Origin of the sequence: Xanthobacter sp. (assembly GCF_041911315.1) — a bacterium.
Lineage (GTDB): Bacteria > Pseudomonadota > Alphaproteobacteria > Rhizobiales > Xanthobacteraceae > Xanthobacter > Xanthobacter aminoxidans.
The window spans coordinates 56714-99099 of the sequence record NZ_JAYRPE010000086.1 but is presented as its reverse complement, the minus strand read 5'-3'; the positions used below and the strand labels follow the sequence as shown (position 1 = coordinate 99099).

General features: G+C 67.6%; 46 protein-coding genes and 1 pseudogene (1 of these 47 cut by a window edge). 31 read left to right on the top strand and 16 right to left on the bottom strand.

Going from position 1 to position 42386, the window contains the following annotated elements:
* The 14 genes and pseudogenes from ACE3QW_RS24765 to motA all read right to left on the bottom strand — a co-directional run.
* Positions 1 to 383, bottom strand: a pseudogene (locus tag ACE3QW_RS24765) (hypothetical protein); the annotation flags it as partial.
* A 120-nt stretch (positions 384 to 503) separates the two neighbouring features.
* On the bottom strand, positions 504 to 1637 hold the full coding sequence (gene flgI / locus ACE3QW_RS24760; RefSeq protein ID WP_374254720.1) for a flagellar basal body P-ring protein FlgI: 1134 nt from the start codon (positions 1635 to 1637) through the stop codon (positions 504 to 506).
* Positions 1619 to 2173 carry a flagellar basal body P-ring formation chaperone FlgA gene (flgA, locus tag ACE3QW_RS24755; RefSeq protein ID WP_374254718.1) on the bottom strand — a complete coding sequence of 185 codons (555 nt, stop codon included), beginning with the start codon at positions 2171 to 2173 and terminating at the stop codon, positions 1619 to 1621. Before flgA ends, flgI begins: the two co-directional genes overlap by 19 nt.
* A 56-nt stretch (positions 2174 to 2229) precedes the next feature.
* The gene (flgG, locus tag ACE3QW_RS24750; protein WP_374254716.1) at positions 2230 to 3018 is read right to left on the bottom strand and encodes a flagellar basal-body rod protein FlgG; all 789 of its coding nucleotides are present in this window, start codon (positions 3016 to 3018) and stop codon (positions 2230 to 2232) included.
* Between the two features lie 10 nt (positions 3019 to 3028).
* The gene (locus ACE3QW_RS24745; protein WP_029556022.1) at positions 3029 to 3355 is read right to left on the bottom strand and encodes a flagellar hook-basal body complex protein FliE; all 327 of its coding nucleotides are present in this window, start codon (positions 3353 to 3355) and stop codon (positions 3029 to 3031) included.
* Complete coding sequence (gene flgC / locus ACE3QW_RS24740; protein ID WP_029556021.1) at positions 3355 to 3777, bottom strand: flagellar basal body rod protein FlgC; 423 nt, start codon at positions 3775 to 3777, stop codon at positions 3355 to 3357. The genes ACE3QW_RS24745 and flgC overlap by 1 nt, the downstream gene beginning before the upstream one ends.
* Positions 3774 to 4154 carry a flagellar basal body rod protein FlgB gene (gene flgB, locus ACE3QW_RS24735; protein WP_374254714.1) on the bottom strand — a complete coding sequence of 127 codons (381 nt, stop codon included), beginning with the start codon at positions 4152 to 4154 and terminating at the stop codon, positions 3774 to 3776. Before flgB ends, flgC begins: the two co-directional genes overlap by 4 nt.
* A 93-nt stretch (positions 4155 to 4247) precedes the next feature.
* Positions 4248 to 4703, bottom strand: a complete 456-nt coding sequence (locus ACE3QW_RS24730; RefSeq protein WP_051678860.1) for a hypothetical protein — start codon at positions 4701 to 4703, stop codon at positions 4248 to 4250.
* Positions 4690 to 5766 carry a flagellar biosynthesis protein FlhB gene (gene flhB / locus ACE3QW_RS24725; RefSeq protein WP_374254712.1) on the bottom strand — a complete coding sequence of 359 codons (1077 nt, stop codon included), beginning with the start codon at positions 5764 to 5766 and terminating at the stop codon, positions 4690 to 4692. The genes ACE3QW_RS24730 and flhB overlap by 14 nt, the downstream gene beginning before the upstream one ends.
* A 38-nt stretch (positions 5767 to 5804) precedes the next feature.
* A complete protein-coding gene (locus ACE3QW_RS24720) occupies positions 5805 to 6827 on the bottom strand; it encodes a flagellar motor switch protein FliG (RefSeq protein WP_029556018.1) in 1023 nt (340 codons plus the stop codon).
* 7 nt (positions 6828 to 6834) lie between these two features.
* A complete protein-coding gene (fliN, locus tag ACE3QW_RS24715; RefSeq protein ID WP_051679381.1) occupies positions 6835 to 7161 on the bottom strand; it encodes a flagellar motor switch protein FliN in 327 nt (108 codons plus the stop codon).
* Positions 7162 to 7212: 51 nt separating this feature from the next.
* Entirely contained in the window at positions 7213 to 7515 is a 303-nt protein-coding gene (locus ACE3QW_RS24710; protein ID WP_029556016.1) for a hypothetical protein, read from the bottom strand.
* The gene (locus tag ACE3QW_RS24705) at positions 7496 to 8443 is read right to left on the bottom strand and encodes a flagellar motor switch protein FliM (RefSeq protein ID WP_024276879.1); all 948 of its coding nucleotides are present in this window, start codon (positions 8441 to 8443) and stop codon (positions 7496 to 7498) included. Before ACE3QW_RS24705 ends, ACE3QW_RS24710 begins: the two co-directional genes overlap by 20 nt.
* A 3-nt stretch (positions 8444 to 8446) precedes the next feature.
* Complete coding sequence (gene motA / locus ACE3QW_RS24700; protein WP_024276880.1) at positions 8447 to 9334, bottom strand: flagellar motor stator protein MotA; 888 nt, start codon at positions 9332 to 9334, stop codon at positions 8447 to 8449.
* 419 nt (positions 9335 to 9753) lie between these two features.
* On the opposite strand from motA, the gene ACE3QW_RS24695 reads away from it, so the two are divergent.
* The 23 genes from ACE3QW_RS24695 to ACE3QW_RS24585 all read left to right on the top strand — a co-directional run bounded on the left by ACE3QW_RS24695 (position 9754) and on the right by ACE3QW_RS24585 (position 31353).
* The gene (locus ACE3QW_RS24695) at positions 9754 to 10518 is read left to right on the top strand and encodes a DUF1217 domain-containing protein (protein WP_374254710.1); all 765 of its coding nucleotides are present in this window, start codon (positions 9754 to 9756) and stop codon (positions 10516 to 10518) included.
* Position 10519: 1 nt separating this feature from the next.
* Positions 10520 to 11242 carry a flagellar basal-body rod protein FlgF gene (gene flgF, locus ACE3QW_RS24690; RefSeq protein ID WP_374254708.1) on the top strand — a complete coding sequence of 241 codons (723 nt, stop codon included), beginning with the start codon at positions 10520 to 10522 and terminating at the stop codon, positions 11240 to 11242.
* Entirely contained in the window at positions 11239 to 12576 is a 1338-nt protein-coding gene (gene fliI, locus ACE3QW_RS24685) for a flagellar protein export ATPase FliI (protein ID WP_374254706.1), read from the top strand. The genes flgF and fliI overlap by 4 nt, the downstream gene beginning before the upstream one ends.
* 136 nt (positions 12577 to 12712) lie before the next feature.
* Positions 12713 to 13969 (top strand): flagellar hook protein FlgE, encoded by a 1257-nt coding sequence (locus ACE3QW_RS24680; RefSeq protein ID WP_374254704.1) that lies wholly within the window; start codon positions 12713 to 12715, stop codon positions 13967 to 13969.
* Positions 13970 to 14001: 32 nt separating this feature from the next.
* The gene (gene flgK / locus ACE3QW_RS24675) at positions 14002 to 15456 is read left to right on the top strand and encodes a flagellar hook-associated protein FlgK (protein WP_374254703.1); all 1455 of its coding nucleotides are present in this window, start codon (positions 14002 to 14004) and stop codon (positions 15454 to 15456) included.
* Between the two features lie 3 nt (positions 15457 to 15459).
* A complete protein-coding gene (locus ACE3QW_RS24670; RefSeq protein ID WP_374254701.1) occupies positions 15460 to 16509 on the top strand; it encodes a flagellar hook-associated family protein in 1050 nt (349 codons plus the stop codon).
* Between the two features lie 14 nt (positions 16510 to 16523).
* Positions 16524 to 16871: a flagellar biosynthesis regulator FlaF gene (gene flaF, locus ACE3QW_RS24665; RefSeq protein WP_374254699.1), complete on the top strand. Its 348-nt coding sequence runs from the start codon at positions 16524 to 16526 to the stop codon at positions 16869 to 16871.
* Entirely contained in the window at positions 16868 to 17281 is a 414-nt protein-coding gene (gene flbT / locus ACE3QW_RS24660; protein ID WP_374254697.1) for a flagellar biosynthesis repressor FlbT, read from the top strand. Before flaF ends, flbT begins: the two co-directional genes overlap by 4 nt.
* A gap of 91 nt (positions 17282 to 17372) precedes the next feature.
* A complete protein-coding gene (gene flgD / locus ACE3QW_RS24655; RefSeq protein ID WP_374254695.1) occupies positions 17373 to 17780 on the top strand; it encodes a flagellar hook assembly protein FlgD in 408 nt (135 codons plus the stop codon).
* 2 nt (positions 17781 to 17782) lie between these two features.
* Entirely contained in the window at positions 17783 to 18049 is a 267-nt protein-coding gene (fliQ, locus tag ACE3QW_RS24650) for a flagellar biosynthesis protein FliQ (protein WP_024276890.1), read from the top strand.
* Positions 18050 to 18076: 27 nt separating this feature from the next.
* The gene (gene flhA, locus ACE3QW_RS24645; protein WP_374254693.1) at positions 18077 to 20158 is read left to right on the top strand and encodes a flagellar biosynthesis protein FlhA; all 2082 of its coding nucleotides are present in this window, start codon (positions 18077 to 18079) and stop codon (positions 20156 to 20158) included.
* Positions 20155 to 20925 carry a flagellar biosynthetic protein FliR gene (gene fliR / locus ACE3QW_RS24640; protein WP_374254692.1) on the top strand — a complete coding sequence of 257 codons (771 nt, stop codon included), beginning with the start codon at positions 20155 to 20157 and terminating at the stop codon, positions 20923 to 20925. Before flhA ends, fliR begins: the two co-directional genes overlap by 4 nt.
* Entirely contained in the window at positions 20925 to 21326 is a 402-nt protein-coding gene (locus tag ACE3QW_RS24635; RefSeq protein WP_374254690.1) for a hypothetical protein, read from the top strand. The genes fliR and ACE3QW_RS24635 overlap by 1 nt, the downstream gene beginning before the upstream one ends.
* 50 nt (positions 21327 to 21376) lie before the next feature.
* On the top strand, positions 21377 to 21976 hold the full coding sequence (locus ACE3QW_RS24630) for a rod-binding protein (RefSeq protein ID WP_374254688.1): 600 nt from the start codon (positions 21377 to 21379) through the stop codon (positions 21974 to 21976).
* Positions 21973 to 22371 carry a hypothetical protein gene (locus tag ACE3QW_RS24625; RefSeq protein ID WP_374254686.1) on the top strand — a complete coding sequence of 133 codons (399 nt, stop codon included), beginning with the start codon at positions 21973 to 21975 and terminating at the stop codon, positions 22369 to 22371. Before ACE3QW_RS24630 ends, ACE3QW_RS24625 begins: the two co-directional genes overlap by 4 nt.
* Entirely contained in the window at positions 22368 to 22925 is a 558-nt protein-coding gene (locus ACE3QW_RS24620; protein WP_374254684.1) for a hypothetical protein, read from the top strand. The genes ACE3QW_RS24625 and ACE3QW_RS24620 overlap by 4 nt, the downstream gene beginning before the upstream one ends.
* A 72-nt stretch (positions 22926 to 22997) precedes the next feature.
* The gene (locus ACE3QW_RS24615) at positions 22998 to 25682 is read left to right on the top strand and encodes a chemotaxis protein CheW (protein WP_374254682.1); all 2685 of its coding nucleotides are present in this window, start codon (positions 22998 to 23000) and stop codon (positions 25680 to 25682) included.
* A complete protein-coding gene (locus tag ACE3QW_RS24610) occupies positions 25679 to 26191 on the top strand; it encodes a chemotaxis protein CheW (protein WP_024276898.1) in 513 nt (170 codons plus the stop codon). Before ACE3QW_RS24615 ends, ACE3QW_RS24610 begins: the two co-directional genes overlap by 4 nt.
* Positions 26192 to 26569 (top strand): PleD family two-component system response regulator, encoded by a 378-nt coding sequence (locus ACE3QW_RS24605; protein ID WP_029555998.1) that lies wholly within the window; start codon positions 26192 to 26194, stop codon positions 26567 to 26569.
* The gene (locus tag ACE3QW_RS24600; protein WP_374254679.1) at positions 26569 to 27717 is read left to right on the top strand and encodes a chemotaxis response regulator protein-glutamate methylesterase; all 1149 of its coding nucleotides are present in this window, start codon (positions 26569 to 26571) and stop codon (positions 27715 to 27717) included. Before ACE3QW_RS24605 ends, ACE3QW_RS24600 begins: the two co-directional genes overlap by 1 nt.
* Positions 27714 to 28559: a protein-glutamate O-methyltransferase CheR gene (locus tag ACE3QW_RS24595; protein WP_038192745.1), complete on the top strand. Its 846-nt coding sequence runs from the start codon at positions 27714 to 27716 to the stop codon at positions 28557 to 28559. The genes ACE3QW_RS24600 and ACE3QW_RS24595 overlap by 4 nt, the downstream gene beginning before the upstream one ends.
* A gap of 323 nt (positions 28560 to 28882) precedes the next feature.
* Positions 28883 to 29554 carry a response regulator transcription factor gene (locus tag ACE3QW_RS24590; protein WP_024276902.1) on the top strand — a complete coding sequence of 224 codons (672 nt, stop codon included), beginning with the start codon at positions 28883 to 28885 and terminating at the stop codon, positions 29552 to 29554.
* 122 nt (positions 29555 to 29676) lie between these two features.
* Positions 29677 to 31353, top strand: coding sequence for a methyl-accepting chemotaxis protein (locus ACE3QW_RS24585; RefSeq protein WP_374254677.1), 1677 nt, complete (start codon positions 29677 to 29679; stop codon positions 31351 to 31353).
* A gap of 67 nt (positions 31354 to 31420) precedes the next feature.
* On the opposite strand, the gene ACE3QW_RS24580 is transcribed toward ACE3QW_RS24585, so the two are convergent.
* Both ACE3QW_RS24580 and ACE3QW_RS24575 read right to left on the bottom strand, forming a co-directional pair.
* Entirely contained in the window at positions 31421 to 32194 is a 774-nt protein-coding gene (locus tag ACE3QW_RS24580; RefSeq protein ID WP_029555994.1) for a response regulator, read from the bottom strand.
* A 25-nt stretch (positions 32195 to 32219) separates the two neighbouring features.
* Positions 32220 to 33515: an EAL domain-containing protein gene (locus tag ACE3QW_RS24575; protein ID WP_374254675.1), complete on the bottom strand. Its 1296-nt coding sequence runs from the start codon at positions 33513 to 33515 to the stop codon at positions 32220 to 32222.
* 223 nt (positions 33516 to 33738) lie between these two features.
* Between ACE3QW_RS24575 and ACE3QW_RS24570 the strand changes: the two genes are divergently transcribed.
* From ACE3QW_RS24570 to ACE3QW_RS24535, 8 genes are all read left to right on the top strand, one after another.
* On the top strand, positions 33739 to 34122 hold the full coding sequence (locus ACE3QW_RS24570; RefSeq protein WP_029555992.1) for a response regulator: 384 nt from the start codon (positions 33739 to 33741) through the stop codon (positions 34120 to 34122).
* The gene (locus tag ACE3QW_RS24565) at positions 34109 to 36190 is read left to right on the top strand and encodes an ATP-binding protein (protein WP_374254673.1); all 2082 of its coding nucleotides are present in this window, start codon (positions 34109 to 34111) and stop codon (positions 36188 to 36190) included. Before ACE3QW_RS24570 ends, ACE3QW_RS24565 begins: the two co-directional genes overlap by 14 nt.
* A 402-nt stretch (positions 36191 to 36592) precedes the next feature.
* Positions 36593 to 36961, top strand: a complete 369-nt coding sequence (locus tag ACE3QW_RS24560) for a hypothetical protein (RefSeq protein ID WP_024276908.1) — start codon at positions 36593 to 36595, stop codon at positions 36959 to 36961.
* Positions 36962 to 37077: 116 nt separating this feature from the next.
* Positions 37078 to 37713, top strand: a complete 636-nt coding sequence (maiA, locus tag ACE3QW_RS24555) for a maleylacetoacetate isomerase (protein ID WP_374254671.1) — start codon at positions 37078 to 37080, stop codon at positions 37711 to 37713.
* 70 nt (positions 37714 to 37783) lie between these two features.
* Complete coding sequence (locus ACE3QW_RS24550) at positions 37784 to 38392, top strand: TRAP transporter small permease subunit (protein ID WP_374254670.1); 609 nt, start codon at positions 37784 to 37786, stop codon at positions 38390 to 38392.
* 58 nt (positions 38393 to 38450) lie between these two features.
* Positions 38451 to 40340, top strand: a complete 1890-nt coding sequence (locus ACE3QW_RS24545; protein ID WP_374254668.1) for a TRAP transporter large permease subunit — start codon at positions 38451 to 38453, stop codon at positions 40338 to 40340.
* Between the two features lie 49 nt (positions 40341 to 40389).
* Positions 40390 to 41478: a TRAP transporter substrate-binding protein gene (locus ACE3QW_RS24540; protein ID WP_374254666.1), complete on the top strand. Its 1089-nt coding sequence runs from the start codon at positions 40390 to 40392 to the stop codon at positions 41476 to 41478.
* A 75-nt stretch (positions 41479 to 41553) separates the two neighbouring features.
* Positions 41554 to 42386: the 5' end (the start) of a xanthine dehydrogenase family protein molybdopterin-binding subunit gene (locus ACE3QW_RS24535; protein ID WP_374254665.1), read on the top strand. 1555 nt of this gene lie beyond the right edge of the window; only the first 833 of its 2388 coding nucleotides appear in the window; its start codon is at positions 41554 to 41556; its stop codon lies beyond the right edge, outside the window.

Here is a 42386-nt window from a genome sequence, read left to right as displayed (position 1 = left end):
AGCTGGGCGAGGCGGGCCTCGATCTCCTTCTCCATGGCGGCGAGCGCGGCCTGCTGGCGGGTGAAGCGGGCGTCGGCGGCGGCATCGGCGATGTTGCGGCAGTAGAGCGCCGCATTCTCGCCGGCGGCGGCATCGGCACCAGCGGCGGGTTCGGCGCGGCCATCGGCCGGGAGCATCAGGACGGTGCCGCAGAGCGCGGCGAGCGCCAGCGCGGTGCCGCTCCTGGCCCGGGCGGCCCTGCGGCGGCGGGCTGAGACGACGAGGATGCGAAGTCGCGTGCAGGTCACGCGCCGGAGCGCGACAACGCCCACGAACAGCGAGCACGAGACCGAGACGATCGCATAGATGATGGCGGCGTCGATGAGGACCGTCGAGACGGACATGGAACCTCCTCCTCTTCCCCGAGGGGCGGCGCCGTGCGGGGGCACGGGCGCCTTGGATGGTCGAGGTCTAGGGGGAGAGACTTGCGCGACGCTTGCGGGAGATGGCGGCCGCGCCGCCCGTCACTGGAACACCAGCTCGGCCTGCAGCGCGCCGGAGGTCTTCACCGCCTGGAGGATGGAGATGATGTCCGAGGGCTTCAGCCCGAAGCGGTTGAGGCCGTTCACCAATTGCTGGAGATTGGTGCCGCGCACGATGCCGATGGGCCCGCCACTCTCGTCCGCCTGGATGTTGGTGCGCGGCACCACCACGGTCTCGCCGAAGGTGTAGGGCTCGGGCTGCGACACCTCGGGCGTCTCCGTCACCTGCACGGTGAGATTGCCCTGGGTGACGGCGAAGGTGGAGACCTGCACGTTGCGGCCGATGACCACCGTGCCGGTGCGCTGGTCCACCACCACCTTGGCCGGCGTGTCCGGCGTGATGCGCAGTTCGCCGATCTCGGCGATGAAGCGGGCGGTGCCGGAATGGGGCGGGCGCTGCACCACCACCGTGCGCAGATCGCGCTCGCGGGCGAGGCGCTTGCCGTAGCGGGCGTGGGTATAGGCGTTGATCACGTCGGCCATCAAAGCGGCGGTGCGGAAATCGGGATTGGTGAGGTCGATGAGGATTTCCGGCAGCTCGGACAGCTGGCCGGGGATCTGCCGCTCCACCAGCGCGCCATTGGCGATGCGGCCGGCGGTGGGCACGCCTTGGCTCAGCGTCTCCGCCTGCCCGGTGATCTGGATGCCGGACACGATCTGGCCCTGCGCCACCGCATAGGTCACGCCGTCCGCACCGTTCAGCGGGGTCACGAGCAGCGTGCCGCCGCGCAGGGACGTCGCATCACCGAGCGAAGCGATGGTCACGTCGATGCGCGTGCCGAGGCCGGCGAAGGCGGGCAGGTTCGCGGTGACGGCCACGGCCGCCACGTTCTTGGCGCGGAGCGACAGGCCCTGCACGTTGATGCCCATGCGGTCGAGCATGGATTGCATGGCCTGCTCGGTGAAGGGCGAATTGCGCAGCGTGTCGCCGGTGCCCTGGAGGCCGATGATGAGGCCGTAGCCGACAAGCTGGTTGTCGCGCACGCCCTGAATGGAGGAGATGTCCTTGATGCGCGTCGTCGCCTGCGCGGCGGCGGGGCCGGCGAACGCGAGGAGCGCGGCAAGGAGCGCGGCGAGGGCCGCGAGCGCGAGGCGGATCATCGCGTCTTCACCCATACGGTGCCGTCGCCCGCCACCTCGCCGACGATGATCTGGCCGGAATCCATGTTCTTGAGCCGGATGGTGGCGCCGGCCGCACCGGAATCGAGCGGCATGCCGTAGCCGGAGATGGCGAGCCCGCCGTCCTTCAGCTGGATGCGGGTGGCGACGCCCTTGGTGACGAGGGTCACATCCACCAGCGCATTGAGCGGCACCGGCTGGCCGGCGGCGATGACCCGCCGGGCCGATTTGCCCACCACGGCGGAGGACTGGAGCGCGATGCCGCCGCGGTCGAGCACGGCATCGGACACCTCGCGCTGGGCGAGCATTCCGGCGGAGATGACATCGCCGGGATAGAGGGTGACGGCGGCGACCGGAATGCGCGCCATCGGCACGGCCTCGGCCGGCGGGCGTACGGGCGCGGCGCGCGGCGCATCGACCTCCTCGCGGCCGGCGGCGGCTTGCTGGGCAAGGGAGGAAATGCTCTGCGCCGTCGCAGGGGCGGCCACGGCGCAGAGCATGGTCGAAATGCTGGCAGCGATGCCGGCCTGCAACCACGCCCTCCTACGGGCGGCCCGCCGCTGCGGATGAGTCATCTCCGCAACCCCGTTCACCGGATGCCCTTGGAGACCACGCCGGCCATATCGTCGGCGGCCTGGATCACCTTGGAGTTCATCTCATAGGCCCGCTGCGCCTGGATGAGCTGGGTGATCTCCTTGATGGGATCCACGTTCGATCCTTCCAGATATCCCTGCACCACGGCGCCGAAGCCGGTGGTGCCGGCGACGCCGGTCACCGGCTGGCCGGAGGCGGAGGTCTCGCGATAGAGATTGTCGCCCAGCGGCTCGAGGCCGGAATCGTTGGCGAAGGTGGCGAGCGTCAGCTGGCCCACCAGCGTCGGCGACGTCTGGTTGGCGATCTGCGCATAGACCTGGCCCGACTCGTTGATGACGATGCTGCTCGCATCCTGTGGCAAGGTCAGCGCGGGGTTCAGCGCATAGCCGTCGGCGGTCACGATCTGGCCGGTCGGGCCCTTGTTGAACGAGCCGGCGCGGGTATAGAGCGTGTCGCCCGAGGGGCTGGTGATCTGGAACCAGCCGCGGCCGTTGAGCGCGAGGTCGAGCGGGTTGCCGGTCTGCGCCAGCGGGCCTTGCAGATGCAGATTGCGGATGCCGATGGTGCGCACGCCGAGGCCGACGAGGGCGCCCTCCGGCACCGGCTCCGCGCCGTCCTGATTGGGCACGCCCTGGGCGCGCTCGGCCTGATAGAGCAGGTCGGTGAACTCGGCGCGGGCGCGCTTGAAGCCGGTGGTGTTGATGTTCGCGATGTTGTTCGCGATCACCTCCACATTGGTCTGCTGGGCCGACATGCCGGTCGCGGCGATGGCCAAAGCTCTCATGTCACTCTCCTCAGATGGCCATCCGGCTGATTTCCTGGTAGGCGGCGACCACCTTGTCGCGCACCGCGATGGCGGTCTGGAGCGTCTGCTCGGCCGACATCACCGCCTCCACCACCTGCTGCACGGAGACCTTTCCGTGGATGCCGGAGATGGCGCTCACCTCCGCCGTCTTCACCTGATCCACGGCGTCCGACGACATGCGGGCGAGCATGGTGGAGAAGTCGGAGATGCTGCCCGCGCTCTGGGTGGCGCTCGCCGCCTCGGTGGCGCGGGCGGCGGTGGTGGCGCTCGTGGCGGTGGTGCGGCTCAGCGCATTGAGGGAAACGGCATCGATCATCACGGCGTCCTCAACAGATCGATGGTCATGGCGACCATGGAGCGCGCCTGCTTGATCATCTGGAGGTTGGCCTGGTAGCTGCGGCCGGCCTCCCTCAGATCCGCCATTTCGGCGAGCGGATTGACGTTCGGCACCTTCACCCGCCCCTCGGCGTCGGCGGCGGGGTTGCCGGGGTCGAACTCCACGGAAAAGGCGCTGCGGTCCACGCTCGTGGCCTTCACCTTCACCCGCGATGCGCCGAGGGCGCGGTCGGGCTCCTGGGTGAACTCCACCGTCTTGCGGCGATAGGGGTCGGCGCCCGGCGTGGTGCCGGTGGAACGCGCATTGGCGATGTTCTCGGCGACGATACGCATGCGCTGGGTCTGCGCGGCGAGGCCGCTCGAGGCGATGCCGGTGATGGTCTTGAAGGGATCGCCGATCATGACTTCACGCTCGCGAGGATCATGCGGTGGAAGGAGCGGACGATGGAGGTGTTGAGCGAATAGGCGCGGTTCACCTCGTCGGCCTTCAGCATCTCCTGCTCAAGGCTCACGCTGTTGCCGGAATGGGACGTATCCCAGCCGTCGCGCGGCGCGACCTTGGCGGCGCCGATGCCGCCCGCCGCCACGTCCATGTGGCTGCCGGAGGTGCGGACGACGGCGAGGCGGGTGCGGTCGAGGATGGCGGCGAAGGGCTCGGCGTCCACCGCCTTGTAGCCGGGGGTGTTGGCGTTCGCGATGTTCCCCGCGATGGCCGTCTGCCGCACCGTGGCCCACTGGGCGTGCCGCGAGGCGAGATTGAACAGGAACAGGGGCTCCATGGCACATTCCCCGGATGGTTCGCGCGCCTTCTGAAAGGGGCGAGGGATGACCGTTTCCTAGCGCGCGAACCTTGCCCGAGGCTGGCCGCCCTCTCACGCACTCAGGCGCACGCCCTCCAGCGTCGCCGTGAGGTGTTCGAGCAGGGCATCGGGCGCGGGCTCATCGCCGTGGTAGAGGATGCTGTCCATCTCCACGCCCACGGTGCCCGCATCGAAGATGATGCGGAAGTAGAGCGAGCAGTCGGCACAGCCGAGCTCCATGTCCATGGCGACGGTGGGGGCGACGCCCCAGTCGGCCTGGATCATGGCCTGCCCGCCATAGCGCAGCGCGCCCGGCTTCAGGGAGCGCTCGGCGCAGGAGGCGACGATGTCGTCGATGATGTTGGTCTGCCCGGCATGGATATAGGCCATGAGCAGGCCGGCATTGGTGAAGAACAATTCGGTCATCACCTCGCGCAGCGCGCCGGCCAGAACGCGCTCGCAGGCGAGCCGCTCCATCTTCGGCCGGGCGGCGAGACGCTGGAGGCGGAGGAACTCATTTCGCGCCATGGCCCGGCCTCGCATAGATGTAGTGCAGGATCTTCGCCACCGGCCGGTAGAAGTCCTGCGGAATCCACTGGTCCACCTCCACCGCCGCGAACAGGGCGCGGGCGAGCGGACGGTCCTCGATCACCGGCACGCCGTGGCGCTCCGCGATCTCGCGGATCTTGAGGGCGATGAGGTCTACCCCCTTGGCCACCACCAGCGGCGCGCCGCCGGTCTGCCGGTCGTATTGGAGGGCGACGGCGTAATGGGTCGGGTTGGCGATGACGACGGTGGCCTTGGGCACGGCGTTCATCATGCGCTGGCGCGCCCGCTCACGGGCGACGGCGCGGATGCGCGCCTTCACCATGGGATCGCCCTCGGCCTGCTTGAACTCGTCCTTCACCTCCTGCTTCGTCATGCGCAGGTTGGTCTTCCAGCTCACCCGCGACCACACGATGTCGGCGGCCACCAGCCCGATGGTGACGACGCACACGGTGGCGACGAGCCGCATGGCAAGGGCGAGGAGCACGGCCGGCAGGCGCAGCGGATCGGTGAACATGGCATTCACCACCTCATGTTCCTGCGCATAGAGCACGAGGGCCGCGACGATGCCGATGGCGAAGAGCTTGAACAGCGCCTTGCCGAACTCGATGTGTCCCTGCGTGCCGAAGATGCGCTTGAAGCCGGCCGAGGGCGACACCCGCGACCATTGCGGCCGGATGCGCTCCGCCACCAGCGACGGCACGTTCTGGAAGCCCGAGGCCACGAGGCCGGCGAGCATCAGCACGATCACCATGGGCATCAGAAAGCGTCCGGCTCCCGCCAGCGCGCCCCACAGGATGGACACCGCATCGTTGCCGGTGGCGATGGGAAAGCCGGCGGGATCGTCGATGAGGCGGGAGAGGTCGGCGGTCAGCAGCCGCACCGGGGACGCGACGAAGAAGGCGAGGATGGCGAGGATGCCGAGGAGCGAAGCGAACAGCGTCGCCTCCCGCGAGAACGGCACGTTGCCCTTCTCCACGGCGTCGGAAATCTTCTTCTCGCTCGCCTCTTCTGTCTTGCTCTCCTTGTCCTGTTCCTCAGACATGGCGCCCCCGCAGCGGCGGGGTCAGAAGGGCATGGCGCTCAGCGCACATAGGCATCTTCCTCCGTACCGGAGGAAATCTCGATCTCGCCGCGCCCCGCCATGTCGAGGGCGAGGTCGGTGACGGTGCGGCGGGCCTCCATCACGTCCTTGGCCGGGGCCGGCTCGCTGCCGGCCATCTCCTGCTCCACCATGCGGCGCACGCGGGCACCGAGGGACTGGAGGATGATCTCGCGGAATTCGGGATCGGTGCCCTTCAGCGCCAGCACCAGTTTGTCGGTGGGCACCTGGTCGAACAGCGCGGTGCGGGCGCGCGGCGTCAGCTTCACGATGTCGTCGAAGGTGAAGAGCAGGCCCTTCAGGATTTCCGCCGATTTCGGGCGCGTCGAGGCGAGGCTCGCGAGCACCGTCTCCATGGCGTCGCGGTCCATCTTGTTGATGATGTCGGCCATGCGCGCGTGCGGGTCGGCACCGGCATTGCGCGAGAAGTTCATCATGAAGTCCTCGTGCACCGTGCGCTCGATGACCTGCATGGTGGCGTCCACGATGGGCTTGAAGGTGAGCATCCGCCGCATGATGCCGTTGCGCTTGTCCTCCGGGATGAAGCTCAGCACCTTGGCGGCGCAGGCGGGCTTCACCTTGGAGAGCATCAGCGCGGCGGTCTGCGGGTGCTCCTTGGCGACGTAGGTGGCGAGCACGTTCTCGTTGACCGTGGAGATGCGGTCCCAGATGGACTGGTTCGCCGCCCCCATGATGTCGTTCATGATGTCGGCGATCTGCTCAGGCGGCAGAACGCCCTGCAGCAGCCGCTCCACGTCGGCGACGGTGCCGACGAGGTTCGCCCCGCCGGCGAAATTGCTGGCGAAATCCTCGACCAGGCTTTCGATCTGAGCCGTGCTGACCGGCTTCAGCGACGCGATGGAGCGGGTGATGAGGCGGATTTCGTCCGCCTCGAAATGCTTCATCACGCGGTTGGCCGCGGGCGTGCCCATGGCCATCAGCAGGGCCGCCACGCGGTCTATGCCCTGGAGGGGACGCGGCTTCGCCGCGCTCGCAGCCGCCATGGCCGCCTCAGCCGGCGTCGGCGTCGTTGGGGCCGACGATCTCGGTCAGGGAGACGCCGAAACGGGAATTGTCGTCCTCCACCACCATCACCTCGCCGCGGGCGATGACGCGGCCGTTCACCACCACGTCCACCGGCTCGCCCACCCGGTGGTCGAGGGGCACGACGGTGCCGCGATTGAGCTTCAGGAGGCTCGACACCGGCATGGAGGCCGAGCCGAGCACGACCTGCAGCAGCACCGGGATGCGCTTGACGGTCTCAAGCCCCGCGCCGGAGCCGAGCGTCTCGCCGGCCTTGGCGAGCAGCGCTTCGTCCAGCGCGCTGGAGGGGGTCATGGTTTCGATGTCGGGAGCGGGCATGGCTTTGATCCGGATTCGAGAGGGCGGTCAGCGGTCGCTGAGTTCAGGCGCCAGGGACGCGGGGGATTTCCGCGCGTCGATCTCGGCGATCAGCTCGTGGGCGGTGTCGATGCGGCCGGCGAGCAGCACCAGCACTTCGCGGCCGTCGCGGCCGAAGGTGTCGAGGGCGTCGCGGGCGCAGATGAGGGCGGCGGAGGCCTCCGCCAGCGCCTTGCCGTAGTCGGCGTTCAGCCGGTCCACCGCCTTGAGCCGGCGGTTGAGCAGGGCGACCGAGGCGGTGGTGACGACGAGGGCCGCGAGCAGGATGAGATCAGCGGGGAAGGATGTCATCGATGAAGTCCTGATGCTGGTTGATCTGCTCGTCGAGGCGCACCACGTAGCCGCCGTCCGACTGGCCGAGATGGCACCAGAAGAGCGGCTGGGCGGCGCTCTCCAGCTTCACCCGGCTGGCGGGGGTGGCGTCGAGCTTGAGGATCTGGCCGACCTTGAGGGCGGCGATGTCGCCGAGGGTCACCTCGTGCTCGTCCAGCACGGCGCGCAGCTCCACCTCGGTGCGGTTCACCTCGTCGCGGATCTTCTGCGCCCATTTCGGGTCCCGCCCGCCGGTCTCCGCCTGGCTGGTGCTGGCGAGCGCGCGACGCAGCGGCGTGAGGGCGGACTGCGGGATGGTGACGAACATCTCGCCACCCCGGTTCAGCGCCTGCAGCAGGAATTTCGCTGTCACCGCCAGATTGTTGCGCCGGCCGATCACGGCGAAGTCCATGCGGGTTTCCTGCCGCTCGAACTGGAAGCTGGTGTCGCTGACGAGGGCGAAGGCGGATTTCAGCGCCTTCGTCATCTGCTCGAACAGCAACTGCGCCACGCGCCCCTCGATGTTGGAGAAGGAGCGCTCGTCCTCCACCGGTGGCTCGGACCCGTCGGCGCCGAACAGCACCTCGATCATGGTGAAGATGAAATCGCGGTCGAAGCCGACGATGAGCTGACTGTCCCACGACGGCGCGTTGAAGATGCCGGCAATGGCCATGCCCTCATAGGCTTCCAGCACGTCGCCGATGCGCCCGCTCTCGACGCTGGAGAGCGAGTAATAGGCCTGCGAGGCCGCCACCTGCCGGAGCCCGTCGGCGCAGAAGGTGGCCATGCGGTCGAACAGCACATGCAGCATGGGCAGCCGGTCCAGCGAGAGGCCGGCGGCATCCAGCAGCATGTCGCGGATGTCGTGATGCTTGGAGGCGGATTTGGCGGCGGATTTGGCGTTCATGGCTCAGGCCGCCTGCTGCACGGTGCCGTTGGCAGACGGCGCGGCCTGGATGGCCTCGCTCTCCACCTCGTCGATGGTGGGGCGTTCGCCGGCGGAAATGGTCTTGCGGCCGTGCTCCAGCGCGATGGGCGGCAGCGCGCCGTTCATGAAGGCGATGAGCGCCTGCTTGGTGATGATGAAGGGCTGGCACTGCTTCTCGCGCGTGCTCTTCACCTTGGCGGCGAGCGGCGAGATGATGGCGTAGGACGAGTAGATGCCGACGAAGGTGCCGATGAGCGCCGAGCCGATATAGTGGCCGAGGATTTCCGGCGACTGGTCGATGGCGCCCATGGCCTTCACGATGCCGAGCACCGCGGCGCAGATGCCGAGCGCGGGCAGCGCTTCCGCCACCGTGCTGAGGGCGCCGGCGGCCTTGGTCTTGTGCTTCTTGATGGTGGAGATCTCCTGCTCCATCAGCGCCTCGATCTCGTGCGATTTGGCGTTGCCGATGAGGATGAGGCGGGCGTAGTCGCAGATGTACTGGGTCAGTTCCTTGTCCTTGAGCAGGCTCGGGAAATGGCCGAACAGCGCGGAGCTTGCCGGATCGTCGATATGCGCCTCGATCTCGTTGCGCGGCTTCTGGCGCATGTCGCGCATCAGCGCGTAGAGGAGGCTGAGGAGGGCGAGGAAATCCTTGCGCTTCGGCCCGGTCCCCATGGCCGCCTGCATGATGCCGGAGCCCGTGTCCTTTATGACCGAGAAGGGGTTGGCGATGATGAAGGTGGAAAAGGCGATGCCGCCGATGATGAGGAACTCGAACGGCTGCCACACCACCTCCGGGTGTCCGCCCATGGCCATGAAGCCACCAAAGGTAGCGGCCAACCCCAAAATGATTCCGATGATGACGGCCACGGCTTCCCCCGTTCTGTCCAGTGTCCGGTGGTAGGGGGCGAGGATTGTGCGAGGCTGTGCTCTGTCGATCCTTGCAATGACCCGCGTTCACTCCATAATCACCGCCAAAATGGAATGGATTGTTCTGCCCTCTTTGGGTTGTGCATGCTACACAACTCGCGTCTTGGCTCGCTGGCCTTTCTGGTTGCATGTTCGGCCGTTGCGAAGCCTTCGATATCCCGTGCCTAGCCCTGACCGGCACGGGGTGGCCGGACCGGGGGGTGTCAGAGATGACGTCTTCCGGTCCGCGCTGGGCTGATCCCGAAAATCCTCACATATTGAGCGCCTTAAGCCCGCAAGGCTCACGCAAGGCAGGGCATGCGGAATAGGCCGGCCGCCGGCCTCCCGCCGCGCGCGCCCTGTTCCCCGCGGATGCTCCCATGGAAAGCACGCTCCTCACCTACCGCCTGCTGGCGCGCGACATGACGCGCTCCTTGTCGACCAAGGCGGCCGAGAAGCCGGTGGCGCTCGAATCGGGCTACTACCTCAAGCACATCGGTAAGGTGACGAGCATCGACGGCTTTCTGAAGGATACCCGGCTCTTCACCTATGCCATGAAGGCGTTCGGCCTCGAGGACATGGCCTATGCCAAGGGCTTCATGCGCAAGGTGCTGAAGGAGGGCGTGACCGATCCCAAGAGCTTCGCCAACAAGCTCAACGACGATCGCTTCAAGGCCTTCGCCAAGGTGTTCGATTTCAAGGGCCTCGGCGCCGCCGCCACCCAATCGCCCGAGGCGGGGCAGAAGGTGGTGGACCGCTACGTGCGCCAGGCGCTGGAGGCGGACCAGGGCGCCAGCAACGAGGGTGTGCAGCTCGCGCTCTATTTCCACCGCCAGGCCCCCGCCGTGAAATCCGTCTACGGTTTGCTCGCCGATCCCGCGCTCTGGAAGGTGGTGAAGACCATCTACGACTTTCCCGACGCCATGGCGGCCGCCCCCATCGAGAAGCAGGCCAAGGCGGTGAAGGCGCAGCTCAACGTTGCGGACCTGAAGGAGCCGGCGAAGCTCGATGCGCTGCTGCGCCGCTTCAGCGCCAAGTGGGACGTGGCGCAGGGCGTGGATGCCGCCCCGGTGCTCGACCTCTTCTCTGTCCGCACGTCGAGCGCGGCCTCCTTCTCCATCCTCAACCTGAAATACGGAGGCTGAGATGGGCTCAGGTCTCTACGTCTCGCTCTCGGCGCAGCTCGCCGCCGACAAGCGCCTCACCACCATCGCCAACAACGTGGCCAATCTCAACACCGCCGGCTACCGCGCCGAGGAGGTGCGGTTCGAGGAGATGGTCTCCAGGGCCGGGGGGCAGGACGTGTCGTTTACCTCCACGGGCGAGACCTACACCTCGCGCAAGTCGGGGCCGATCAACCCCACCGGCAATCCTCTGGACATCGCGGTGGAGGGCAAGGGTTGGTTCGCGGTGCGCGACGGCGCGACCACCGCCTATACCCGCGACGGGCGGATGAGCATGAGCCCGGAGGGCGAATTGCGCACCCTCTCCGGCCGGCCGATCCTCGATGCCTCCGGCGCGCCGGTGGTCATCGATCCCACCGGTGGCACGGTGCGCATCGGCACCGATGGCTCCATTTCCCAGAACCGGCGCGCCATCGGCCGTGTCGGCCTGTTCCTGATTCCGGAGGACGCGAAGCTTGCGCGCCGCGACGGTGCGCTGGTGGTGCCGGACAAGCCCGCCGCGCTGGTGCAGGACTATACCCGCAACGTGGTACGGCAGGGCTTCGTGGAAGGCGCGAACGTGGATGCCGTCACCGAGATGACGCGCCTCATCGCCCTCCAGCGCGCCTTCGAGATGGCCGCCTCCGCCGTGTCGCAGACCGAAGATTCCACCTCGCAGACCATTCGCGAGCTTGGCCCGGGATGAGCGCGCCCCCGGTCAACGCGCTCCAGCGCCTGCGCCACGCCGTGGAGAGCGGGCTGGAGGACAATCCCATCGTCCGCGTCGGCGGCATCGTGCGGGAGGTGGCGCCCACCCATGTGCGGGTCTCCGGCCTCTCCAGCTTTGTCACGCTCGGCGAGCGGGTGGGATTCGAGCAGGCGTCGGGCACCAGCATCGGCGAGGTGGTGCGCATCGATCCGGCGGGCGCGGTGGTGAAGCCGTTCGACGAGCGGGTGTCGGTGGGCATCGGCACGCCGGCCTTCCGCATCGGCCCCCTCGCGCTCCGCCCGGATCGCTCCTGGAAGGGCCGCGTCATCGATGCGCTGGGTCGCCCGCTGGACCGGCCCGAACCGCTGGCCCATGGCCCCTGCCGGATGCCGCTCGATGCCGAGCCGCCGCCCGCCATGGCGCGCGGGCGTGTGCATCGGCCGCTCGTCACCGGGGTGCGCGCGGTGGATATCTTCACCCCCATCTGCGAGGGCCAGCGCATCGGCATCTTCGCCGGCTCGGGCGTAGGCAAGTCCACGTTGCTTTCCATGTTTGCGCGCTCGGCCGGTTTCGATACCGTCGTGGTGGCGCTGGTGGGCGAGCGCGGGCGCGAGGTGCGCGAGTTTCTGGAAGGCCCGCTCGCCGCCAGCCGTGACCGGGCGGTGGTCATCGTCTCCACGTCCGACCAGAGCCCCATGATGCGCCGGCTCGCGCCGCAGGCGGCGCTGGCGGTGGCGGAATATTTCCGCGATGCCGGGGAGAGCGTGCTGCTCATCGTCGATTCCGTAACCCGTTATGCCCATGCCGCCCGCGACGTGGCGCTGGCGGCGGGCGAGCCGGCGGTGGCGCGGGGCTATGCGCCCAGCGTCTTCTCCACGCTGCCGAAGCTGCTGGAGCGGGCCGGGCCGGGCATGGAGGGGGAGGGGGCCATCACCGGCATCTTCTCGGTGCTGGTGGACGGCGACGACCACAACGATCCCGTGGCGGACGCCATTCGCGGCACGCTGGACGGCCACATCGTGCTCGACCGCGCCATCGCGGATCAGGGGCGCTTTCCCGCCATCAACCTGCTCGGTTCCATCTCGCGGCTGGCCGGCGAGGTGTGGAGCGAGCCGGAGCGCGATCTGGTGCGGCGGCTGAAGGCCATGATCGCCTGCTTCGAGGACACGCGCGACCTGCGCCTGATGGGCGGCTACCAGCCCGGCGCCGACGGCGAGCTGGATCAGGCCGTGGCCATCGTGCCGCGCATCTACGAGGCGCTGCGGCAGGACCCCGGTGACCCGCCGAGCCTTGCCGCCTTTTCCGATCTCGCGGCCGCGCTGAAGGCCTGAGCGGCACTGCCGCTCCCGCTTGCGCGGTGGAGTCCAGCCCCGCGCAAGCCATCCGCCCTCAGATGCGGCGATGACACTGGCGCAGGCTCCTCCTTCCGGCGGGCGCGCCCTTTCAGACCGCGACGAGGACCGAGCCATGAGCCTTTACGGAATGCTGCGCACAAGCGTGTCGGGGATGACCGCGCAATCCAACCTGCTCGGCACGGTCTCCGACAACATCGCCAATGCCGGCACTGCGGGCTACAAGCGCGCCGACACCCAATTCTCCTCGCTGCTGCTGGAGACCGGCGGCACGGAATATCAGTCCGGCTCGGTCAATACGGACGTGCGTTACGCCATCAGCCAGCAGGGCGCGCTGAACTACACCTCCTCCTCCACCGATCTCGCGGTGCAGGGCTCCGGCTTCTTCCTCGTCAACGACCCGTCCGGCCAGACCCAGCTGACCCGCGCGGGCTCGTTCCAGGTGGATGCCAGCACCGGCAACCTCGTGAACAGCGCCGGCCTCACACTGATGGGCTACGACGTCTCCGCGGGCGATCCCAACGTGGTGCTGAACGGCACGGCCGGCCTCGTTCCCATCAATTTGCAGAACACCAAGCTCGCGGCGACGCCCTCCACCGAGGGTACGTTCGCGGCCAACCTGCCGTCCAATGCGGCGGTTGCCACCGCCCCCACCGCCGGCGCCAACGTGGCGGGCGCGAGCTTCACCGACAAGTCCTCGCTGGTCGCCTACGACAACCTCGGCAATGCGGTGACGCTCGATCTCTACATGACCAAGACCGCCGAAAATCCGGGCGTGTGGGAGCTTGCGGTCTACGACCAGGCCGCCGCCCCCGCCAACGGCACTTTTCCCTATGCGTCCGGCCCGCTTTCCACCCAGACGCTGACTTTCGACGCCAGCGGCAAGCTCGCCTCCGGCGGCAGCATCTCGCTTGCCGTGCCGAACGGGGCGACGCTGACGCTCGATCTCGCCGGCATGTCCCAGCTTGCGGCGCCCTACACGCCCTTCACCGCCAGCGTGAACGGCAATGCGCCGAGCCCCATCTCCGACTTCTCCATCGCCAAGGACGGCACCGTCTACGCCACCGATGCCAATGGCCGGAAATCCGCTATCTACCGCATTCCGCTGGGCACCGTGCAGAGCCCGGACCGGCTGGAGCCTTTGACCGGCAACGCCTACAGCACCACGCTGGATTCCGGCGCCATCCAGATCGGCTTTCCCAACGAGGGCGGCGTCGGTTCGCTGCTCTCCGGCGCCACCGAGCAGTCCAACGTGGACATGGCCTCCGAACTCACCCGCATGATCGTGGCGCAGCGCGACTACACCGCCAATTCCAAGGTGTTCCAGACCGGCACCGAGCTGCTCGACGTGCTGATGAACCTGAAGCGCTGATCTGATGCCGCCGCGCCGCGCACGGGTGCATCATGAGCCTCTCCCTCGCCTTCAACACGGCGCAGTCCTCGCTCGCCGCCAATTCGGCGAAGATCGCCCTGTCCAGCCGCAACGTGGCGGGGGCGGGCGAGGCTTCCGCCTCGCGCAAGATCGCCGTCACCACCACGGCGGCGGACGGCTCGGTGCGGGTGGTCTCCATCACCCGCGCCACGGGCAGCGCCCTGTTCGAGCGGATGCTCGGCGCGACCTCCGACAGCGCCGCCCAGCAGGCCCTCGCCGATGGCCTCGGCCGCCTCGCCCAGACCGTAGGCGACCCGCAGGACCCGACCTCCCCCGTCGCCCGCCTCGGCACGCTGAAGGATGCGCTGACCCGCGCCGCCGACACGCCGGACGACATGACCCTCGCCCAGGCGGCCGTGACCGCCGCGCAGGACCTCGCCTCCTCCCTCAACACCGCCACGGATACCGTGCAGCAGGTGCGCACGGATGCGGATGCGGCCATCGCCACTTCGGTCGGCACCGTCAACGATCTGCTCCACCAGTTCGAGGCGGAGAACAGCGCCATCGTGAAGGGCAGCGCCGCTGGCGCCGACATGACCGATGCGCTGGACCGGCGCGATTCCATCCTCGCCAGGCTCTCCGAGGAGATCGGCATCTCCACGGTGACGCGGGCCAACAACGACATCGTCATCTACACCGAGGGCGGCGCGACCCTGTTCGAGACCACCGCCCGCACGGTGGGCTTCACCCCCGCTCACACGCTCGATGCGAACACGCAGGGCGGCAGCGTGTTCGTGGACGGCGTGTCGGTGACGGGGCGCGACGCCACCATGCCGGTGCGCACCGGCCGCATCGCCGGTCTCACCCAATTGCGCGACGACGCCGCCTCCACCTACCAGACGCAGCTGGACGAACTGGCGCGCGGCCTCACCGACGCCTTCAAGGAAACCGACGGCGCGGGCAACGTTCGCGCCGGCCTGTTCGTGCCCGCGGTGGGCAGCGCCACGGTGCCCGGCGGTCTTTCGCCCGGCCTCGCCGGAACGCTGACGGTGAACGCGGCCGTGGACGTGGCGCAGGGCGGCGACATCCGCCTGCTGCGCGACGGCGGCATGAACGGCGCGGCCTTCGCCGCCAACACCACGGGCGCGGCGAGCTTCGCCGGGCGCTTGAATGCACTTTCCGCCGCGCTCGACGCGCCCCGCTCCTATGACCGAGCCGCGCAGCTCTCCGACAACCAGAGCCTCGTCTCCTTCGGCACCGCCTCGGTGAGCTGGCTGGAAGGCGCCCGCAAGGCGGCGGACACCCGGCTCGATTCCCAGAAGACGGTGCTGGCGCAGGCCTCCAACGCGCTCTCCGCCGCCACCGGCGTGAACCTCGACGACGAATATGCCAGCCAGCTCGAACTGGAGCGCGGCTATCAGGCCACGTCCAAGCTGATGGGCGTGGTGAACCAGCTCTACGACAGCCTCTTCCAGATGATCGGCTAAGCCATGCGCAGCACCTACATCTCCACCCTCGCCTGGACCTCCCCGTCCCGCGCGGCGCTGCCGAAGCTGCAGTCGGACATCTCGAAGGCCACTACGGAAATCGCCACCGGCCGGCAGGCGGACGTGGGCCTGACGCTAGGCATCGCGACGGGGGAGAGCGTGGGGCTGCATCTGGCGCGGGGCGCGATCCTGTCGCAGAAGCAGGGCAATGCGCTGGCCTCGAGCCTCCTCGGCCACAGCCAGGTGGCGCTCTCCCAGATCTCGGACGACGCCAACCAGTTCCTGAAGGACATCCTCGCCGGGCAGGCGGGCAACGCCTCCGGCGCCATCCTCGCGGATCAGGCGAAATCGGCGCTCGATGCCTTCACCGCGCATTTGAACGCCACGGACGGGCAGCGCTACCTGTTCGCCGGCATCAACAGCGCCGAAAAGCCCATGGTGGAATATGCCGCCGGCCCCAAGGCCGCGGTGGATGCGGCGTTCGCCGGTGCGTTCGGGCTTGATCCCGCGAACCCGCAGGCGGACCCGCAGGTGGCGGACATCTCCGCCGCGGATATGTCGGCCTTCCTCGACGGCGCCTTCGCCGACCTGTTCGCCGATCCCGCCTGGGGCGCCAACTGGTCCAGCGCGTCCGACGAGGCGCTGACCAGCCAGATCTCCGACACCGCGCGCGTTCCCGTCACCACGACGGCCAACACGACAGCCATGCGCAACCTTGCCATGGCATTCACGATGGTGTCGGAGCTTGGCACAGCCTCCCTCTCGGAGGCCACCCGCAAGGTGGTGCTGGACAAGGCCGTCACTGTTGCCGGCGCGGGCGTGAGCGGCGTCGTTGCGCTGTCCGCGCAGCTCGGGGTGTCCAGGTCCCGGGTGGACGCGGCGGACGAGGCGCTGGCCAAGGTGTCCGATCTCGTCGACCGGAGGATCAACGTCCTCGAAGGGGTCGACCCCGCCGAGGCGAAGACCCGCCTCGACACCCTGACGACGCAGTTGCAGATGTCCTACGCGACCACGTCAAAGGTGATGCAGCTGAGCATCCTGAACTACATCTGACATGAGGGTGCGTGATGTACCGATTCTCCTACGCGGAAATACTTGACGAGTCCGCGACGCTCAACCGCGAGCGTGAACGCCTCGCCCTCGACCAGGCGGTGAATCTGCTCACCCTCGCGGCCAAGGCGGAGCCCGGCTCGCGCGAGGTGCTGGCGGCGGTCGCCTATCTGCAGAAGCTCTGGGGCTTCTTCATCAGCGATCTCGCCGATGCCAACAACGAGCTGCCGCGTGAGCTGCGTGGCACGCTCGCCTCCCTCGGCCTGTGGGTTATCCAGGAATGCGACCGCCTGATCTCCGGCACGGGCGGCGACATTCCCATGCTCATTGATGTCAATCGTGCGATCCGGGATGGCCTGCAATGACGAAGTCCATGCACATCTCCCTCAAGGCCGGTGAAAAGCTGTTCCTCAACGGCGCCGTCTTACAGGTGGACCGCAAGGTGACGCTGGAACTGCTCAACGACGCGACCTTCCTGCTGGAAAGCCACGTCATGCAGCCGGAAGACACCACCACGCCGCTGCGCCAGCTCTATTTCGTGGCGCAGTCGCTGCTGGTGGACCCGGCGAATGCCGATGCCGCACGCGGGCTGTTCTTCCGTCAGCTGGCGTCGCTGATGACCACCTTCACCAAGCCCGCGATCCTGATGAACCTCGACGACGCGGGCCGCCTCGTCGGCGAGGGGCGTACGTTCGAGGCGCTGAAGGCGCTCAGGGGCATGTTCCCGCTGGAGGAGGCGATCCTGAACTGCGCGGTGCCGCCGAAAGTCGCCTGACGCGTTCCGCGCGGTTGCCGGCAAGGCCGCCCGCAAGGTCGGCCTCGCGCAATCCTCGCGGGCGAGAAGGGTGCGAAAAGGAGATCGCAGCATGACCCAGGTCCAGAGCGTCGCGTCCGCGGCCGGCACCGCCGCAACGAGCAAGACGGCCTCGGCCGGCAAGGCGAACAGCATCGACTACAACGCCTTCCTCCAGCTCCTGGTGGCGCAGTTGCAGAACCAGGACCCGACCCAGCCCATGGATTCCACCGCCTACATGTCCCAGCTCGCCTCCTTCTCCCAGGTGGAGCAGCAGGTGGCGAGCAATGCGAAGCTGGAATCCCTTTTGGCCGCCAGCGCCTTGCAGTCGGCCAACCTCGCGCTGGGCCACACCGTGACCTCCGCAGACGGCAGCATCAGCGGCAAGGTCTCCTCGGTGGAGATCACCAGCGACGGGCCTCTGGCGCAGCTCTCCAACGGCAAGAGCCTGCTCATCGGCCCCGGCGTGACGGTGAGCTGAAGATGAACGAGGCAGATGCGCTCGGCATCGTCCATTCGGCCATCTGGACCATCCTTGTCGCCGCCGGCCCGGCGGTCGCCGCAGCCATGCTCATCGGCATCCTCGTCGCCCTGTTCCAGGCGCTGACGCAGATCCAGGAAGTCACCCTCACCTTCGTGCCGAAGATCGTCGCGGTGCTGGTGGTGGCGGCGGTGACGGGCTCCTTCATGGGCGCCCAGATCATGGCCTTCACCGAGGAAATCTACGGCCGCATATCGAGCGGTTTCTAAGCCAACGTCTGCGGGGGAGCCTGACGCATGTCGGACATCACAGTGCGCGACGCCGCGCAGGGCTCGCGCCGCGACATCGGCTTCGCCATGGGCATGGTGGCGATCCTCGCCATCCTCTTCCTGCCCATTCCGCCGGCGCTCATCGATATCGGCCTCGCGCTCTCCATCGCGCTCTCCGTGCTGATCCTGATGGTGGCGCTGTGGATCGACAAGCCGCTCGAATTCTCCGCCTTTCCCACCGTCCTCCTCATCGCGACGCTGCTGCGCCTCGGCCTCGGGGTGGCGACGACGCGCCTCATCCTCGCCCACGGCTCGGACGGCGTGAACGCGGCGGGCCACATCATCCACGGCTTCTCGCAGCTCGTCATGAGCGGCGATTTCGTCATCGGCATCGTGGTGTTCCTGATCCTGGTGACGGTGAATTTCCTCGTCATCACCAAAGGCGCCACCCGCATCGCGGAGGTCGGCGCGCGCTTCACGCTGGATGCCATCCCCGGCAAGCAGATGGCCATCGATGCGGACCTGAACGCCGGCCTCATCGATGACAAGCAGGCCCAGCGCCGCCGCGCCGAGCTGGAGGAGGAAAGCGCCTTCTTCGGCTCCATGGACGGCGCCTCCAAGTTCGTGCGCGGCGAGGCGGTGGCGAGCCTCATCACCATCGCGGTGAACATCTTCGGCGGCATCATCATCGGCGTCACCCGGCACAAGATGCCCATCGGCGACGCGGCGGACATCTTCACCCGCCTGTCCGTGGGCGACGGCCTCGTCTCGCAGATCCCCGCACTCATCGTCTCCCTCTCCGCCGGCCTCCTCGTCTCCAAGGGTGGCACGCGGGGGAGGGCGGAAAAGGCGGTGCTGGGCCAGCTCGGCGCCTATCCCCGTGCGCTGTTCGTGGCCGCCGGGCTGCTCTTCGCCCTGGCGCTTGTGCCCGGCCTACCGTTCCTGCCCTTCGCGCTCATCGGTGGCATGATGGCCTTCGTCGGCTGGTCGGTGCCGCGTCAGCTCGCCAAGAAGAAGGCGGACGCCGACGCGCGCGACGCCGAGGCGAAGCAGCAGGCGGACCGCGAGGCGCGCGAGTCCGTGAAGGAGCAGCTGAAGACGGCCGAGATCGAGGTGTGCGTCGGCAAGCAGCTGGCCACGCAGGTGCTGCGCACGCCCTCGGAACTCGGCAACCGGCTCGGCAAGATGCGGCGCAAGTTCGCCCTCCGCTACGGCTTCGTGGTGCCGGACATCCGCATGACGGAGAGCCTCGCCGCGCCGCCCAAGGGCTACCAGATCAAGATGCACGGCACGGTGCTGGCGGCGCAGGAGATGCGCATCGGCGAGTTGCTGGTCGTGGTGGGCGACGGGCCGCCGCCGGACGTGCCCGGCGACGAGGCGCGCGAGCCGGCCTTCGGCATGAAGGCCATGTGGATTCCGGAGGCCTACGCCACCGAGGTGAAGCGCGAGGGCTTCGCGCCGGTGGACAACCTCACCGTCATCCTCACCCACCTCTCCGAGGCCATCGCCAACAATTTGCCGCAGCTTCTCTCCTACAAGAGCATGCGGTCGCTGATCGACCGGCTCGATCCCGAATACAAGCGCCTCGTGGAAGACATCTGCCCGGCGCAGATCTCCTATTCCGGCCTTCAGGCCGTGCTGAAGCTCTTGCTGGCGGAGCGCGTCTCCATCCGCAACCTGCATCTCATCTTGGAGGCGGTCGCGGAGATCGTGCCCCACGCGCGCCGCTCCGAGCAGGTGGCGGAGCATGTGCGCATGCGCATGGCGCAGCAGATCTGCGGCGATCTCGCGGAGGGCGGCGTGCTGAACGTGCTGCGCCTCGGCAGCCGCTGGGACCTCGCCTTCCACCAGAGCCTCAAGCGCGACGCCAAGGGCGAGGTGATCGAGTTCGACATCGATCCGCGCCTCGTGGAGCAGTTCGGCACCGAGGCGGCCACCGCCGTGCGCGAGCGCATGAAGGCGGGGGCGCCCTTTGTGCTCGTCACCGCGCCGGACGCGCGGCCCTATGTGCGCATGATCGTGGAGCGCATGTTCCCCTCGCTGCCCGTGCTCTCCCATGTGGAGATCGCCCGCGGGGTGGAGATCAAGGCGTTGGGCGCCATCTCGTGACCTCCGGCGCCGTGAGCCTCCTCGCCCGCGAGACGGTGCTCGCCGCCTTCCTCGTCTTCTGCCGGGTGGGCGGCGCGCTGATGCTGATGCCGGGCATCGGCGGCCGGCATATTCCCATGCGCGTCAGGGTGTTCCTGGCCCTCGCCTTGTCCTTCGCCTTCCTGCCGCTGGTGCTGGATCAGGTGGCGCCGAAGGTGCGGACGGCGGGCTCCGGCGATTTCGTGTTCATGATCGCCGGGGAGCTTCTCACCGGCCTCCTCATCGGCCTCTTGGCCCGGCTCTATGTGACGGCGCTGCAGTTCGCCACCAGCTTCATCGCCCAGGCGGTGGGCGTCTCTCCCATGCCGGGCGCGTCGGTGGAGGAGGACGAGCAGCTGCCCATCCTCGCCACCCTCATCGTCTTCTCCGCCACGGCCCTCATCTTCGTCGCCGACCTGCATCTGGAGCTGGTGAAGGGGCTGGTGGACAGCTTCGCCCGCGTGCCGCCGGGCAGCCTCCTCGCCGTGCGGCCGGCGCTGGTGGACCTCGTGGACCAGATGTCGGCGGTGTTTCTGGTGGCCGTGCGGCTCTGCGGGCCGTTTATCCTCTATTCGGTGATGGTGAATTTCGCCGTGGGGCTCATCAACAAGTTCACGCCGCAGATCCCGGTCTATTTCGTGGCGACGCCCTTCGTCACCGCCGGCGGGCTGCTGCTGCTCTATGTGAGCGTGGAGCCGCTGCTCTCCGCCTTCCTCGTCGCCTTCTCGCAATGGCTGAAGGCGGGCTGATGGAGAAGGAGCGCCACAGGAAGGCCGAGCGCCTCGTTGCCGTCCAGCGCCAGTTGAAGCGCGCCGCCGAGACCCGCCATGGGGAGGCGGTGCGCGAGAGGGTGAGGCTCGATGGCGAGACGGCGGACCTCATGGCCGCCCTCGACGATGGCCGCTTCGCCCCGCTGATGCTGGAAAACGTGGCGCGCCGGCTGGAGCGCGTCGCCCTCGCCCGCCAGCAGGCCCACGCCGCCGAAGTGGCCGCCGCCGATCAGGTGAAGGCGGAAAGTTTCACCCTGAAGCGCGCCGAGCGCCATGCCGAAGGGACCGGACGCCTCGCCCGCGCCGAGGAAGAGCGCGCGGCCACCGACGCCATCGCCGAGGCGAGCCTCGTGTCCAGCGGACGTGCAAGCCTCGCATAAGCATGGCGGGGCAGGGTGGCGTCCGAACCGTTCTCGATGGAAGCCGCACCATGGGCATCTCACCGCCGACCGACCTCGTCTTCGACGTGATGCAGGCCGCCGATGCCGCCCGCGCGCGGCAGGTGATGGGCAAGCTTCAGGCGCTGACCCCCGCTCCCGACGGCGCGTTCCGCACCGAGCTGGACACGGTGGCCGAGGCGAAAGCGGTTGCGCGGGCGGACAAGGCCACGGCCCGAGGCGACAAGGATGTGGCAGCCGCCGCTGCTGCGCTGATCCCGCCCGGCGTCGCCTTCTCCGGCGCCAGCCTCACCGGGCTGAAGAACGCCCATGCCCTTGGCCCCCACCACGCGGGGGGCGCCACCGGGGCCGCGCCGCTGGCTGGAACGCAGAAGTCCGCGACCCCTGGCGCCGCCTCGCTCCAGAAGTTCGAGGCCATGGTGCTCTCCCAGTTCCTCGACACCATGATGCCGGCCAAGGGCGCCACCTCGAAATCCTCCATGTTCGGCACCGGCACGGCCGGCGATACCTGGAAATCGCTGCTGACCCAGAAGGTGGGCGAGGAGGCCGCCCGCGCCGGCGGTGTCGGCCTTGCCGCGCGCCTCGGCCAATCCTCCGCCGTCTTCGCCCGGGCGAAGGGAGGTGCGGCATGAGCTTCGACAGCGAGCTGAATTTCGCCCGCCCGCCGGCGGTCGTCGCCCTCATCAGCGCCCTCGACCGGCTGGAAGAGACCATCGATGTGGAGAATGCCGCGTTCGAGGAGCGCGGCGCCCTTGATCTCGTGGAGATCAACCGGCGCAAGAGCCGCGCCTTGCTGGAACTGAGCCGGGTCGCCCGTGGTCTTCCGGACCAGCTCGACGCCGCCACGGCCGGGCGGCTCGCCCGGCTGAAGGCGAAGCTCGACCGCAACCAGTATGTCATCGCCCTGCGCATCGCCGCCGCGCGCGAGGTGGGCGCCATCCTCGACCGGGCGCTGGCCGAGGCGGAGTCGGACGGCACCTATTCGGCGCAGTCCGCGCAGGCCGCGCGAGCGGGGGCGGGGGCATGATCCGCTTCGTCATCATCGGCGTGTGGGCCTGCCTCGTGGGGCTCGGCTCCAGCTATGCCGCGGCCTGGTATGCGGCGGGCGCGCCGCGCAAGAGCGAGGAGCCCTATCTCGCCGGCCTCGAATATCGCCGCCTGCCCGCCATCACCGTGCCCATGATCGTGGACGGCAAGCTGCAGGGCTATGTGCTGGCGAAGTTCGTCATCACCGCCGACGCGGCCGAGCTGCGCAAGCTGCCCATGGAGCCCACCGTGTTCGCGGTGAACGCCGCCTTCAGCGAGATCTATGTCAACGGCCGCATCGAGAGCGGCAAGATCACCAAGTATAATCTTCCCGAGATGCTCGGCCGCATCAAGACGAGCACGAATACGTATCTCAACGGCGAGGTCGTCCGGGAGGTGCTCGTGGATTCCCTCAACTATATCGACAAGACCGATATGCGCACCGGCGTCGGCGTCAATGTCGCGAGCTCCTCGGGCGAGAAGCCGGCCGGCAAATCCGGCGGCCACGGCGATGCCGATGCCAAGGCCGATGCCAAGCCGAAGGGCGGGCACTGAACATGCGTGCCTTCCCCCTCGCCCTTTCCCACCTCAGCCGCGGCCCCGCCGCATCGCCCCGGAGCCAGGATCATGGATGATCTCTTGCGCGAGTTCCTGACCGAGACCAGCGAGAGCCTCGACGTCGCCGACGTGGAGCTCGTGAAGTTCGAGCAGGACCCGAACAACGCGCAGATTCTCAACAACATCTTCCGCCTGGTGCACACCATCAAGGGCACCTGCGGCTTCATCGGCCTGCCGCGCCTCGCCTCCCTCGCGCACGCCGCCGAGACGCTGATGGATCGCTTCCGCGAGGGCCGGCCCGTGACCACCGATGCGGTGGGGCTGGTGCTTTCCACCATCGATCGCATCAAGCTCCTGCTCCAGCACGTGGAGGAGACCGAGGGGTCCGAGCCCGAGGGCGAAGACCGCGACCTCATCTCCCTCCTCGAAGCCATGGCGGAGGCCGTGGACGCCCCCGCAACTCCGCCGCCGGCACCGCCACCTCAGCCGGCGCCGACGCTGGAACGCCCGCTGCTGCCCGGCGAACTGCCGCTGGACGAGCTGGATCGCATCTTCCGCGAGACCAAGGTGGACCCCATCACGCCCCCGCCCGCCGCCCCGCCTGCCGCCAAGGCCGCCCCGCCCAAGCCGGCGCCGGCCATGCCCAAGGCCGACGTCGAGGCCGCCCATGGCGCGGCTCAGGCGGGCGAGGCCCATGGCGTCGCCGCCCAGTCCATCCGCGTCCATGTGGGGGTGCTGGAACAGCTGATGACCATGGTCTCCGAGCTGGTGCTGACCCGCAACCAGCTGATGGAGATCGCCCGTCGCCACGACGAGCCGGAATACAAGGTCTCCCTGCAGCGCCTGTCCAACGTCACGGGCGAGCTGCAGGAGGCGGTGATGCGCACGCGCATGCAGCCCATCGGCAACGCCTGGCAGAAGCTGCCGCGCATCGTGCGTGACCTCGCGCAGGAGCTGGGCAAGCAGATCGAGCTGGAGCAGGTGGGCGCCGACACCGAGCTGGACCGGCAGGTGCTGGATCAGATCAAGGACCCGCTCACCCACATGGTCCGCAACTCCGCCGACCACGGCCTCGAGATGCCCGAGCAGCGCCGCGCCGCCGGCAAGTCCGAGCGCGGCCTTATCCGCCTCTCCGCCTATCACGAGGGCGGCCATGTCATCGTCGAGATTTCCGACGACGGCCGCGGCCTCGACGTCGCGCGCATCAAGCAGAAGGCGCTGGAAAATGGCCTCGCCACCGAGGCCGAGCTGGCGAAGATGCCGGACTCCCAGGTGTTCCGCTTCATTTTCCACGCCGGCCTTTCCACCGCGCAGAAGGTGACAAACGTCTCCGGCCGGGGCGTCGGCATGGACGTGGTGCGCTCCAACCTCGAATCCATCGGCGGCACCGTCGATGTGCGCTCGCGGCAGGGCGAGGGCTCCACCTTCGTCATCAAGATTCCGCTGACGCTCGCCATCGTCCCCGCCCTCATCGTGCGTGCCGCCGGCGAGCGCTTCGCCCTGCCGCAGAGCGCGGTGGAGGAACTGGTGCGGGTGCAAGCGGGGTCGGACCACGAGATCACCTGGCTGAACAATTCGCCGGTGCTCGGCCTGCGCGATCGCCTCCTGCCCATCGTCAGCCTCGGCGCCCTGCTCGGCCTGTCGCCGGAGCGCGACGGGCGCGACGAGGCGCTGTGGGAACGGGCGCTCATCGTGGTGATGAAGGTGGGCCACCAGACGTTCGGCGTGGTGGTGGAGGCGGTGTCCCACACCGAGGAAATCGTGGTGAAGCCCATGGCCTCGGCCCTGCGCCAGCTGCCCATGGTGTCGGGCAGCACCATCCTGGGCGACGGGCGGGTCATCATGATCCTCGATCCTGCGGGCCTCGCCCAGCATGCGGCGGCGCGCGGCGGCGCCGCGGAGGAGACCAGCCATCACGGCGCCGGCCGGCAGTCGCGCGCCAGCCAGAAGCGCTCGTCCCTGCTGCTGTTCCGCGCCGGCTCGCGCGATCTCAAGGCGGTGCCGCTCGGCCTCGTCACCCGCATCGAGGAACTGGAGGTGGCGCGCATCGAGCGCGTCAACGGCTACCCGGTGCTGCAGTATCGCGGCGCGCTGATTCCGGTGCTCTACGCCAACGAGGAGGTCCAGCGCGTGGCTGCCGGCACCCAGCCCATGCTGGTGTTCGCCGATGGCGGGCGCGTCATGGGCCTCGTGGTGGACGAGATCGTCGACATCGTGGAGGCCGAGCTCGACCTGGAGCTGTCGCCCTCCAACATGCCGGAGGTGCTCGGCGCGGCGGTGCTGTCGGGCCAGGCCACCGAGATTCTCGACGTCGCCTTCTACGTGCAGGTGGCCTTCGGCGAGCGCTTCCGCCACCTGGTCCGTTCGTCCGAGCGGCCGCGCCTGCTCCTGGTGGACGAGAGCCCGTTCCACCGCGACCTCTTGGCGCCCATGCTCAATGGCAACGGCTACGAGGTCACGGCCTGTGCCTCCGGCGGCGAGGCGCTGGCGCGGCTCGGCACGGAGGACGGCTTCGACGCCATCGTCAGCGACGTGGACCTGCCCGACATGGACGGCTTCGCTCTCGCGGCCGCGGTGCGTGGCGACCCGCGCATCCGCGAGGTGCCGATCATCGCGCTCGCCACCGCGCAGGACCGCGATGCGCTGGAGCGGGGCCGCGCCGTCGGCTTCACCGATTGCGTCGCCAAGTTCGACCGCTCCGGCCTCATCGCCGCGCTGAAGGAATTCACCGGCCGACAGGGAATTGCCGCATGAACGCCCACACGCCACTCACGAAGGATACGGCCGAAGCCGCCGCGCACGATGTGGTCCAGTACGTGACGGTCCGCATCGGGCCGCAGCTGTTCGGCCTGCCCATCGCGCTGGTGCACGAGGTGTTCGTGCCGGAATCCATCACCCGCGTGCCGCTCGCCCCCGGCGAGATCGCCGGCGTGCTGAACCTGCGGGGACGCATCGTCACCATGGTGGCCATGCGGCGCCTGCTGTCGCTGCCGGACGCGGAGGGCGCGCCCATGGCGGTGGGCATCGAGCACCACGGCGAGGCCTTCGGCCTCATCATCGACGAGGTGGGCGAGGTGCTTTCCCTCGATGCGGCCCGCCGCGAAGCCAACCCGGCCAACCTCGACCCGCGCTGGGCGCAGGTGGCCGCCGGCGTCCATCGCCTCTCAGGCGACCTGATGCTGATCCTCAACGTGGACCTGGTGCTCGATCGGGCCGGCTCGGCCGTCGCCCGCCAGGATGCCGGCAAACGCGCGGAGCTTTGAATGAAGACCTGTCTCGTGGTGGACGACTCCAGCGTCGTCCGCAAGGTTGCCCGCGGCATCCTCGAAGATCTCGGCTTCTGCGTGGAGGAGGCGGCAGACGGCGCCCCGGCGCTGGAGATGTGCGCCCGCGCCATGCCGGACGCCATCCTGCTCGACTGGTCCATGCCGGTGACAGACGGCCTCGCCGTGCTCGAACAGCTCAGGTCCACCGAGGCCGGGCGCACGCCGAAGGTCATCTTCTGCACCGCCAAGAACGACATGGAGCATATCGCCCGCGCCGTCTCGCTGGGGGCCGACGAATACATCATGAAGCCCTTCGATTCCGAAATCCTGCGCGAGAAGCTCGAGGCCGTCGGCCTCCTGGACAGGGTGGACTGATGCCCCAATCCTCAGCCCCAGCCGCGTCCGCGCCGGGCGCGGACGCCCGAATCCGCGTGATGGTGGTGGACGACAGCGTGTTCGTGCGCGGCATCGTCTCGCGCTGGCTCTCGGAAGATCCCGCCTTCGAGCTTGTCGGCACCTTCTCCAACGGGAAGGCGGCGCTGGCTGATCTCGACCGGGTGCAGCCCGACGTGGTCATCCTCGACCTTGAGATGCCGGAGATGGACGGGCTCACCGCCCTGCCGCTGATCCTGCGGCAAAGGCGAAACACCACCGTCATCGTCGCCTCGGCCCTCTCCCGCCGTGGCGCCGAGGTCAGCCTCAAGGCGCTCACGCTGGGCGCCGCGGACTATCTGCCGAAGCCCGACGCCACCAAGGGCACGTTTGCCACCGACGACTTCAAGCGTGAGCTGATGGAGAAGGTGCGCAGCCTCGGCCTGAAGGTGCTGCGGCAGGCCGGCCGTGCGCCCGCCCTGCCGCCGCCCTCCACGCAGCCGCAGGCGGCGGCATTGCCCAGCCAGCCGAGGGGACCGATCCGCTTGCGACCCTATTCCGTGTCCGATGTCTCGCTCATCGCCGTGGGCAGCTCCACCGGGGGGCCGCAGGCGCTGACCCGGCTGTTCGCGGTGCTCGGGCCCTATATCGACCGCATCCCGGTGGTCATCACCCAGCACATGCCGCCCACCTTCACCGCGCTCCTCGCCGAGCACGTCACCCGCGCCGCGGGGCGGCAGGCGGCGGAGGGGCAGGATGGCGAGGCGCTGTGCCCCGGACGCATCTACATCGCCCCCGGCGGCAAGCACATGCTGCTGGAGCGCGACGGGGCGCGCACCGTCATCCGCCTGTCCGACGGGCCGGCGGTGAATTTCTGCAAGCCGGCGGTGGACCCCATGTTCGACACGGTGGCGCAGATCTACCGCCGCAACGCGCTGGCGCTCGTGCTCACCGGCATGGGCAGCGACGGGGCGCGCGGGGCCGGCATCATCGCCGATGCGGGCGGCAGCGTCATCGTGCAGGACGAGGAGACGAGCGTGGTGTGGGGCATGCCCGGCGCCACCGCCAGCGCAGGCAACGCCAGCGAGGTGCTCCCCCTCCAGGCCATCGGACCCAAGGTCATCGCCATGCTTGCCAGGAGGCGCGGATGATCCGCCCCGCGGACTACGACTTCTTCGCCCGGTTCCTGAAAGAGAGATCGGGGCTCATCCTCACCGACGACAAGCACTATCTCCTGGAAAGCCGCCTCATTCCCCTGCTCAACCGCTTCGCGATTCCCGATTTCGCGCGGCTGGCGGAGATCCTGAAGAGCAACGAGGCCCCCATCATCGCGGAAGCGGTGGTGGAGGCGATGACCACGAACGAGTCCCTGTTCTTCCGCGACAAGGTGCCGTTCGAGGACATGGCCCGCTCGCTCCTGCCGGCGCTGTGCGCGGCGCGGCTGAAGACCCACACGCTGCGCATCTGGTGCGCCGCCGCCTCGACGGGGCAGGAACCCTATTCCATCGCCATGATGCTGGCCGAGAAGCCGGAACTCACAGGCGGGCGGCGGGTGCAGATCATCGGCACGGACATCTCCAGCGAGGTTCTGGAGCGGGCGCGGGCCGGGCGCTACAACCAGTTCGAGGTGCAGCGCGGGCTCTCGGTGCAGCAATTGCTCAAGTATTTCGTGAAATCGGGGGATTGGTGGGAGGTCGTCCCGCAGCTGAAAGCCATGATCGAGTATCGCAAGTTCAACCTGCTCGATCCCTTCGGCGGGCTCGGCACGTTCGATCTCATCATGTGCCGGAACGTGCTGATCTATTTCGACGTGCCCACCAAGGCCGACATCCTGGCGCGCATGTCGCGCCAGCTCGCGCCCGACGGCTTCCTCCAGCTCGGCGGGGCGGAGACGGCCATCGGCATCTGCGATGCCTTCCGTCCGCTGCCGGACCACCGCGGCACCTACGTCCACACGCGCGCGCCGGCGACCATCGTCGCCGCCCGGCGGTAGCAGGGACCAGATCCAGCGGCCCGGAGCTTGCGCCGGGCCGCTGAGGGATCATTCCGGATCGGAGCCAATCCGGAGCAAGAGGGGTCGATCAATCCGAAGCCGGCGTCGCGGATCCAGCATCCGCCGCCGGCTTCGGCGTTTCCGGGGCCGGTGATCCCGCGGCCACTCCGATTTGGCAATGAATTCGCTCCCAAACCCGTTTCTCTTCAGATTGCTCGCTCCCCCGCCGCGTCATAGGGGTTTTGTGTCGTTCGGATCGTCAATAAGTCAGTAAGACATCGACGCCGACCGCGCGGAAATGCTGTGACATGATGGAGGGTATCATGTACGTGGTCGTTGATGAGCGTGCGTCTGTTGCGGAAAGTTATGTGTCGGCGTTCTCTCGCGAAGGTTTTTCTTCGCAGAGCTTCTCGGGTAACGAGTTCCGGGACTGGATCGAGACGACCTCGGACCAGGATCTCGGCGCGGTCGAAAGCTTCCTCATCGGGGAGTCCGAGGCGCGGATCACCTATCCCGACCTCATCCGCTCGCACAGCAAGGCGCCCATCATCGCGCTGGAGGACGTGAAGTCCCTCACCCAGACACTGGAACTCTTCACCGCCGGCATCGACGACGTGGTGCGCAAGCCTGTCCATGTGCGCGAGATCGTGGCCCGCGCCGATGCGGTGTGGCGGCGGGTGCGCTCGGGCGACATCCAGATGCCGCTCGACGAGCGCCTGCGCGTGTTCTTCGATGGCCGCGACCCGGAAGTCGACGGCGAGCCGCTGGCCCTGCCGCGCCGCGAGCGGCACATCCTCGAATATCTCGTGAAGAATTCGAAGCGCCGGGTCACCAAGACCCAGATCTTCAACACCATCTACGGCATTTTCAACGAAGACGTGGACGAGAGCGTGGTCGAGGGCCACATGAGCAAGCTGCGCAAGAAGCTGCGCCTGAAGCTCGGCCGCGACGTCATCGATGCCCGCCGTTATCTCGGCTACCAGTACGTCGGCTGAGCGGACGAAAGAGTCCCGCAGAATTGCAAGCTACAACCCAGCTTGATTGGCTAGGACGGGACGGATCTTTGTCTTTCAAATCCGAGACAAGTTCGAGACAACCCGAAAATGGGGAGACAAAAATGCGTCTGACCGTCAAGAGTACATTGATCGGCCTCTATCTTGTCCTGGTCGCTCTGGCGGCCGGACAGGGGGTTCTGGCCCTCACCAAGCTCAGCCACCTCAACGACAATACGACGGAAATCACCACCAACTGGCTCCCGAGCGTGCGCGCCGTGGGCGAGGTCAAGTATACGATGACCCGGGTTCGCGTCGCGGCCATGCGCATCCTCCTTGTGACGGACCCCAAGGAAAGCGCGGTGCTTCAGTCGCGCATGACACGCCTCCTCGCCGAGAACGGCAAGGCGATGTCGGACTATGAGAAGCTCATTTCCAGCCAGGAAGAGCGCAATCTCTGGAACTCGGTGATGGTGCACTGGGCCGACTACACGCAGGCCCAGGCGGAATTCCTCGGCAAGCACCAGTCCGGCATGGTGGAAGAGGCTGTCGAACTGGCGAGCAAGACCCTTGTCTTGTTCGATTCGGTCGTCACCGGCCTCGACAAGAACGTTGAACTCAACGATCGGTCCGCCGAGGCGGCCGCTGCCTCTTCTGTTGCGGATTACAACGAGGCGCGCTTCGTCCTGCTCGTGTCCATCGGCGTCCAGATCGTGCTCGGCCTTGCCGCCGTCGCCTTCATCGTCATCGGCATCACCCGCCCGCTCAACCGCGTCACCGACGCCATGGGCAAGATCGCCGGCGGCGCGCTCGAGACCGAGGTGCCGAACCGCGAGACCAAGAACGAGATCGGCGACATCGCCCGCACCCTCGAGGTGTTCCGCGACGGCCTCGTCGAGACCGAGAACCTGCGCGCCGAGCAGAAGCGCAAGGAAGAGGAGATGGCGCAGCAGCTCGTCGCCGAGCGTGTCTCCATCGCCAATTCGTTCCAGAGCCGCATGGGTGCCCTCGCCGAGCGCTTCTCCGGCTCGTCCGGCGAGGTGGCGGATGCCGCCCGCAACCTCTCGGCCACCGCGGAGGAAACGTCCCGCCAGGCGCAGTCGGTGACGATCGCCGCCGAGGGGGCCTCCGACAACGTGCAGACGGTCGCCGCCTCAGCCGAGGAGCTGTCCGCCTCCATCCGCGAGATGAGCGACCAGGTGTCGAACTCCGCCGTCATCGCCCGCTCGGCGGCCGAGGAGGCCGAGCGCACCAACGACAACATCCGCCAGCTCTCCGAGGCGGCCCAGTCCATCGGGCAGGTGCTGAACCTCATCAAGGAGATCGCCGAGCAGACCAATCTCCTCGCCCTCAACGCCACCATCGAGGCGGCGCGGGCGGGCGATGCGGGCCGCGGCTTCGCGGTGGTCGCCTCCGAGGTGAAGGAACTCGCCGCCCAGACGGCGAAGGCCACCGACGAAATCTCCATGAAGATCGGCGAGATCCAGCACGCGACCTCGGCCACGGTGACCTCGATCCAGAGCATCGTGACCACCATCAACAACGTGCGTGATCTGACCGCCATCATCGCCGGCGCGGTGGAGGAGCAGCGGGCCGCAACCAGCGAGATCGCCGCCAACACCCACCGCGCGGCGCAGGGCGCCACGCAGGTCACGAATAACATGTCGGGCGTCGGCCAGGCCGCCGGCATGACCGGCTCCGCCGCGACGCAGCTCATGAGCCTGTCCTCGGCGCTCTCCGAGCAGTCGCAGGATCTCCAGCGCGAGGTGACGAGCTTCGTCTCCACCCTCCGCGCCGCCTGATCCGCGCCGCACAAAAACAAGGGCCGGTGTCGGGAGACACCGGCCCTTTTCATTTGCGGAATGAGGTTCAGTCGAGCTTGATGCCGAAGCGGTCGGCCTGGCGCCGCACGAAAGCCTCCATGCGGCCGCGGCCCTGCTCCGTCAGCACCACCAGGATGCGCCGCCGGTCGCGCCCGTCCGGCACGCGCTTCACCAGCTCCGCCGTCTCCAGATCGTCGATGCGGCGCAGCGCCGTGGTGGTCGGCGCGCCGGAGGCGATGCACAGGCTGGTGACGGAGATGGGCCGGGCGCTGGCCTCTGCCACCGCGAGGTCGAGCATCATCTCCCACGCGGGATCGGAGAACAGGCCGGCCTGAAAGATGGCGTCGCGGTCGGCGCGGGCGGCGACGAGCGCCTTCATGTAATTGGGCCGGGCGATGGTGGCGGGTGGATCGTCCTCGCCGTTCGCCGTCAGCGCCTCGTCCTCGACGATGGCCAGCGCGCGCTGGATGGCATGGGCCACCTCCTCGGCGGCGAGGGGCTTCTGGAGGAAATCCACCGCCTGGAGGCGCAGCGCGCCCACGGCGCGATCGAGGGAGGCATGGCCGGTGATGACGATGGCGGCCATGGGATGCTTGCGGCGCCGCACCGAGAGCTTCTGCAGCAGCTCGATGCCGTCGATGCGCGGCATCTGCAGATCGGTGACGATCACCTTCAGGGGATCGTTGCGCTGCACGAGGTCCAGCGCTTCCACGGCTGTGGTCGCGGTGAGCGAGGGAATGCCGAGCATCGAGAGGCCGTCGTGCAACTCTTCCAGCACGTCGGGGTCGTCATCGACCAGAAGCACCTGCGGCTCGGCCATTTCGCCTGGGCCATGCTTGGGGCTGTCATTGCGCATTATCTGGCTTGGCGTCCTCGCGTTGGGCTTCCTCGACCTTGACGTCCCCGGTTGTGGTGTCCGGTTTGTTCCATTCCTTGAACATCGCAATCAGTTCGGCAAGGGCAAGTTTGCGCGATATCAGAAAACCTTGGACCAGATCGGCCCCCATCGCCTTGACCCGTGACAAATCCTCTTCGGTCTCAATGCCTTCGGCTACCACCTTGAGGCCGAGCCGATGGCCGAGCTGGATCAGCGCCTCCAGAATGCTGCGCGACTTCTCCGTGCCGCGGGACTGCACGATCAGTGCGCGGTCGACCTTCAGCTCGGTGATGGGCAGGCGGGCCAGCTGGAGCAGGCCGCTCTGTCGCTGGCCCACGTCGTCCAAAGCGACGCCGAAGCCGGCGATGCGCATCTGCGCGAGCGCCATCAGGGCCTCGCTGGAAGAGCCATAGAGCGCATCCTCGGTGAGTTCCAGGATGACGTCGGCGGGGGTGAGGCCGGCATTGCGGACCGTGGTGGCGAGCAGATTGGAGGCTTGGCGCTCGGTGAGTACGTCGAGCGGCATGTTGATGCTGACCGGGCCGCGAAGGCCGGCCGCCTGCCACGCCGCGGCCCCCCGCGCGGCGGTCTCGACCACGCGAAGCGTGAGCCGCCGCATCAGATCCTGATTCACGGTTATGACCGCGATCACGGCAGACGGCGAGATCCGGCCGAGGCCGGGCCACACGTCGCCGAGCAGCGCCTCGGCTCCCGCGAAGGTGCGGTGGTCCGGATGGCACTTGGGCTGGAACATCACCGGCACGGTGTCGGCTGCGAGAGAAGCTTCCACCGAGGCGACCACCTGCGCCTCGGACGGCGCGCCGCCGGGGGCGCCGCGATCGAACTCCTGGGCCGCATCGCCACCGATGAGGGTCAGCAGGTCTTCGGGATCGAACGGCTTGTGCAGCGTGCCAAGGACGCGGATGTTGCTCATGCGCCCGGCCTCCGCGGCGGCCGCAATCACATCTACGTCACTTCCGCTGATGAGGACCACCTGAGGGCTCAGCACGCAGCGACAGAGATTGCGCAGCACGTCCACGCCGTCGATTCCCGGCATGTTCAAATCGAGCAGGAGAATGTCGGTCTGGCACATGCGGGCGGGGGTCAAAGTCTCCGGTTGGGAGGTATGATCCACTTGGTGGCCGGCGAATGTGAGGTATTCTGCTAAGTCTTCCCGGAAAGCGTCGTCATCGTCGAGGATGAGGATCCGCCGAAGATTTGCGCGTCCGGCACGATGATTGACCGGATCGCGTTCCGCCGACATGGAGCACCTCTTTTCACGGCGCCCGAATCTTTTAGATTGCCCAAGGCGTTCCGCTCTTGTCTTTTATATTTCACTCCGGTTGTCACATTGCAAGGCGGCAACTGATCCGGATTTCGCTCCAAAACGGAATGAGTTGGCCTTGACGAAAAGTCAGGCCAAGCGTGGAGTGCGGCGCAGCACCGATAGCCGCCAATTGATACCGTCCGAATAGGTCCGACGGCAGATGAATCACGTTCTCATTGTCGATGACGAACCGGAATATCTCGACGAACTGGTCGAGGCCCTTGGCTTTCGCGGCCTGTCGACCTGCTCCGTGGGGCGCGGCGTGGATGCTCTCGATGTGCTCTCCCGCGATCCCGATATTCGCGTGGTGCTTACCGACATGCGGATGCCGGACATGGATGGTGTCGCCCTGGTGGAAACGATGCTCGGGCGATTCCCCACCCGCGATCTGCGCTTTCTGATGATGACGGGCCATGCCGCCGAGGCCGACATGGCGCGGGCTCGGGAGGTCGGCGTGCTGCGCTGCTTCCCGAAGCCACTGGCCTTCGATGCCCTGTGCGAGGCCCTGGTCGAGCTTGGAGGGGGCGCCGATGCCCGCAACTGACGCCCCCTCACGCCTGGACGGCCGGGGCTTCAACCGCGTCACGCTGATGCTGGGGGGGCTCGTTTTCCTCGTCGGCGTCATTCCGCTCGTCGCGGCGCTGGTGCTGTTCCAGCTGCACAGCCAGGCCGAGATGGAGAAAGCGGAGATCTCGGCGCACCGCATGGCGACGCTGCTGATGCGCAGCTTCGAGCAGGCGGTGGAGCCCATCGACGCCCTGCTGCAGAACTTCGCCAGCGGCCACGACACCACCGCCGCTCCCTACCAGATCTACGAGCAGCTGAAGGACTTCAACGTCCCCGCCTCGCTGGTCCAGCTCGCCGTCACGGACAAGAACGGGGTCATGGTCGCCACCAGCCTTGCGCCGCCCGGGCCGGAGAAGGTGGATCTCTCCGATCGCGAGCATATCCGCGTGCACATGGGCAAGGACCCGGCGAAGGGGCAGCTCTTCATCAGCAAGCCGGTGCTCGGCCGCGTCTCCAAGAAATGGACCATCCAGCTCACCCGGCCGCTGAGCGACGCCCAGGGCCAGTTCGCCGGCGTGGTGGTCGCCTCCTATGCCATCAGCGACTTCATCGACTTCTACAAGCAGCTGCGCACCGAGGAGGGCGAGCTGATTGCCCTGATGGGCACCGACGGCATCGCCCGCGCCCGTGCCACCAGCAAGACCAGCTTCGGCGACGACATCTCCAAATCCGCAGCCTTCATCGCCGCCATGCAGAATGGTGGCGGAACCTATCACCAGGCGAGCACCATCGACGGCGTGGAGCGGGTTGGCTACACCGTGCGATCCGGCAAGTATCCCATCCTCGTCTCCGTCGCCTATTCAACCGATTTTGTCCGCGGCCAGACGGCGGATTTCAAGGCGGCGATCTGGAGCACGGCGGCCGGCCTGTCCATTGCCCTCCTGGTGATGGTCGCGGTGGGCGGCAGCTACCTCAACCTGCAGAAGCGGCTGGAGGCGCAGGAGGTGCAGGCGCTCGCCCGCCTGCGCGAAGCCAACGTGCTCGATGCCATCAGCCGGGTGCCCGGTGTCTCGGTGATGCATGTCACGCCGGACGGCGCCACCGAGATCGGCTCGCCGCCCGACGGCGCGCTCGGATGCCTCATGCGCAACTATCTGGGCAGCCGACGCTTCCGCAACCTCGTCGACGACATCAAGGAGCCCCGTCACATCACCGAGCACCTCTCCGATGGCGGGACCGACCTGGAGGCGGAAATCGTCGTCGCGCCCCTGCAGGGCATGGACAGGGGCGGTTCCGGTGGCCAGGAGGTGGTGGTCGTCGCGGTCGACCAGACCCAGCGGCGGATGGAGGAGAACAAGCTCTACCAGATGTCCAAGCTCGCCTCGCTGGGCGAGGTGGCGACCGGGCTGGCCCACGAGATCAACCAGCCCCTCGGCGTCATCCGCCTTGCGGCGTCCAACGCGCTTACCGGCATGAAGATGGGGCTGCCGCCCGAGCACCTCGTCTCCAAGCTCGACCGCATCGTGCAGCAGACCGTCCGCATGAGCCGGATCATCGACCACATGCGCATCTTCGGCCGCAAGAGCGACGAGCACCTCCAGCCCTCCGGGCCGCTCGATGCGGTGGAGGGCGCGCTGCAGGTGGTGGGGGCGCATCTGCGCCTCGACAATGTCGAGGTCCGGACCGCGCAGGGGTCGGACATCCCGCAGGTGCTGTGCCGGCAGGACCAGCTGGAACAGGTCATCATCAACCTGATCCAGAATGCCCGCGACGCCATCGTCGAGCGTCGCACCCGCACCGGCGAGGACTTCCCCGGCCTCATCCAGCTCAGTGTCGGCTCCGAGCCCGGCAAGACGGGCCGCGTGCTGCGCATCCGCGTGGAAGACAATGGCGGCGGCATCCCCGACGAGGTGCGGGAGCGCATCTTCCAGCCTTTCTTCACCACCAAGCCGCCCGGCAAGGGCACGGGGCTCGGCCTGTCCGTGAGCTTCGGCATCATCCGCGACCATGGCGGCGCGCTCTCCGTCGAGAACGGGGAGGGCGGCGCGGTCTTCACCATCGAGCTTCCCGCGCTCGAGGAGAAACCGGCGGCGCAGGCGGTCTGAGGCCCTGCGCGCGGCCGCCTCGGCCGTCGGGGGGCATTCCGCACCGCCGCACTGCCGCTCATTCCATCCGCCCCCGCGAAGGTGCTGCGCGCAGATCCGGCCGTCCCGGTACGGCTTTGCCGCGCGCTGCGCTGCACCATCGAAATGGGCGAAATTAATCAGTATCACCTCATTTATGGATTTCATCCGACCACCAAAGTGGCAGCAATCTGCGCGATTTCCCGGCAATAAGCTCACATCAGCGCCATTTTGCAGGAATTCTGACGTGGCGCATTGACGGCCGAAATAATCAGTGTACTCCTATTAATGGAGTCCGCCGCAGGCGGGCGCCGCAGGAGCAAGCGCCGTCAGGTCGTGTTGCGATCGGGTGCGTCGTCTCCAGGGAACGATAGGGAGACAGGAATGGCTCAGGAGCCGCTCGCCACCAAGGGCAACTACCTCCACATCTACGACTTCACCATCAATCCCGGCGTGGAGGAGGAGTTCATTCGCGAGTTCGAGGACTTCGACTATTCGGATGGAAATCCCATGCACAAGTCGTGGGCGCAGGTGAAGGACGGCGTTCTGCTTCGCGATGAAGAAAATCCACTGCGCTTTTATCTGATCGCCGAGTGGAAGGACATCGAGGAGCACGCCAAGATCCGCAAGATCCTGGCCGAGGAGATCAAGCCCTCCTTCATCCGCCATATCGTCGGCGGCAAGTTCGTGCCGCGCTACGCCAAGGTCGTGTCTTCGACGCCCGACGAGATCCTCGCCAAGGCCGCCGGCTGATAGCTTCTGCCGGCTGACGTTTCCGGGCGGCTCTGCGCCGCCCATCTCCGGCGATGGCTTCGCGCCATCGCCGTTCCATGCGTGTGAAGAAAAAACAAAACTTCCAGAGTGCGCAAATGGAACTCTACGGTTTCTTCCGGTCGTCCGCTTCCTACAGGGTGCGCATCGCGCTGGCCTTCAAGGGGCTCTCCGCGACGCCGCGTGCCATCAGCCTGCCGAAGATGGAGCACAAGGCCGACGCCTTCGTGCGCCTCAATCCGCAAGGCCTTGTCCCCGCCCTCGTGGATGGCGCGCTGGTGCTCACCCAGTCGCTCGCCATCATGGAATATCTGGAGGAGACGCGGCCCGAGCCGGCGCTTCTGCCGAAAGACCCCATCGAGCGGGCCTATGTGCGCGCCTTCAGCCAGGTCATCTGCTGCGACATCCACCCGCTGAACAATGTGCGGGTGCTCAAGCATCTCGATCGCCTCGGCCATGACGAGGCCGCGCGCAATGCCTGGTATGCCCACTGGATCGCCGAAGGCTTCCAGAGCCTCGAGGCGACGCTTGCGACGCGGGGCCTCGGCGGCAGGTTCGTGCTGGGGGATGCGCCCGGCATGGCGGACATCTGCCTGGTGCCGCAGGTGTTCAACGCCCAGCGCTTCAATTGCGACGTGACGCCCTATCCGCTGGTGATGGGCATTTACGAGAACTGCATGGCCCTCGATTGCTTCGAGTCCACGCACCCCAAATATCAGGCAGACGCCGCCTAGATTAGAATAGTTCTTTTTCGAGTTATAAAGTTACGCGCCACTCACGTCCCCCTGCCCCGGGAGTAGAGGCATGAAAGCTCTATTGTCGTTCTCGCGTTCCATCGACGCGCTCAATGTTTTCGTCGGCCGCGTGGCCTGCTGGGCCATCTTTGTCGCCATCCTCGTCTCGGCCGCCAATGCGGTGGTCCGCAAGATGTTCGGCGTGTCGTCCAACGCCTGGCTGGAACTGCAATGGTACCTGTTCGGCGCGGTCTTCATGCTCTGCGCGCCGTGGACGCTCCAGCTCAACGAGCACATCCGCATCGACATCGTGGCCTCCCGGCTGAGCCGCCGCGTGACCAACATCATCGAGATCGCCTGCATCGTCCTGTTCCTGATGGTGTTTTCGACCCTGATGGTGTGGCTCTCGGTGCCGTTCGTGTTCGACTCGCTGAAGTCCGGCGAGACCTCCACCAATGCGGGCGGGCTCATCCTGTGGCCGGCCAAGGCGCTCATCCTCGTGGGCTTCGCGCTGCTGCTGCTGCAAGGGGTGAGCGAGCTCATCAAGCGCATCGCCATCATGCGCGGCGACCTTGCCGAGGCTGCCGGGGCAGACCTGCATGAGGCCGAGGCGGAGCGCATCCTCCATGAACTCGCCAAGGTGGACCCGCGGATCTCGGAAGGGGGCATGCGGCCATGAGGGCGCCTCTTTGCTCGTCGCCCCGCACTGACGCCCGCTTCGCTGAAGGTCTCGCCCGATGATCGAGTTCATCGCCCACAACCTCGCCCCCATCATGTTCGCGACCCTCGTCGTGTTCATGCTGCTGGGCTATCCCGTCGCCTTCGCGCTGGCCGCCAACGGGCTGCTGTTCTTCTTCATCGCCGTGGAGCTTTCGCCCTACGCGCCGGACGCGATTACTTTGTCCTGGCCGCTCCTTCAGGCGCTGCCGGAGCGGGTGTTCGGCACCATGGCCAACGAGGTGCTGCTGGCCATCCCCTTCTTCACCTTCATGGGGCTGGTGCTGGAACGCTCCGGCATGGCGGAAGACCTGCTGGAGACCATCGGCCAATTGTTCGGCACGGTGCGCGGGGGCCTTGCCTATGCGGTGATCTTCGTCGGCGCGCTGCTCGCCGCGACCACCGGCGTGGTGGCCGCCTCGGTCATCTCCATGGGCCTCATCTCCTTGCCCATCATGCTGCGCTACGGCTACGACCGGCGCCTTGCCGCCGGTGTCATCGCCGCCTCCGGCACGCTGGCGCAGATCATCCCGCCCTCGCTGGTCCTGATCGTGATGGCCGACCAGCTCGGCCGCTCCGTGGGCGACATGTACGAAGGCGCCTTCCTGCCCGGCCTCATCCTCTCCGGCCTCTACGCGTTGTTCGTCTTCGTGGTGACGATCGTGTCGCCGAAGTCGGCGCCCGGCCTGCCGCGCGAGGCGCTCACCTGCTGCGAGCCGTCCGGCGCGCGCGGCGTGTGGCAGCTCGGCGTGCTGGTCGCCTATTCCGCCGCCGTGGCCACGGTGGTGATGCGCGACACCGGCATCAAGGCGGGGGCGGACTACGCGATCCTCGCCATCTGCACGGCGGTGGTGGTGGCCCTCGTCTCCGCCCTGCTCAACCGCTTCCTCGGCGCGCGGCGGCTCGTGCTCTCCGCCGTCCTCACGGCGGCCTTCGCCGGCGCCTATGTGCTGCTGCGCGAGAGCGGGCATCCCACGGTCGGCCTCATGGCGGACATCATCGCCGCCGGCGCGCTCTATGCCTTCATCGCCGGCGGCGTCGAGCGCTTCACCGGCATGCCTTTGGTCTCGCGCATGGCCGAGCGCGTCACCTTCGTGATGGTGCCGCCGCTGCTGCTCATCTTCCTGGTGCTCGGCACCATCTTCCTCGGCGTCGCGACGCCCACGGAAGGTGGCGCCATGGGCGCGGTGGGCGCCATGGTGCTCGCGGCGCTGAAGCGCCGGCTGGAGAAGAACCCGGCGCGCTTCTCCCTCTCCATCCTGACCCAGGCGACGCAGACGACGGCCAAGCTCTCCGCCTTCGCTATCTTCATCGTGGTGGGCGCGCGGGTGTTCTCGCTCACCTTCTACGGCATCAACGGGCATGTGTGGGTGGAGCATCTGCTCACCGGCCTGCCGGGCGGGCAGATCGGCTTCCTGCTGTTCATCAACCTGCTGATCTTCCTGCTCGCCTTCTTCCTCGATTTCTTCGAGCTGGCCTTCATCGTGGTGCCGCTGCTCGCGCCGGCGGCGGACAAGCTCGGCATCGACCTCATCTGGCTGGGCGTGATGCTGGGGGTGAACATGCAGACCTCCTTCATGCACCCGCCCTTCGGCTTCGCGCTGTTCTACCTGCGTTCGGTGGCGCCGAAGACGGCCTATCTTGACCGGCTCACCGGCAAGCGCATGGAGCCTGTGACGTCGGCGCAGATCTACTGGGGCGCCATTCCCTTCGTGGTGATCCAGATGGTGATGGTGGCCCTCATCGCCGCCTTCCCCGGAATGGTGATGCACTACAAGTCCTCGGCCCCCACCTCCGACCCCGCCGCCGCCCAGCGCCAGCTCGACAGCCTCGATGCCCCCGCGAGCGGCCTCGGCCTGCCCGCCATGCCCGGCCTCGACGATTTGCCGAAGCCCGGCGCCGGGCTCTGACCCCCATTTGCCGACAGACGCCGACCAGTCAAAAATAAGGGGAATGACAATGAAAAGACGGACTTTCCTGACGAACATCGCCGCCGGCTCCGCCGCCACCCTGGTGGCCGCGCCGGCCATCGCCCAGAGCCAGCCCACGGTGAAGTGGCGCATGGCGACCAGCTGGCCGAAGAGCCTCGACACCATCTACGGCTCGGCCGTCGCCATGTGCCAGCGCATCGGCGAGCTGACCGAAGGCAAGTTCGAGGTGATGCCGTTTGCCGGCGGCGAGATCGTCGGCGCGACGCAGGTGTTCGACGCCACCAAGAACAAGACGGTGGAGTGCTCCCACACCCTCACCTCCTTCTTCACCGGCAAGAATCCGGCCTATGCCTTCGACGGCGGCATCGCCTTCGGCACCAATGCCCGCCAGCAGAACGCCTGGTATTACTACGGCGGCGGCAAGGCGCTGATCCAGGAGCTGTTCGGCAAGGAGAACATGGTCTCCTTCCCCTGTGGCAATACCGGCGTGCAGATGGGCGGCTGGTATCGCAAGGAGATCAAGACCGTCGAGGATCTTCAGGGCCTGAAGATGCGCATCGCCGGCCTCGGCGGCCGCATCCTGAGCAAGCTCGGCGCGGTGCCGCAGCAGATCGCGCCGGGCGACATCTATCCCTCGCTGGAGCGCGGCACCATTGACGCGGCCGAGTGGATCGGCCCCTATGACGACGAGAAGCTGGGCTTCAACAAGGTTGCGAAATACTACTACACGCCCGGCTGGTGGGAGGGCAGCGCCCAGATCACCACGCTGACCAACAAGGAAGCCTGGGACGCGCTGCCGCCCGGCTTCAAGGCGGCCTTCGAGACCGCCGCCACCGAGCAGAACCTGATGATGCTCGCGAACTACGACACCAAGAACCCGGAGGCGCTGCGTCGCCTGCTGGCCGCCGGCGTCGAGCTGCGCGCCTTCCCGCAGCCGGTGATGGAGGCCGTCTACAAGGCGACGCTGGAGACCTTCGCGGAACTCGCCGCCTCGAACCCTGATTTCAAGAAGATCTACGAGCCGTGGAAGACCTTCCTCAACGAATCCAATTCCTGGATGCGCGTTGCGGATTTCCGGCTCGACAGCTTCCGCTTCTCCGCGCCCAAGTGGCCGTGAGCAGACCCGCTGTGATGTGAACAACGCGGGGCGGCGGTCTCTGCCGCCCCGACAGTGCCAGGAGAGAGGGACGCCATGTCCGTGGACCATGAGACCCATCCCGCCGTCAGCGGCGAAGGCATCGGCGCCCGTGTCCGCCGCAAGGAGGATGCGCGCCACCTGATGGGGCGCGGCCGCTTCGCCGGCGACATCCGCATGCCCGGCATGAGCGACGTGGCCTTCCTGCGCAGTCCGGTGGCCCATGCGCGCATCCTCGCAGTCACCAAGCCGCAGGGGCATGAGGGCGAGGTGTTCACCTCGGCGGATTGCGCTGATGTCGCCGACATCATCACCCGCTCCACCATCCCCGGCTACAAGCTCTCCGCCCATCCGCCGCTGGCGCGCGACAAGGTGCGCTTCGTCGGCGACATCGTGGCCATGGCCTATGCGCCCACCCGCGCCGAGGCGGAAGACATCTGCGAGGCCACCCTCTTCGATTATGAGGAACTGCCCGCCATCGTCGATTGCGACAGCGGCCGCGCCCCCGGCGCCGCGCTTTTGCATGAGGCGTGGGGCGACAATCTCTTCCTGGAAACCAGCTTCGATTCCGGCGGCATCGAGGAGGTCGCCCGCACCGCCGCGGTGAAGGTGGAAAAGCGCTTCCGCACCGGCCGCCAGTGCATGCACCCCATGGAGGGCAAGGGGCTGGTGGCGTGGTGGGATTTCCAGAACGACACGCTGGTGGTGAACACCTCCACACAGGTGCCGCACATGATCCGCGCCGGCCTCGCCGAGACATTGGGCCTGCCGGAGGCGCAGATCCGCATCGCCCCGCCGGATGTGGGCGGCGGCTTCGGCTACAAATGCCTGCTCCAGCCCGAAGAAATACTGGTGGCGTGGCTGGCGATGACGCTCAAGCGCCCCTTCCG

What these genes read in the sequence shown, in the direction of transcription:
- fliI (WP_374254706.1), top strand. Translation starts at nt 11,239, where the DNA reads ATGAGCGCGCCCCCGGTCAACGCGCTCCAGCGCCTGCGCCACGCCGTG.
- ACE3QW_RS24610 (WP_024276898.1), top strand. Translation starts at nt 25,679, where the DNA reads ATGAACGCCCACACGCCACTCACGAAGGATACGGCCGAAGCCGCCGCG.
- ACE3QW_RS24635 (WP_374254690.1), top strand. Translation starts at nt 20,925, where the DNA reads ATGGAGAAGGAGCGCCACAGGAAGGCCGAGCGCCTCGTTGCCGTCCAG.
- flbT (WP_374254697.1), top strand. Translation starts at nt 16,868, where the DNA reads ATGACGAAGTCCATGCACATCTCCCTCAAGGCCGGTGAAAAGCTGTTC.
- ACE3QW_RS24570 (WP_029555992.1), top strand. Translation starts at nt 33,739, where the DNA reads ATGAATCACGTTCTCATTGTCGATGACGAACCGGAATATCTCGACGAA.
- ACE3QW_RS24575 (WP_374254675.1), bottom strand. Translation starts at nt 33,515, where the DNA reads ATGTCGGCGGAACGCGATCCGGTCAATCATCGTGCCGGACGCGCAAAT.
- ACE3QW_RS24730 (WP_051678860.1), bottom strand. Translation starts at nt 4,703, where the DNA reads ATGGCGCGAAATGAGTTCCTCCGCCTCCAGCGTCTCGCCGCCCGGCCG.
- flgI (WP_374254720.1), bottom strand. Translation starts at nt 1,637, where the DNA reads ATGGGTGAAGACGCGATGATCCGCCTCGCGCTCGCGGCCCTCGCCGCG.
- flgK (WP_374254703.1), top strand. Translation starts at nt 14,002, where the DNA reads ATGAGCCTCTCCCTCGCCTTCAACACGGCGCAGTCCTCGCTCGCCGCC.
- ACE3QW_RS24745 (WP_029556022.1), bottom strand. Translation starts at nt 3,355, where the DNA reads ATGATCGATGCCGTTTCCCTCAATGCGCTGAGCCGCACCACCGCCACG.
- flgB (WP_374254714.1), bottom strand. Translation starts at nt 4,154, where the DNA reads ATGGAGCCCCTGTTCCTGTTCAATCTCGCCTCGCGGCACGCCCAGTGG.
- ACE3QW_RS24580 (WP_029555994.1), bottom strand. Translation starts at nt 32,194, where the DNA reads ATGGCCGAGCCGCAGGTGCTTCTGGTCGATGACGACCCCGACGTGCTG.
- ACE3QW_RS24560 (WP_024276908.1), top strand. Translation starts at nt 36,593, where the DNA reads ATGGCTCAGGAGCCGCTCGCCACCAAGGGCAACTACCTCCACATCTAC.
- flgG (WP_374254716.1), bottom strand. Translation starts at nt 3,018, where the DNA reads ATGAGAGCTTTGGCCATCGCCGCGACCGGCATGTCGGCCCAGCAGACC.
- ACE3QW_RS24720 (WP_029556018.1), bottom strand. Translation starts at nt 6,827, where the DNA reads ATGGCGGCTGCGAGCGCGGCGAAGCCGCGTCCCCTCCAGGGCATAGAC.
- maiA (WP_374254671.1), top strand. Translation starts at nt 37,078, where the DNA reads ATGGAACTCTACGGTTTCTTCCGGTCGTCCGCTTCCTACAGGGTGCGC.
- ACE3QW_RS24605 (WP_029555998.1), top strand. Translation starts at nt 26,192, where the DNA reads ATGAAGACCTGTCTCGTGGTGGACGACTCCAGCGTCGTCCGCAAGGTT.
- ACE3QW_RS24565 (WP_374254673.1), top strand. Translation starts at nt 34,109, where the DNA reads ATGCCCGCAACTGACGCCCCCTCACGCCTGGACGGCCGGGGCTTCAAC.
- ACE3QW_RS24710 (WP_029556016.1), bottom strand. Translation starts at nt 7,515, where the DNA reads ATGACATCCTTCCCCGCTGATCTCATCCTGCTCGCGGCCCTCGTCGTC.
- flhA (WP_374254693.1), top strand. Translation starts at nt 18,077, where the DNA reads ATGTCGGACATCACAGTGCGCGACGCCGCGCAGGGCTCGCGCCGCGAC.
- flgF (WP_374254708.1), top strand. Translation starts at nt 10,520, where the DNA reads ATGGGCTCAGGTCTCTACGTCTCGCTCTCGGCGCAGCTCGCCGCCGAC.
- ACE3QW_RS24550 (WP_374254670.1), top strand. Translation starts at nt 37,784, where the DNA reads ATGAAAGCTCTATTGTCGTTCTCGCGTTCCATCGACGCGCTCAATGTT.
- ACE3QW_RS24590 (WP_024276902.1), top strand. Translation starts at nt 28,883, where the DNA reads ATGTACGTGGTCGTTGATGAGCGTGCGTCTGTTGCGGAAAGTTATGTG.
- flgC (WP_029556021.1), bottom strand. Translation starts at nt 3,777, where the DNA reads ATGATCGGCGATCCCTTCAAGACCATCACCGGCATCGCCTCGAGCGGC.
- ACE3QW_RS24670 (WP_374254701.1), top strand. Translation starts at nt 15,460, where the DNA reads ATGCGCAGCACCTACATCTCCACCCTCGCCTGGACCTCCCCGTCCCGC.
- ACE3QW_RS24625 (WP_374254686.1), top strand. Translation starts at nt 21,973, where the DNA reads ATGAGCTTCGACAGCGAGCTGAATTTCGCCCGCCCGCCGGCGGTCGTC.
- ACE3QW_RS24600 (WP_374254679.1), top strand. Translation starts at nt 26,569, where the DNA reads ATGCCCCAATCCTCAGCCCCAGCCGCGTCCGCGCCGGGCGCGGACGCC.
- flhB (WP_374254712.1), bottom strand. Translation starts at nt 5,766, where the DNA reads ATGTCTGAGGAACAGGACAAGGAGAGCAAGACAGAAGAGGCGAGCGAG.
- ACE3QW_RS24545 (WP_374254668.1), top strand. Translation starts at nt 38,451, where the DNA reads ATGATCGAGTTCATCGCCCACAACCTCGCCCCCATCATGTTCGCGACC.
- fliN (WP_051679381.1), bottom strand. Translation starts at nt 7,161, where the DNA reads ATGACCCCCTCCAGCGCGCTGGACGAAGCGCTGCTCGCCAAGGCCGGC.
- flaF (WP_374254699.1), top strand. Translation starts at nt 16,524, where the DNA reads ATGTACCGATTCTCCTACGCGGAAATACTTGACGAGTCCGCGACGCTC.
- ACE3QW_RS24595 (WP_038192745.1), top strand. Translation starts at nt 27,714, where the DNA reads ATGATCCGCCCCGCGGACTACGACTTCTTCGCCCGGTTCCTGAAAGAG.
- ACE3QW_RS24585 (WP_374254677.1), top strand. Translation starts at nt 29,677, where the DNA reads ATGCGTCTGACCGTCAAGAGTACATTGATCGGCCTCTATCTTGTCCTG.
- ACE3QW_RS24620 (WP_374254684.1), top strand. Translation starts at nt 22,368, where the DNA reads ATGATCCGCTTCGTCATCATCGGCGTGTGGGCCTGCCTCGTGGGGCTC.
- ACE3QW_RS24630 (WP_374254688.1), top strand. Translation starts at nt 21,377, where the DNA reads ATGGGCATCTCACCGCCGACCGACCTCGTCTTCGACGTGATGCAGGCC.
- fliQ (WP_024276890.1), top strand. Translation starts at nt 17,783, where the DNA reads ATGAACGAGGCAGATGCGCTCGGCATCGTCCATTCGGCCATCTGGACC.
- ACE3QW_RS24680 (WP_374254704.1), top strand. Translation starts at nt 12,713, where the DNA reads ATGAGCCTTTACGGAATGCTGCGCACAAGCGTGTCGGGGATGACCGCG.
- ACE3QW_RS24540 (WP_374254666.1), top strand. Translation starts at nt 40,390, where the DNA reads ATGAAAAGACGGACTTTCCTGACGAACATCGCCGCCGGCTCCGCCGCC.
- ACE3QW_RS24695 (WP_374254710.1), top strand. Translation starts at nt 9,754, where the DNA reads ATGGAAAGCACGCTCCTCACCTACCGCCTGCTGGCGCGCGACATGACG.
- ACE3QW_RS24705 (WP_024276879.1), bottom strand. Translation starts at nt 8,443, where the DNA reads ATGAACGCCAAATCCGCCGCCAAATCCGCCTCCAAGCATCACGACATC.
- ACE3QW_RS24615 (WP_374254682.1), top strand. Translation starts at nt 22,998, where the DNA reads ATGGATGATCTCTTGCGCGAGTTCCTGACCGAGACCAGCGAGAGCCTC.
- flgD (WP_374254695.1), top strand. Translation starts at nt 17,373, where the DNA reads ATGACCCAGGTCCAGAGCGTCGCGTCCGCGGCCGGCACCGCCGCAACG.